The organism is Synechocystis sp. FACHB-383, assembly GCF_014698605.1.
Taxonomy (GTDB): domain Bacteria; phylum Cyanobacteriota; class Cyanobacteriia; order Cyanobacteriales; family Microcystaceae; genus Synechocystis; species Synechocystis salina.
This window is the reverse complement of the sequence record NZ_JACJTJ010000047.1, coordinates 57672-115342: the sequence shown is the minus strand read 5'-3', so window position 1 is coordinate 115342 and position 57671 is coordinate 57672. Positions and strand designations below refer to the sequence as shown.

General features: G+C 49.1%; 52 protein-coding genes and 1 pseudogene (2 of these 53 cut by a window edge). 27 read left to right on the top strand and 26 right to left on the bottom strand.

All coding sequences use genetic code 11. From position 1 onward, the window contains the following. On the top strand, window positions 1-4547 hold the 3' portion of the coding sequence (gltB, locus tag H6G45_RS14985) for a glutamate synthase large subunit (protein ID WP_190599265.1). The gene continues 124 nt to the left of window position 1, outside the view; only the last 4547 of its 4671 coding nucleotides appear in the window; its start codon lies beyond the left edge, outside the window; its stop codon occupies window positions 4545-4547. A gap of 255 nt (window positions 4548-4802) precedes the next feature. Here the strand turns inward: gltB and H6G45_RS14980 are convergent, their stop codons facing one another. The 3 genes from H6G45_RS14980 to H6G45_RS14970 all read right to left on the bottom strand — a co-directional run bounded on the left by H6G45_RS14980 (window position 4803) and on the right by H6G45_RS14970 (window position 7551). Beyond that, entirely contained in the window at window positions 4803-5735 is a 933-nt protein-coding gene (locus H6G45_RS14980; protein WP_228016965.1) for a homocysteine S-methyltransferase family protein, read from the bottom strand. Window positions 5736-5797: 62 nt separating this feature from the next. Next, a complete protein-coding gene (locus H6G45_RS14975; RefSeq protein ID WP_190599203.1) occupies window positions 5798-6469 on the bottom strand; it encodes a PspA/IM30 family protein in 672 nt (223 codons plus the stop codon). Window positions 6470-6486: 17 nt separating this feature from the next. Next, on the bottom strand, window positions 6487-7551 hold the full coding sequence (locus H6G45_RS14970) for a hypothetical protein (RefSeq protein WP_190599202.1): 1065 nt from the start codon (window positions 7549-7551) through the stop codon (window positions 6487-6489). A 707-nt stretch (window positions 7552-8258) separates the two neighbouring features. Between H6G45_RS14970 and H6G45_RS14965 the strand changes: the two genes are divergently transcribed. Both H6G45_RS14965 and H6G45_RS14960 read left to right on the top strand, forming a co-directional pair. Continuing rightward, a complete protein-coding gene (locus tag H6G45_RS14965; protein ID WP_190599201.1) occupies window positions 8259-10031 on the top strand; it encodes an EAL domain-containing protein in 1773 nt (590 codons plus the stop codon). Window positions 10032-10039: 8 nt separating this feature from the next. Continuing rightward, window positions 10040-12379 (top strand): ATP-binding protein, encoded by a 2340-nt coding sequence (locus H6G45_RS14960; RefSeq protein WP_190599200.1) that lies wholly within the window; start codon window positions 10040-10042, stop codon window positions 12377-12379. Between the two features lie 27 nt (window positions 12380-12406). On the opposite strand, the gene H6G45_RS14955 is transcribed toward H6G45_RS14960, so the two are convergent. The 7 genes from H6G45_RS14955 to psbA form a co-directional block, all read right to left on the bottom strand. Further along, on the bottom strand, window positions 12407-12853 hold the full coding sequence (locus H6G45_RS14955; protein WP_190599199.1) for a DUF2214 family protein: 447 nt from the start codon (window positions 12851-12853) through the stop codon (window positions 12407-12409). A 60-nt stretch (window positions 12854-12913) separates the two neighbouring features. After that, window positions 12914-13450: a cytochrome b6-f complex iron-sulfur subunit gene (gene petC / locus H6G45_RS14950; RefSeq protein WP_190599198.1), complete on the bottom strand. Its 537-nt coding sequence runs from the start codon at window positions 13448-13450 to the stop codon at window positions 12914-12916. 164 nt (window positions 13451-13614) lie between these two features. Beyond that, window positions 13615-13809, bottom strand: coding sequence for a DUF2892 domain-containing protein (locus H6G45_RS14945; protein ID WP_190599197.1), 195 nt, complete (start codon window positions 13807-13809; stop codon window positions 13615-13617). A gap of 183 nt (window positions 13810-13992) precedes the next feature. Continuing rightward, entirely contained in the window at window positions 13993-14487 is a 495-nt protein-coding gene (locus H6G45_RS14940; protein WP_190599196.1) for a rhodanese-like domain-containing protein, read from the bottom strand. A 24-nt stretch (window positions 14488-14511) separates the two neighbouring features. Continuing rightward, window positions 14512-15096, bottom strand: a complete 585-nt coding sequence (locus H6G45_RS14935) for a class I SAM-dependent methyltransferase (protein ID WP_190599195.1) — start codon at window positions 15094-15096, stop codon at window positions 14512-14514. 32 nt (window positions 15097-15128) lie between these two features. Next, a complete protein-coding gene (locus H6G45_RS14930; RefSeq protein ID WP_190599194.1) occupies window positions 15129-15641 on the bottom strand; it encodes an isoprenylcysteine carboxylmethyltransferase family protein in 513 nt (170 codons plus the stop codon). 135 nt (window positions 15642-15776) lie between these two features. Further along, on the bottom strand, window positions 15777-16859 hold the full coding sequence (psbA, locus tag H6G45_RS14925; RefSeq protein ID WP_190599193.1) for a photosystem II q(b) protein: 1083 nt from the start codon (window positions 16857-16859) through the stop codon (window positions 15777-15779). 456 nt (window positions 16860-17315) lie between these two features. On the opposite strand from psbA, the gene surE reads away from it, so the two are divergent. From surE to prfA, 3 genes are all read left to right on the top strand, one after another. Continuing rightward, complete coding sequence (surE, locus tag H6G45_RS14920; RefSeq protein ID WP_190599192.1) at window positions 17316-18143, top strand: 5'/3'-nucleotidase SurE; 828 nt, start codon at window positions 17316-17318, stop codon at window positions 18141-18143. Between the two features lie 65 nt (window positions 18144-18208). Continuing rightward, window positions 18209-18793 (top strand): DUF3727 domain-containing protein, encoded by a 585-nt coding sequence (locus tag H6G45_RS14915; RefSeq protein ID WP_190599191.1) that lies wholly within the window; start codon window positions 18209-18211, stop codon window positions 18791-18793. Between the two features lie 88 nt (window positions 18794-18881). After that, window positions 18882-19979: a peptide chain release factor 1 gene (prfA, locus tag H6G45_RS14910; protein WP_190599190.1), complete on the top strand. Its 1098-nt coding sequence runs from the start codon at window positions 18882-18884 to the stop codon at window positions 19977-19979. On the opposite strand, the gene H6G45_RS14905 is transcribed toward prfA, so the two are convergent. From H6G45_RS14905 to H6G45_RS14890, 4 genes and pseudogenes are all read right to left on the bottom strand, one after another. Beyond that, window positions 19976-21181 carry an anhydro-N-acetylmuramic acid kinase gene (locus tag H6G45_RS14905; protein ID WP_347338276.1) on the bottom strand — a complete coding sequence of 402 codons (1206 nt, stop codon included), beginning with the start codon at window positions 21179-21181 and terminating at the stop codon, window positions 19976-19978. The genes prfA and H6G45_RS14905 overlap by 4 nt on opposite strands. Window positions 21182-21196: 15 nt before the next feature. Further along, window positions 21197-21917, bottom strand: a pseudogene (locus tag H6G45_RS14900) (IS1 family transposase). A gap of 66 nt (window positions 21918-21983) precedes the next feature. After that, the gene (locus H6G45_RS14895; RefSeq protein WP_190599188.1) at window positions 21984-22760 is read right to left on the bottom strand and encodes an ABC transporter permease; all 777 of its coding nucleotides are present in this window, start codon (window positions 22758-22760) and stop codon (window positions 21984-21986) included. Window positions 22761-22994: 234 nt separating this feature from the next. Then, the gene (locus tag H6G45_RS14890) at window positions 22995-23510 is read right to left on the bottom strand and encodes a DUF1269 domain-containing protein (RefSeq protein ID WP_190599187.1); all 516 of its coding nucleotides are present in this window, start codon (window positions 23508-23510) and stop codon (window positions 22995-22997) included. 199 nt (window positions 23511-23709) lie between these two features. Here H6G45_RS14890 and H6G45_RS14885 point away from each other — a divergent pair, with 199 nt between their 5' ends. The 5 genes from H6G45_RS14885 to H6G45_RS14860 all read left to right on the top strand — a co-directional run bounded on the left by H6G45_RS14885 (window position 23710) and on the right by H6G45_RS14860 (window position 29071). Continuing rightward, window positions 23710-24720, top strand: coding sequence for an NAD(P)-dependent alcohol dehydrogenase (locus H6G45_RS14885; protein WP_190599186.1), 1011 nt, complete (start codon window positions 23710-23712; stop codon window positions 24718-24720). A 115-nt stretch (window positions 24721-24835) separates the two neighbouring features. Beyond that, entirely contained in the window at window positions 24836-26164 is a 1329-nt protein-coding gene (locus tag H6G45_RS14880; RefSeq protein ID WP_190599185.1) for a carboxylesterase family protein, read from the top strand. 338 nt (window positions 26165-26502) lie between these two features. After that, window positions 26503-27705, top strand: coding sequence for an argininosuccinate synthase (argG, locus tag H6G45_RS14870; protein ID WP_190599184.1), 1203 nt, complete (start codon window positions 26503-26505; stop codon window positions 27703-27705). 127 nt (window positions 27706-27832) lie between these two features. Beyond that, on the top strand, window positions 27833-28597 hold the full coding sequence (locus tag H6G45_RS14865) for an HAD family hydrolase (RefSeq protein ID WP_242018187.1): 765 nt from the start codon (window positions 27833-27835) through the stop codon (window positions 28595-28597). A 141-nt stretch (window positions 28598-28738) separates the two neighbouring features. Beyond that, complete coding sequence (locus H6G45_RS14860) at window positions 28739-29071, top strand: hypothetical protein (RefSeq protein WP_190599183.1); 333 nt, start codon at window positions 28739-28741, stop codon at window positions 29069-29071. A 22-nt stretch (window positions 29072-29093) separates the two neighbouring features. On the opposite strand, the gene purK is transcribed toward H6G45_RS14860, so the two are convergent. Both purK and H6G45_RS14850 read right to left on the bottom strand, forming a co-directional pair. Further along, window positions 29094-30284 carry a 5-(carboxyamino)imidazole ribonucleotide synthase gene (gene purK / locus H6G45_RS14855; protein WP_190599182.1) on the bottom strand — a complete coding sequence of 397 codons (1191 nt, stop codon included), beginning with the start codon at window positions 30282-30284 and terminating at the stop codon, window positions 29094-29096. Between the two features lie 203 nt (window positions 30285-30487). Next, complete coding sequence (locus H6G45_RS14850) at window positions 30488-30997, bottom strand: pentapeptide repeat-containing protein (protein WP_190599181.1); 510 nt, start codon at window positions 30995-30997, stop codon at window positions 30488-30490. 240 nt (window positions 30998-31237) lie between these two features. Between H6G45_RS14850 and H6G45_RS14845 the strand changes: the two genes are divergently transcribed. The 3 genes from H6G45_RS14845 to H6G45_RS14835 all read left to right on the top strand — a co-directional run bounded on the left by H6G45_RS14845 (window position 31238) and on the right by H6G45_RS14835 (window position 33089). Further along, window positions 31238-31594, top strand: coding sequence for a hypothetical protein (locus H6G45_RS14845; RefSeq protein ID WP_223342397.1), 357 nt, complete (start codon window positions 31238-31240; stop codon window positions 31592-31594). A 38-nt stretch (window positions 31595-31632) separates the two neighbouring features. Next, window positions 31633-32178, top strand: coding sequence for a cofactor assembly of complex C subunit B (locus tag H6G45_RS14840; RefSeq protein ID WP_242018186.1), 546 nt, complete (start codon window positions 31633-31635; stop codon window positions 32176-32178). A gap of 194 nt (window positions 32179-32372) precedes the next feature. Further along, window positions 32373-33089 carry a DUF2993 domain-containing protein gene (locus tag H6G45_RS14835; RefSeq protein WP_190599178.1) on the top strand — a complete coding sequence of 239 codons (717 nt, stop codon included), beginning with the start codon at window positions 32373-32375 and terminating at the stop codon, window positions 33087-33089. A gap of 113 nt (window positions 33090-33202) precedes the next feature. Here the strand turns inward: H6G45_RS14835 and H6G45_RS14830 are convergent, their stop codons facing one another. From H6G45_RS14830 to H6G45_RS14820, 3 genes are all read right to left on the bottom strand, one after another. Then, window positions 33203-34135, bottom strand: a complete 933-nt coding sequence (locus tag H6G45_RS14830; RefSeq protein WP_190599177.1) for an NAD-dependent epimerase/dehydratase — start codon at window positions 34133-34135, stop codon at window positions 33203-33205. 85 nt (window positions 34136-34220) lie between these two features. Then, window positions 34221-34985, bottom strand: a complete 765-nt coding sequence (locus tag H6G45_RS14825) for an ABC transporter ATP-binding protein (protein WP_190599176.1) — start codon at window positions 34983-34985, stop codon at window positions 34221-34223. A 12-nt stretch (window positions 34986-34997) separates the two neighbouring features. Beyond that, window positions 34998-35813, bottom strand: coding sequence for an ABC transporter permease (locus H6G45_RS14820; protein WP_190599175.1), 816 nt, complete (start codon window positions 35811-35813; stop codon window positions 34998-35000). Between the two features lie 224 nt (window positions 35814-36037). Between H6G45_RS14820 and H6G45_RS14815 the strand changes: the two genes are divergently transcribed. Further along, complete coding sequence (locus H6G45_RS14815) at window positions 36038-37105, top strand: ribonucleotide-diphosphate reductase subunit beta (protein ID WP_199309795.1); 1068 nt, start codon at window positions 36038-36040, stop codon at window positions 37103-37105. 83 nt (window positions 37106-37188) lie between these two features. Here H6G45_RS14815 and H6G45_RS14810 read toward each other — a convergent pair whose 3' ends face one another. Next, on the bottom strand, window positions 37189-38109 hold the full coding sequence (locus H6G45_RS14810; RefSeq protein WP_190599174.1) for a carbamate kinase: 921 nt from the start codon (window positions 38107-38109) through the stop codon (window positions 37189-37191). After that, window positions 38096-39469 carry a cyclic 2,3-diphosphoglycerate synthase gene (locus tag H6G45_RS14805; RefSeq protein WP_190599173.1) on the bottom strand — a complete coding sequence of 458 codons (1374 nt, stop codon included), beginning with the start codon at window positions 39467-39469 and terminating at the stop codon, window positions 38096-38098. The genes H6G45_RS14810 and H6G45_RS14805 overlap by 14 nt, the downstream gene beginning before the upstream one ends. A gap of 372 nt (window positions 39470-39841) precedes the next feature. Between H6G45_RS14805 and H6G45_RS14800 the strand changes: the two genes are divergently transcribed. Then, complete coding sequence (locus H6G45_RS14800; RefSeq protein WP_190599172.1) at window positions 39842-41296, top strand: family 10 glycosylhydrolase; 1455 nt, start codon at window positions 39842-39844, stop codon at window positions 41294-41296. A gap of 123 nt (window positions 41297-41419) precedes the next feature. Next, window positions 41420-42664 carry a cyclic nucleotide-binding domain-containing protein gene (locus H6G45_RS14795; RefSeq protein WP_242018185.1) on the top strand — a complete coding sequence of 415 codons (1245 nt, stop codon included), beginning with the start codon at window positions 41420-41422 and terminating at the stop codon, window positions 42662-42664. 11 nt (window positions 42665-42675) lie between these two features. Here H6G45_RS14795 and recA read toward each other — a convergent pair whose 3' ends face one another. Next, entirely contained in the window at window positions 42676-43740 is a 1065-nt protein-coding gene (gene recA / locus H6G45_RS14790) for a recombinase RecA (RefSeq protein ID WP_190599171.1), read from the bottom strand. A gap of 157 nt (window positions 43741-43897) precedes the next feature. Here recA and H6G45_RS14785 point away from each other — a divergent pair, with 157 nt between their 5' ends. Then, window positions 43898-45121 carry an ABC transporter permease gene (locus H6G45_RS14785; RefSeq protein WP_190599170.1) on the top strand — a complete coding sequence of 408 codons (1224 nt, stop codon included), beginning with the start codon at window positions 43898-43900 and terminating at the stop codon, window positions 45119-45121. Here the strand turns inward: H6G45_RS14785 and H6G45_RS14780 are convergent. After that, window positions 45118-45615: a transcriptional repressor gene (locus H6G45_RS14780; protein ID WP_190599169.1), complete on the bottom strand. Its 498-nt coding sequence runs from the start codon at window positions 45613-45615 to the stop codon at window positions 45118-45120. The two genes, H6G45_RS14785 and H6G45_RS14780, sit on opposite strands and share 4 nt — an antisense overlap. A 361-nt stretch (window positions 45616-45976) precedes the next feature. Here H6G45_RS14780 and H6G45_RS14775 point away from each other — a divergent pair, with 361 nt between their 5' ends. Both H6G45_RS14775 and purH read left to right on the top strand, forming a co-directional pair. Continuing rightward, window positions 45977-46798, top strand: a complete 822-nt coding sequence (locus H6G45_RS14775; RefSeq protein ID WP_190599168.1) for a creatininase family protein — start codon at window positions 45977-45979, stop codon at window positions 46796-46798. A 58-nt stretch (window positions 46799-46856) separates the two neighbouring features. Next, window positions 46857-48392 (top strand): bifunctional phosphoribosylaminoimidazolecarboxamide formyltransferase/IMP cyclohydrolase, encoded by a 1536-nt coding sequence (purH, locus tag H6G45_RS14770; RefSeq protein ID WP_190599167.1) that lies wholly within the window; start codon window positions 46857-46859, stop codon window positions 48390-48392. A 164-nt stretch (window positions 48393-48556) separates the two neighbouring features. Here purH and H6G45_RS14765 read toward each other — a convergent pair whose 3' ends face one another. Further along, window positions 48557-48958, bottom strand: a complete 402-nt coding sequence (locus H6G45_RS14765; RefSeq protein WP_190599166.1) for a hypothetical protein — start codon at window positions 48956-48958, stop codon at window positions 48557-48559. A 35-nt stretch (window positions 48959-48993) separates the two neighbouring features. After that, complete coding sequence (locus H6G45_RS14760) at window positions 48994-49977, bottom strand: class I SAM-dependent methyltransferase (protein WP_190599165.1); 984 nt, start codon at window positions 49975-49977, stop codon at window positions 48994-48996. 44 nt (window positions 49978-50021) lie between these two features. Between H6G45_RS14760 and H6G45_RS14755 the strand changes: the two genes are divergently transcribed. From H6G45_RS14755 to H6G45_RS14735, 5 genes are all read left to right on the top strand, one after another. Beyond that, the gene (locus H6G45_RS14755; protein ID WP_010874344.1) at window positions 50022-50330 is read left to right on the top strand and encodes a DUF3067 family protein; all 309 of its coding nucleotides are present in this window, start codon (window positions 50022-50024) and stop codon (window positions 50328-50330) included. A gap of 33 nt (window positions 50331-50363) precedes the next feature. Then, window positions 50364-51980, top strand: coding sequence for a serine/threonine-protein kinase (locus H6G45_RS14750; RefSeq protein WP_190599164.1), 1617 nt, complete (start codon window positions 50364-50366; stop codon window positions 51978-51980). Window positions 51981-52089: 109 nt separating this feature from the next. Continuing rightward, window positions 52090-53070 carry an NAD(P)/FAD-dependent oxidoreductase gene (locus H6G45_RS14745; RefSeq protein WP_190599163.1) on the top strand — a complete coding sequence of 327 codons (981 nt, stop codon included), beginning with the start codon at window positions 52090-52092 and terminating at the stop codon, window positions 53068-53070. A 102-nt stretch (window positions 53071-53172) separates the two neighbouring features. After that, window positions 53173-53553 (top strand): hypothetical protein, encoded by a 381-nt coding sequence (locus tag H6G45_RS14740; protein WP_199309793.1) that lies wholly within the window; start codon window positions 53173-53175, stop codon window positions 53551-53553. A 48-nt stretch (window positions 53554-53601) separates the two neighbouring features. Continuing rightward, window positions 53602-53985 (top strand): hypothetical protein, encoded by a 384-nt coding sequence (locus tag H6G45_RS14735; protein ID WP_190599162.1) that lies wholly within the window; start codon window positions 53602-53604, stop codon window positions 53983-53985. A 17-nt stretch (window positions 53986-54002) separates the two neighbouring features. Here the strand turns inward: H6G45_RS14735 and H6G45_RS14730 are convergent, their stop codons facing one another. Further along, window positions 54003-54635: a hypothetical protein gene (locus H6G45_RS14730; protein ID WP_190599161.1), complete on the bottom strand. Its 633-nt coding sequence runs from the start codon at window positions 54633-54635 to the stop codon at window positions 54003-54005. Between the two features lie 150 nt (window positions 54636-54785). Between H6G45_RS14730 and H6G45_RS14725 the strand changes: the two genes are divergently transcribed. Beyond that, window positions 54786-57479, top strand: coding sequence for a DNA polymerase III subunit alpha (locus H6G45_RS14725; RefSeq protein WP_190599160.1), 2694 nt, complete (start codon window positions 54786-54788; stop codon window positions 57477-57479). 2 nt (window positions 57480-57481) lie between these two features. After that, on the top strand, window positions 57482-57671 hold the beginning of the coding sequence (locus H6G45_RS14720; protein ID WP_347338275.1) for a Uma2 family endonuclease. Its footprint extends 506 nt past the window's final position; only the first 190 of its 696 coding nucleotides appear in the window; it begins with the start codon at window positions 57482-57484; its stop codon lies beyond the right edge, outside the window.

The following is a 57671-nucleotide window of genomic DNA, read 5'->3' as shown; positions in this document are numbered from 1 at the left end:
TCGCTAATCTCCGGGGTGAACCGGACCATACCCTGGTGGAGCAGGCCCTAAAGGCCTTGGGATGTATGGAGCATCGGGGAGGATGCAGTGCCGATAATGATTCGGGAGACGGGGCCGGGGTGATGACCGCCATTCCCCGGGAGCTCTTGGCCCAGTGGTTTGCCACCCGTAATTTGCCCATGCCCGACGGCGATCGCCTGGGGGTAGGAATGGTCTTTTTGCCCCAGGAACCAACGGCCAGGGAAGTGGCCCGGGCCTATGTGGAAGAAGTGGTACGGCTAGAAAAATTAACGGTGCTGGGCTGGCGGGAAGTGCCGGTGAACCCGGACGTCTTGGGTAGCCAGGCCCGCAGTAATCAACCCCACATTGAACAAATTTTGGTCACTTGCCCCGCTGGTTGTGCCGGGGATGAATTGGACCGTCGCCTATATATTGCCCGCTCCATCATTGGTAAAAGGCTAGCGGAAGATTTCTATGTTTGTTCCTTTTCTTCCCGCACCATTGTCTATAAAGGCATGGTCCGCAGTGTTATTTTGGGAGAATTTTATCTAGATTTACTCAATCCCCAATACATCAGTAATTTCGCCGTTTACCACCGTCGGTTTAGTACCAACACCATGCCCAAATGGCCCCTGGCCCAGCCCATGCGTATGCTGGGGCACAATGGGGAAATCAATACTCTCCTGGGCAATATTAATTGGATGGCGGCCCGGGAAGCGGCGTTGGAAGTACCAGGTTGGACCAAGGCGGAATTGGAAGCTTTAACTCCCATTGTCAACCAGGCTAACAGTGATTCCTACAACCTCGATAGTGCATTAGAGCTATTAACCCGCACTGGCCGTGGGCCCCTCGAAGCGGTGATGATTTTGGTGCCGGAAGCCTACAAAAATCAACCGGCGTTAAACAATTATCCCGAAATTAGCGATTTCTACGACTATTACAGCGGCCTGCAGGAACCCTGGGATGGCCCGGCCTTATTGGTGTTTAGTGATGGCAAGATTGTTGGGGCAGGGTTAGACCGCAATGGCCTGCGTCCGGCCCGCTACTGCATTACCAAAGACGATTACATTGTGGTGGGCTCCGAAGCGGGGGTAGTGGATTTACCAGAAGCAAGCATTGTGGAAAAGGGTCGTTTAGCTCCGGGGCAAATGATTGCCGTGGATTTAGACCAGAAAAAAATTCTCAAAAACTACGAAATTAAACAGCAGGCGGCCCGGAAACATCCCTATGGGGAATGGTTAAAAACCAATCGTCAAATGGTTGCCTCGGAAAGTTTTGCTGACAAAAGTTTGTTTGCCGACGCTGAAACGACTTTGCAGCAACAGGCGGCCTTTGGCTACACGGCAGAAGATGTGGAAATGGTAATTGTGCCCATGGCTAACCAGGGTAAGGAGCCGACCTTTTGCATGGGGGACGATGCTCCTTTGGCCGTGCTGTCCCATAAACCCCGCCTACTGTACGACTACTTCAAACAACGCTTTGCCCAGGTGACCAATCCCCCCATTGACCCCCTACGGGAAAATTTGGTGATGTCCTTGGCCATGTTCCTGGGGCCCCGGGGCAATATTCTCGAGCCCAAGGCGGAAGCAGCCCGCATGATCAAGCTTCGATCGCCGCTGGTGAATGAGTTGGAGCTGGAAGCGATTAAACAAGGGCAGTTAAACACTGCGGTACTTTCTACCCTGTACGATTTAGGCGGCGTTAACAGTCTCCAGAGTGCCCTGGATAACCTGGTGCAACAGGCGATCGCCTCGGTGCAATCCGGCATTGAAATTTTGATATTAACCGACCGGCCCAATGGAGATACATTAAGCGAAAATCAGAGCTTTATTCCCCCTTTATTAGCGGTGGGAGCAGTACACCATCACCTAATTCGGGCTGGGTTAAGGCTACAGGCATCCCTGGTGGTGGATACGGCCCAATGTTGGAGTACCCATCACTTTGCTTGCTTGGTAGGCTATGGCGCTTCTGCCATTTGTCCCTACTTGGCCCTGGAATCAGTACGGCAATGGTGGCGGGATGAGAAAACCCAGAAGCTGATGGACAATGGTCGCCTCGCTAAAATTGACCTGGCCACCGCGTTGCAAAACTACCGGCAATCGGTGGAAGCGGGGCTGTTTAAGATTCTCTCCAAAATGGGCATTTCCCTCCTGTCCTCCTACCACGGTGCCCAAATTTTCGAGGCGATCGGTTTGGGGGCGGAATTGGTGGAATATGCCTTTGCTGGCACCACTAGCCGAGTGGGGGGGTTAACCATGGCCGACGTGGCCCAGGAAGTGATGGTTTTCCATAGCATGGCCTTCCCGGCAATGGCTAAAAAGTTGGAAAACTTTGGCTTTGTTAACTACCGCCCCGGTGGAGAGTACCACATGAACTCCCCAGAAATGTCCAAGTCCCTCCATAAAGCGGTGGCGGCCTACCAACGGGGAAGCAATGGGGCCAACGCCGAAGCCTATGACCACTACGGCCTTTATCGTCAATATCTGCGGGGGCGCCCCGTTACTGCACTGCGGGATCTGCTCGATCTTAATCCAGACCAGACTGCCATTCCCCTGGAAGAGGTGGAGTCGGTGGAATCCATTGTCAAACGCTTCTGTACTGGTGGTATGTCCCTCGGTGCCCTGTCTCGGGAAGCCCATGAAACTTTGGCGATCGCCATGAATCGGCTGGGGGCGAAATCCAACTCCGGGGAAGGGGGCGAAGACACGGTGCGCTACCTCACCCTAGATGACGTAGATGCGGAAGGTAACTCCCCCACGTTGCCCCATCTCCACGGCTTAGAAAATGGCGACACGGCCAACTCCGCCATTAAGCAAATTGCTTCCGGCCGTTTTGGTGTCACCCCGGAATATCTCATGAGTGGCAAACAGCTGGAAATCAAAATGGCCCAGGGGGCCAAACCCGGTGAAGGGGGTCAACTGCCCGGCAAAAAGGTCAGTGAATACATTGCCATGTTGCGCCGCTCCAAGCCTGGGGTAACTTTGATTTCTCCCCCTCCCCACCACGATATCTACTCCATTGAAGATCTAGCCCAACTAATCTATGACCTGCACCAAATTAATCCCCAAGCCCAGGTGTCGGTGAAATTGGTGGCGGAAATTGGCATTGGTACGATCGCCGCTGGGGTCGCCAAGGCCAATGCGGACATTATTCAAATTTCTGGCCACGACGGTGGTACGGGAGCGTCTCCCCTCAGTTCCATCAAACACGCCGGTTCTCCCTGGGAGTTGGGCGTTACCGAAGTGCATCGAGTGCTCATGGAAAACCAACTGCGGGACCGGGTTTTGCTCCGGGCTGACGGTGGTCTGAAAACCGGTTGGGATGTGGTGATGGCGGCGCTCATGGGGGCAGAAGAGTATGGCTTTGGCTCCATTGCCATGATTGCGGAAGGTTGCATTATGGCCCGGGTTTGCCACACCAACAATTGTCCCGTTGGGGTTGCCACCCAGCAGGAACGGTTACGACAACGGTTCAAAGGAGTGCCGGGGCAGGTAGTCAATTTCTTCTATTTCATTGCCGAAGAAGTGCGTTCCCTGTTGGCCCATCTGGGTTACCGCAGTTTGGACGACATCATTGGCCGCACCGATTTGCTCAAAGTCCGCTCCGATGTCCAGTTGAGTAAAACCCAGAATCTGACCTTAGATTGCTTGCTCAATCTGCCTGATACTAAGCAAAATCGACAATGGCTCAACCACGAGCCTGTCCACAGCAATGGTCCTGTGTTGGATGACGACATTTTGGCCGATCCTGACATCCAAGAAGCCATTAACCACCAAACCACTGTGACCAAAACCTACCGTCTGGTCAACACCGACCGTACCGTGGGCACCCGTCTCTCCGGGGCGATCGCCAAAAGGTATGGCAACAATGGCTTCACCGGCAGTATCACCCTCAATTTCCAAGGGGCTGCGGGCCAGAGCTTTGGGGCCTTTAACCTGGATGGCATGACTCTGCATCTGCAAGGAGAAGCTAACGACTATGTGGGCAAAGGTATGAATGGTGGTGAAATTGTCATCGTGCCCCATTCCCAGGCGAGCTTTGCACCAGAAGATAACGTCATTATCGGTAACACCTGTCTCTATGGAGCAACGGGGGGCAACCTTTATGCCAACGGCCGGGCGGGGGAACGCTTTGCGGTGCGTAACTCCATGGGTAAAGCGGTGATTGAAGGGGCTGGCGACCACTGTTGTGAATATATGACCGGCGGCGTGATTGTCGTCCTTGGCCCGGTGGGTCGTAACGTGGGGGCAGGCATGACCGGCGGTTTGGCCTACTTCCTCGATGAAGTGGGGGATTTACCGGAAAAAATCAACCCGGAAATTATCACTTTGCAACGGATTGCCGCTCCTAAAGGGGAAGAACAATTAAAAGCCATGATCACGGCCCATGTAGAAAGGACAGGCAGTCCCAAAGGAAAGGAAATTTTGGCTAACTGGTCCGATTATCTTGGCCAGTTCTGGCAGGCGGTTCCCCCCTCGGAAGCTGATTCCCCTGAAGCCAATGGGGATGCAAGTTTGGCTGGGGAGAAGACTCTAACCTCAGTTTAGTTGGATTGACCTAAAATATGCGCCCTAACCCTTGCCAGGTGCTTGGGGGGACTTTACTCGAAGTAACAAGGAGGTTAGAACAAAAAATTTAGTGTCATCTGTTGTGTTGCTGGTTTACCAAACTTTGTCTGTCTATTAATATTGTTCGCCTGGATGAGCGAACCGGCAATATTTTTCTCCTTGCGGGCGAGGAAAATATTGTCGTTGTAGAAAAGATGGTGGGACAGACCATGAAGTATACAATTTGACACTCTCTTACATTTGTTCGTCAAAGACATTGGCGATCGCCCGAATATGGCGGAGGTCGGAACCACAACAGGTTCCAAACACATTGGCTGAAGGGACTTTTTGTTTCAGCATCCAATAGGAGTGGGCAAGTTCCACTGGGTTACCGATGTCGAGAAAATCTGCTTGATCTAACTGGGCGTGACTACGGCGGGAAGGGTTACAGCGAAATCCCCCCAAGCGACTCAACCAAGCTTCTTCTGTGATCACGGAACAGAAATGGTCTGGATGGGCACAATTGACCATAAAATAAGCCGCTCCCTGATGGGTAGCCTCATCAACCCTGGCGATCGCCTCCGGCAGGGCAGTGCCCGTGGGTAAGTGACCGTCCGTTTCCACGGTGAAAGAAATGGACACGGGTAAGGAAAATTCTTGGCTAGCCCGGACAATACCAATCGCCTCATTAACACTGGTGAGGGTAAATGCCCCCAATAGATCGACCCCGGCCTCCGCTAACCAGCTAATTTGTTGCCGGTGATAGGCTTGGGCCTCCTCCGCATCACTGAAATGTTCACCGCCATAGGCATCCCCACAGGGGCCAATCAAACCGTTGATCAGTAAAGGTTTAATTTGAGTGATATAAGCCTGCTTCAAGGTTTTGGCAAATTCCACCGCTCGAAAATTGGCTTGCCGAATTTCTTCCACCCTCACCCCCAATTCTTCCGCAAAAAATGGTTGAGCCCGCCAGGTGGGAGCGTCAATTAAAAAGCCGAATTGTTTTTCTTTAGCCAAATCTAAAAAACCATGGAAGTAGTTCTTTAAGGCTTCCCGCCCCAGGGGATCGGACAGTAGGGTATGGGCGGCAAAGGCCGGTAGCTCAAAGCCTCGGTTGAAAATCATTTCCGTTTCCAGACCGCCGTCCAACAAAAAAATTTGCTCACACTGGTGGGGGAGATTGGTCATTTTGAGGGCTAACGCACAGTCAGCGGTTAATTAATTTTTCCACAAAAATCTTTATAGCCCACTCATGGGGAAGATGGAGGCAGGGGGCGTCGAGCTTTCATCGCCGCTAGGGTTGCTTCCACGGCCTGTTGTTCTTCCCATTGCTCAAACTTTTTATCCAGCGGGGATGGGGGAGGATTGAGCAATTCCCGTTCGGCCTCCAACTCCAGGATTTTGGTTTCGATTCTTTCAAATAAACTGCTGGCACTGGCATTGTCCAAATTGCCCGCAATCTCTTCAATTTTTTGAGCGGCGATCGCCGATTTTAAGCGAGCCAGATAGAGACTTTTTTGACTTTTAAGCTCCAAGTATTTGCGCTCCAGCTTTTGTAATTGTCCCCGTACCTGTTCCACCACCGCCCGTTGTTCCCCGAGGGATTTTTCTAGGGCTTCTGTATGACTTTGATAGGATTGTCTTTGCCCAAGGGCATCCCTAGCCAAGGCCTCGTTCCCCCCATCCAGGGCAGCCTGGGCTTTTTCGTACCAGCGCTGGGCGATTAATTTCTGGGCATCTCTCTGGCGTTCCGTACTTTTAAAAGTGGCAATGGTCTGGGCCAGGGCCCGCCGCAATTCGATCAACTCCAACTCCATCTCCCCCAATAGACGTTCGAGGAGTTCCTCCGGCGCTTCCTGTTGTTGCTGCCAATGGGTTAATTGGGCTTTCAACACCCTTCCAACCCGATTAAAAAGTTCCATGACAAAGAGGGTAAACCCTAATAGGGAGCTTGGTTAAGGCGTTCTAGTTCCTGCACCAACTGTTGGGTAGCAAGGTTAGTTCCCCGATCAGTGGCACTTCCCGCCTGATTATAGGTTTTAGTCAACTGCTGACGGGCATTTTGATTAAAAGACTGCTCCCCACCACTGGCAACGGCACTGGGGGAAGCGCCACTGGGCAACTGTTGATACATCTGCGATTCCACACTGGCTCCACTGGCGGAGGGGGAACTAGGGGCGGCACTGCCCTGATTACCATAATCGGCCCTGGCCACCGGAGGGGGAGGAACAACGCCACTTCCTATACCCGTATTAATCGGCGGGGGAGGAGGAGGGGGTAAGGGTGGGGTGGGAGCCTGGCGGATGGGTTGAATGGCAATGGTGGGCAATGGCTGACCCGACTGATTGGGGCGGGGGGGAGTGATATTACCGGGGGCGGCGGCCCCATAATAGCCAGGATTGTTTAAATAGGGACTATAGCCGGCCATGGGCACCGGCTGGGCTGGGGGGACCATGGTTGACGGGGGGGCACTGGGAACATTGGCAATATTCTGATTGGCGATCGCCTGGGGAGCAGAGGGAGCCGTAGGTTGGGGGTCATGCACCACAGCCATTTCGCTGAGATCCTGTGGATTGAGGCCAGGCCCCGCATCGGCCACCGGGGGTAAACCAGGGGTAATGGGGGGCAAACCATCAAACTGAGCCACCACCATCGTTGGGCCCGGGGCTCGGGCAGTCAAACTATAAACCGTTAATAATCCATTGGCCGCCACCAACATCAACAGTCCCGCCAAACTCCAGGGGGTAAATAGACGGGTAAGAATTTCCTCAGTGGGACAGGTGCTCTCTACTTCTTCTTCTTCCTGGGGCACCGGGCGGTCAATAAAACTAAATTCAAAACTTTCTGTTGCTTCCAGGGGCGGGGCTAGGGGCGCCAAGCTAGACTCTCCTGGGTCATAGTTCACCCTAGGCCTAGTTTCTTCCTCGGCCATTAGCTCTGCTTGAATGTAGTCAGACTCACTGGAGGCAAAGGACGATTTATCAACGGCGGAATAGTCAGTCATGGCGAGGCCACCAAGCAACGGCGGTTTATTCAGGTTAGGGCAAAATCAAACAGGCTGAGAACTATGGAGGTGTGAGTCTGAGCGATATTCTAGCCCAGGGATGTCTTGATCGCCATGGTTTCATTGACCCAATTGACCCAGGGAAAAAATCCAGGTTCCATGGAGCCAGTTTCCTTGATAGTGATTAATCAGAAAATCCAAAAATCATTTCATGGCATTTTTTGAATTTATTTCACAAAATAAAAATATTAAATCTAATCGATATACATTTTGTACAGTAATTGAAACGGCAATAAGATTAGAATTGCGATAGACTGCAAAAAAAAGATTCCACCCCTGAAATTATTGAGGGATTTCATTCCGAATAATTTTCAAATTAGTGACTCCGGCTTTGGTTGACTGGGTGCATCTTAGAAACATGGCAAGTATTTATGCTGACCACCGTTGCTTTTGATGCATGAAATACGCTTAAACCTTTGCATATCAGGCATTTGAGCTTATCAAAATGACCTGACTAGATTGAAAATTACCATCTATGAATCTCTACTCAATGAATGCTTTCGATGGGGTTTGACATCTTAAATTGTTTACCACGTACAAAACTGAGATCCCCCCTGTTGTCTTGTTACCCCAACGAGCCAATTTTCCTAGTTTGAATTTGCAAATTTTAGGTCCAAGTTAGGTTCAAATTTCAAGAGGTAATAATAATGGATATGACAAATATCATCATTTTAGTGATTGAAGATGATGAGAGCATCCGCGAGAATATTGCAGAAATGCTCACGGATGAAGGATGTACGGTGTTGGTGGCCGAGAACGGTATTTCTGGCTTAAAAATCGCCCAGGAGAATCATCCCAACTTAATTTTGTGCGATATTATGATGCCCCAATTAGATGGCTATGGGGTGTTAACAGCATTGCGAGAAAAGCCAGACACCGAAATAATTCCCTTTATTTTTCTCACGGCCCGAGCCGATCGAACTGACCAACGCACCGGGATGAAATTGGGGGCAGATGATTATGTCACCAAACCCTTTAGTCGAGCGGATCTCCTCGAAGCTATTTCAACTCGTTTAGCCAAGGTTAATTCTCAAGAACAGTACATTGATAGCAAGGTGGCCTGGGAACGGAAAAAATTAGAGGAGATCTATCACTATGACCCGGACTCTGGTCTGCCAAATCGCTTTTTGTTACGGCAAAAATTCAATGAAACGGTAGCTAGTCGTCACTCATTAGAGGAATTAGTGGGAATTCTCTCACTCCAGATTTTACAACTGCGCCAGGTGGAAATGGTGCTTAACCCGCAGGAGCGGCAGGAATTGATTCTGGAGTTAACCCGTCGTCTCAGGAGCCAGTTAGGGGAAGAGGATGCTCTTTTCTTAATGGATCATGACCGTTATCTGATTATTGCAACTATTCCTAAGACTAGGGCGGAAATTCAAAGCTTTGTTGAGTTAATCCATGGGGTAATGGTTAAACCGATTCAGATCGGCACTTTTCGCACTCGTCTCTCGATGCTGATGGGCATTAGTTGCTTCCCGGAAGATGATACTTGCTTGGAAGGCCTGGTGGAAAAAGCTGATTTTGCTGCCAGTCGAGTATCCCAGGAAATAGCTTACGAATTTTACTCATCTCATCAGCGGGAACAAAACCTAGAGCAATTAGTGCTGGAAGATGAGTTAATCCAGGCCCTGGAGGAATCTTGGTTTCGGGTATTTTATCAACCGAAAATTGATGGCAACACCGGAGCAATTGTCGGGGCCGAAGCCTTAGTCCGCTGTCAACATCCCCAAAAAGGCCTTTTACCACCAGCAAAATTCATTCCCATTGCCGAAGCCACCGGACTAATTGTTCCCATTGGCTTACAGGTCTTAGAACAGGTTTGCCAGGATCAAAAACAGTGGAACAATCTGGGTTTATCACCCCTAAAAATTGCGGTGAATCTATCTCCTCTGCAATTTCGCCAGGCCAATTTAGACCAAACCATTGCCAACTTGCTTTCCACCCATGGACTTATGCTACTGCCAAACTTCCTGGAATTAGAAATTACAGAATCCTGCTTAATTGCCAATGTCCCCCGGGCCTGTGAAATCTTAACTTCCCTAGCAAATCTGGGGATCACCCTGGCGATCGATGATTTTGGCACAGGTTATTCTTCTCTAGAATACTTGCAAGTGCTTCCGGTAAATGTGGTCAAAATTGATCAGTGCTTTGTCCGGGGTCTGGATACCAATCCCAAGAATGCCAGCATTGTTAAGTCGGTAATTCAATTGTGTCATGAACTAAATTTGCAAGTGGTCGCAGAAGGAGTCGAAACAGTTACTGAGGCTCGATTTTTACAAAATCTAGGCTGTGACCAACTCCAAGGTTATTTGTTTAGTCGACCTGTGCCAGAGTCAGAGTTTTATCAATTCTGTCTAGACTGGACAGCTTCAGAAGTACCGGAGCTATCCAACCTGTTACCAGACTTTATAGTTTAGGACGACCAATGCACGAACAAACCGACGCCTACGAAGAGAAACGCCTGGAAATCCTCAAAAGTTGTCGCCTCTTAGATTCGATTCCCGACTATGCCTTTGACCGAATTGTCTTAACCCTGAAGGAAGTTTGTCAGGTGCCGATCGCCCTGTTTGGACTAATGGATCAGCATCGGGAATGGTTTAAAGCCAAAATTGGCTGTGACTTAACGGAAGCTCCCCGGGAAACCTCCTATTGTAATGTCGCCCTGAAACGGCAGCAGATACTGATTATTCCCGACACACTCCAAGACCCAGTATTTAAGGATCAACCGAGGTATCTCAAAGAGCAATTGGTGCGGTTTTATGCCGGAGTGCCTCTAATTACCCCGGATGGCTACGGCTTGGGGGTGTTGTGTATTATTGATTTTATACCGCGAGAATTAACACCAGGCCAATTGCTAACGATGACGGAATTAGCGCGGCAAGTGGTAATTGAAATTCAAAAACGGCGAGTGATCGAGAGTATTAGTCGACAGACCCAGGAGCGCATCAGTCATCAACGCAAGGATCGATTCTTTTTGAAATTAGGCATAGGGTTTGGCCTGGTAATTGTCCTGAGATTTATCTCGGTATTACCTTCTCTCTGGACCAACTCCCGTTTCCAAACCCTGTCCCAATGGGTAATTCATACTCAGGAGGTGCTGACACAAATTAACGAGTTAAAATTATCGCTTCAGGGAGCCCAGTTGGCCGTGCGAAACTATACTATCCTCAATAATCGTGCCACCAACCTTAATTACTATAGTTCTCACCTCAAAAATATCTATCGGCATCTAGATCAACTTGATGCCCTGACGCAGGATAACCCCAACCAAAGACCGGATGTAAAACAGTTAAGACTATTGTTGATTCATGATAATGAAATTCTCAATCAATTAATTCATGGCATTGATCGCCAAGATTTTAATACTGTCCAAAAAATCTATTCTAGTCAAGAAGCACTTTCTGTTGTGTCTGATTTGTTGCAAACCTTAGAAAGAATTGAAGGCAGAGAATTAGTTTTACTGGATCAACGGCAACAGGCTTTTAGAACTTCTGAGAAGTTAAACCCAGTCATAATTTGGACTAATTTTAGTATTACACTATTAATTTTAATTGTAATTTTGGTTTGGATTTATCATGAAATTCGACTGCGTTACCATGGGGAATCTCAAGCCAATCGACAGGAAGAATTTTTAGAAGTAACCCTGGCTAGTATTGGAGACGCCGTCATGATGACTGACGCCAATGAAACGATTACACTAATGAATCCCGTGGCAGAGGTTTTAACCGACTGGCCTCATCAAGAAGCAGTGGGACAAAAATTTTCGACGGTTCTGAATCTGATTAACACTGAGACTCAAGCCTTTTATCCCTCGCCTGTTGTTGCGGCGATTAATTCTCAGGTAAATCAATTTTTACATGATGGGGTATCCCTCGTCCGACGCAATGGGGAAACCATTGATGTTGATGATAGTTGCGCTCCGATTATTGGTGCAAACGGTTTAGTTGCTGGGTGTGTCATGGTATTTCGAGATATTTCCGAGCAACGTCGTCAGGAGGAGCAGATGACCCAAACACTCCAACGAGAACAAGAAATTAATAGCTTAAAAAATAGCTTTATTTCGATGGTGTCCCATGAGTTTAGAACTCCCTTAACAAGTATCTTTTCTTCAACTGAACTATTAGCATCATTTGATGGACAGGCTCACCCAGAACGACAGGATAAACATTTGCAGAGAATCTACACCTCTATCCGTCGTTTAGAGCAAATGCTGGACGATGTTTTATTGATTGGCCGGGTTGAGTCGGGTAAGTTGCAGTTTCAGCCAGAACTAATGAATTTGGAATTGGTAATAGAAGATATTGTTGAGGCAATTCAATCGGGGATTGGCCGTCATCACCAAATTAAATCTAACTTCGACAATGTGGTAGAGCCAGTTTTCATGGACGCTAAATTGATTAAGTTTATCTTTACCAACTTACTATCCAATGCCGTCAAGTATTCGTTACCTATGCATCCTGTTGAATTGAGTGTTGGGATTGTCAATACTGGGATAGAGATTCAAGTAATTGATCACGGGATTGGTATTCCTGCCGAAGATTTACCGAAACTGTTTCGAACATTTCAACGGGCTAGTAATGTGGGCAATATTCACGGCACAGGCCTGGGGTTGAGTATTGTCAAAACCTGTGTGGACTTACATGGGGGATCAATTGAGGTGGAAAGTGTCTTAGACCAGGGGACTCGGTTCAAGGTGTGGCTCCCAAATCATTCCACTACTCTGCCCAAGGTAGGCTCCCCAGAATTGATCAATACAGCCAAATAAATAAAAGGTCTTGAACCTCTGAAGAATCTAAAGGCCCCGGGCCAGTAGGGCTGCGGTGAAGGGAATCAAGGCCAGTCCGACCAATTCCCCCCGAATCAACCATTGCAACACAGATACTTTGCCTTCCTCCAGTACGGGAGCCTGGCGATCGAGCAGGGTTTTAATCCACATTAAAAACGAGAAAGTGGGATAGAGGGAAAGTAACCCCACCAAGATAAATAGCCCCACCTTGGCAAAGAAAATATGATGACTCAGGTAATAATCAGTGCCCTTGCCAAAATACATCACCCGTAAAACCCCTGTAACCAGCACCGCCGTGGCGGACAAGCCATAGATACTATCGGCAATGACCAATCGCCAAGACTCCTCCAGGGTAGGTTCTTTTTTCAAGGTCAGACCCTCTGTGACCAAAGCGCCGAAGGCAACCATGAAACTGAGGTAATGAATATACGCAACGGTGGCACTAATCCACATATGTCAATAAAACCAAAATAGTTTAGCCTTTGAAGATTGTTAGCCAAAAATCAAAAATTATCAAACCCACCAGGGTTTTTCCCCTGTGCGAGGATCCAATGCAGTCCAGGGGGAAATCAAAATGTGATCATCTACCACAGCCACTTGCACTATTTTCAGAGGTAAAGGAGCGGGACCCCGGGCCACAGAGCCGTCGGGATGGTAGCGGGAACCATGGCAGGGACACTGAAATTCTTGGTCGTTGCCATTCCAGGGGAAAGTACAGCCTAGGTGGGTGCAGACATCCACAATGCCGATGCTGTCAAGGCTACCGTCTTCTTTGACAATTAGATAGGTGGGGTCACCGGCTAGACCAGCCACCAAAGCCCTGGTACCGGGAGCTTCCGCCAAAATTTGGGAAGCGGGAATGGCGTTGCCCAAAACATCCTTAGCAATAATGCCCCCTCCAGCCCCGGTTTTTTCGGCGGGGGGAACGAGGAATTTTCCCACGGTGTACAGTCCCGCACTGGCCGTAACGGCAACGGTGGTGCCGGTGAGAAAATTTAGTAATTGACGACGGGAAAAAGAGGGGGAGTCGATGGCGGAGGAGTTGATCATAATTTAAATTAATCCAAACGAATGGTAAAAACTGGTGGGAAAATACAGCGGATACCACCGGAATCATTCGCCCTGCAAGTGCCCATTGTTATATTCAGGACTTTATTAAGCCAACTAAAAGGGGTAACCACTGTATTGAGACGATTGGTTTTGCTTGAGCTTACTTACTTGGTATTGATACCGAGTAATTTGTACAGTCCACAGAAACCAAAAGTGGCGGAAAATAGCATCAATCCCCCTCCAGCGGTAAGACCCAAACCTAAGCTGGTGCCGGAGTAGAAAAATAAACCTAAATAGAGTAATGCGGAAGCAACAACTAAACGAATCAAACGATCAATAGAGCCCATATTGGTGACCATGGCATAAATCTCCTGTGGAAAAATTGATGATAATAGAGAAATTTGTGTCAGCTTTTTTGCTGTTTTAAGGGACATGAGTAAAATTCAAAATCGAATCCCTTTACTTTTCTTATTATAACAATAAATTTTTGTTAAGAGTGTCGTTTTGGCTATGCAAAAAGGCATATTTTTGAGTTTGATTGGTCAAGTTTTTACGGTCATTTCCCCCGCCGCTTGCCAGCCCATAAAACTAGGGGGAAAACCGACAACGTTTTCGTAGCCGAAAAGTTTTAAAGTCATTACCGCCATAGCTGAACGATAGCCAGTGGAGCAATAGACAATAACTTTATTATCCGGAGAAAGTTGGGTAAGATTATGGGTTAAAGTTCGTAGGGGAATATTAATGGCTCCGGGAATATGACCAGCTTGGTATTCTTTAACTTCTCTTACATCCACTAAGATAGTCTGGGCATCACCCAACTGTTTTTTGAGGACTGCCGGTGTCCGAATCGTGTAATAGTTTGCCGGCAGAGAATTTAAAAACTGCTCGATCGCCAAGTCTACCGTTTCGGTCTGGGGACTGAGTTCAGAATTGAAGGAGGGGGGTAAACTTGCGGCCAGGGTAGGTTGGAAATTAAAACCCATTAAGCAGAAAGTTAAAAAGAAAACAGTAAGGCAACGAACAATAATTAATTGCATAGAAATGGTCTGGTTAAATCAGGATTATTTTTTTGCCAATACTTGGATTAGAGCTGCTTTACCTTGATGGTAAATACCTTCGTTCAAATGCCGCTCTAAAGTGTGGTTGGTTAAGTATGCAAAACTGGACAATTCTTCTCGTAAAGTCATCAAGTTTGGGAGTAGATCTAAGTCCTTGGGACCACCGGTTGTATATTGCAATTGCTCCGGGGCAAATCCTTCTAAAATAAACACTCCGCCAGATTTTAAGCCTTGGTAAATCCGTGGATAAAGTTGTTTTCGTAAACTGGAAGGTAAATGGCAGAAAATAGAAACAATACCTTGCCAGGCATCGGCAATAATTTCAAAATCTGCCAAATTACTCTGGATGGTGGTAATTTTTACACCTTTTTCCTGGGCTAACTTTTGCGCCTTAGCTAAACCAACGGAGGATTGATCTACCGCTGTTACTTGGTAACCCAAACTTGCTAAAAAACAAGCATTGCGCCCTTCCCCTTCCGCTAAACAAAGAACTTTGCCCCGGGGAATTTGCCCCGCCACACTGACTAAAAACTCATTGGGTTCTGTACCGTAAACGTATTCTGACTGGTTAAGTCTTTCATCCCACATAATTTTTCCTCGTCATTTTTCTTGATATTCCCTTAATAAAGCCAAGGAATCAATTTTTTTACCCGGCTTTGGTAATCGCCATAGTCGCTGAATTTATTTTCTAGCCAGATTTCTTCTCGGTTAGCTTTGAAATTAAAAAATACAAATAACAGCACTGCCCCAATTAAATGGGCCAAACTCCATTGCCAAAATCCATAGGCGATCGCCAGAAAAACCACGCCGCCGTAGAGGGGATGGCGAATAATGCCGTAAATACCAGTGGTAACCAATTGACTATGCTGTTTGGGATGGGGTAAGGGAGTCAGATTTTCTCCTAAATGTAGACCACCACCAATTAGTAGAACTGCGGCAATCGTGCCAAAAACCAAAGTTCCAGCCCAGATAATTAACTGATTCTGTTCAGCTAGTAATTGAAAATTAGTGGGAGTATAAACCGGTAAAAGTACAAATCCGAGGGAGAGAATTGCTTGCCCCAGCACCCAATATTCACCTTTTTTCCCTTGCCACCAATCAGTGGAAAAACCCCAGTCCTTAAATTGATTCATTGCGTTTCACCCCCAAAATAGACTTAAACTTTACTGACTTAACTTTAACCTTGGAACATAAAAGGCACCCCATTCCGAGAGTGCCCTTGATTAACCAAATGAAACGAAGTCCAACAGTCAGCTATGGCAATGGCATTAGCCTTCAATGGCGGGGGCGTTGAGGGCGACCATTTGGGCATCACCGGCAGCCAAATCCAAGGGGAAGTTATGAACGTTGCGTTCGTGCATCACCTCAAAACCAATATTGGCTCGATTGATGACATCGGCCCAGGTGCCAACGGGATGACCTTGGGCATCCAGAATCGACTGGTTGAAGTTAAAACCGTTGAGATTGAAGGCAAAGCAACAAACGGCAAGGGCAGCAAACCAAATCCCAATCACGGGCCAAGCACCAAGAAAAAAGTGGAGGGCACGGCTATTGTTAAAGGAAGCATATTGGAAAATCAAACGGCCAAAGTAACCATGGGCGGCGACGATGTTATAGGTTTCTTCCTCTTGACCAAATTTATAACCTTGGTTTTGGGATTCAACTTCAGTGGTTTCGCGAATTAACGAAGAAGTTACCAAGGAACCGTGCATAGCGGAAAATAATGCTCCACCGAACACTCCAGCTACGCCTAACATGTGGAAAGGATGCATCAAGACGTTATGTTCCGCTTGCAGCACCAACATGAAATTAAAAGTGCCACTGATGCCCAGGGGTAGACCATCGGAGAAAGAACCTTGGCCAATGGAATAGATCAATAACGTAGCGGTAGCCGCAGCAACGGGGGCGCTATAGGCGACACAAATCCAAGGGCGCATTCCCAAACGGTAGGACAATTCCCATTGGCGACCGAGATAACAGAAAATTCCGATCAAAAAGTGGAAAATAATCAGTTGATAAGGGCCACCGTTATAGAGCCATTCATCGAGGCTAGAGGCTTCCCAAATGGGATAAAAGTGCAAACCAATAGCATTGGAACTGGGTACTACAGCAGCAGTGATAATGTTATTACCGTACAGTAAAGAACCAGCAATGGGCTCCCGAATACCATCAATATCCACCGGTGGAGCGGCGACAAAAGCGATAATGAAACAGGTGGTTGCGGTCAGCAAAGTGGGAATCATTAACACCCCAAACCAACCGATGTAGAGGCGATTAGAAGTGCTAGTAATCCAACGGCAGAACCGTGACCACAGGCTTTGTTCCTGTAATCCTAATTGGGTAGTAGTCATGGCGAATAATTACGAAGTAAGATTTTGGTTTTAAGCTTGAATTTAATTTTTGCTGGTTATTTTGACAATAACGACCAGTCAAATCCAATTAAACCAGATATATAAAGGAGGATTAATAATGCGAGATAATAATTGGCGTTGATTAACCTCTCTTGAATTTCAGATTAATAATATTTCTTAAAAAAAACAAGACAGTTTCTCAGATTACGGTTGGTTTCCAAAGGTAAAAAAAAGGTTTTATTGGGAAAAATAAACCATTAAAAAAGAAAAATTTTTTCTTGTGAAAGCAGGATTAGTCCATTTGGGACCGATCGCCCCATTGGCCAAAGGCACAAAATACTTCCCAGTTATGGCCCCAGGGAGCCAAGGAGTTAGCTGGCAATAATCGGAGCTTAAGCGGGACATAGCCTGATATCGTTAAGGCTGAAAGGCACAATCTCGATTCTTTGGTGTCCCATGACCCCATCCCCGGTCCTCAATCTCCTCGTCAGTAACGATGACGGTATTTTTTCCCAAGGGGTACGTACCTTGGCCAACACCCTGGCCGCCGCCGGGCATCAAGTCACAGTGGTCTGTCCTGACCGGGAAAGATCGGCCACAGGCCATGGCCTGACCCTCCATCGACCAATCCGAGCGGGCATGGTGGAGGATGTGTTTGATCCCCGTATCAAGGCTTGGTCCTGTTCTGGCACCCCTGCTGATTGTGTAAAGTTTGCTCTCCATGCGGTGATGCCCCGCTATCCAGATTTTGTCCTTTCCGGAGTTAACCACGGTGCTAACCTCGGCACTGATGTTTTATATTCCGGTACGGTTTCCGCCGCCATGGAAGGGTTGATCGAGGGCATTCCCAGCATTGCATTGAGTTTGGTTAGTTTTACCGCCACGGATTTCCAGCCCGCCGCTGATTTTGCCAACTGCTTTGTCCAACATCTCTGGCGATCGCCATTGACGGAGCCGACTTTATTTAGCATCAATATTCCGGCGGTGCCAGCGGATCAGATTGCCGGAGTTAAGCTCACCCGTCAGGGACTACAGCGCTATAGCGAAACCTTCGAAGAAAGGTACGATCCCCGGGGAAAACGCTACTACTGGCTAGCAGGGGAAAGGGTAAAGGAAATTCCCCAACCGGACTATCTCCGGCTCAACCGTCGCATTCCCACCGACGTGCAGGCCAGCCAAGATAACTTCATCACCATTACCCCATTGCAATATAATCTTACGGATATCAATGGAGTTAACACTATTGAAAAAAGCAATTGGCTAGATCACCTAAACTTTAATTAAGCTCCCTTCTTAAATATCTGCTTCTTCCGTGATACTCTTAATACTCAATAATATTATTAAGTTATATGTCTGCTTATCTGTTTAATCAAGAAAATGAACCGGATGAAAGCGATAGCATAACGCTCTACGATGAAGCGGGGCGGGCCTTAGATTGCTACGTGGAAAATTCCCTTGAAGAAGAAGATGCTCAATATTTATTATTGATGCCTGTTGATATCCCAGTGGTGATTATTGCCTGGGAAGATGATGATGAAGAAACAGAAGATGCCGAGGCAATTTTACTAGAGGATCAAGAAGAAATTAGCCGTATTTTTGCCGATGCTAAGGCTGTACTAGCAGAATTGGATTTGTCATTGAAGTACACTGCTTACACCCTCACTGTTAGCGGTGAATTGCCCCCCATTGAAGACGAAGATATTCTCACCCTAGAAATTGAGGGCAACGATGCCGCCGCTGAAATGGAAGAGGAAGAGTTGCAGTTCTTGGCTAGTTTTTACCACGAGGAAGAACGCTATAGCATTTACACTCCCCTCGCCCCTTTGTTGTTCCTTGCTAAAGCCGTTAGTGAAACAGAAATTGAGTTGGTACACCCCGACAATGACGAACTAAAACATATCCTGGAAGAGCTTTTATTTGAAGATGCGGACTGATTAGTGGGCGGTCAATACAGCGGGAGAAAGCAGGGGGGTCTTGGGGGAGTTAGAATAGAAGACTGAGCATTTTGACCCAAGGCAGACCATGGCGGAAACGTACCTCTTAGACAAACTAGCTTCTGTGGAGCAGACCTATCAGGAATTGACTAGGATGCTGGCGGATCCGGACATTGCCACCAACCCCGATGAATTGCAACGGGTGGCCAAAGCCCGCTCATCATTGGAAGAAACCGTTGATACCTACGACACTTGGAAAAGAAGCCAAGAGGATTTAAAAGGGGCTCGGCAAATTGTCAAAGAATCCGGCAATGACCCAGAAATGCGGGAAATGGCCCAGTTGGAAGTGGAGGAGTTGGAAAATGCCATTAGGGAGTTGGAAAAACGTCTAACTATCCTGCTTTTGCCCAAGGATCCCAACGATGAGAAAAATATCATGTTGGAAATCCGCGCTGGCACCGGGGGAGACGAAGCTAGTATTTGGGCTGGGGATTTGGTGCGAATGTACACAAGGTATGCCGAGAGCCAAGGCTGGAAAGTGAGTCTGTTGAGTGAGTCCTTGGCGGATATGGGGGGCTTTAAGGAAGCAATTCTCGAAGTGAAGGGAGAAAGGGTTTACAGTCAATTGAAATTTGAAGCGGGAGTGCATCGGGTGCAACGGGTGCCGGTGACAGAAGCTGGGGGGCGGGTACATACCTCCACCGCTACGGTGGCCATCATGCCCGAAGTGGATGACGTGGAAGTTAAAATTGATCCCAAAGATATTGAAATGAGTACCGCTCGTTCCGGTGGGGCTGGTGGACAAAACGTTAACAAGGTGGAGACGGCGGTGGATCTGTTCCATAAACCCACAGGCATTCGGATTTTTTGCACAGAGGAACGTTCCCAACTCCAAAACCGTGAACGGGCCATGCAAATCCTCCGGGCAAAACTCTATGACATGATGCTCCAGGAACAACAGGATGCCATCAGTTCCAATCGGAGATCGCAAGTAGGGACGGGTTCCCGTTCCGAAAAAATTCGCACCTATAACTACAAGGATAATCGGGTCACTGACCACCGTTTGGGGCGCAACTTTGATTTAAACACGGCCCTGGAAGGTGAAATTCACACCATTATTGAATCCTGCATTTCCCAGGATCAACAGGAACGGCTAGCGGAATTGGCCGAAGCTACCAATAATTAATCAAATCGGTTGCGGCCTGGCGCAAAGTGAATATCCCCCAAGAGACAATCCTGGCTAGCGCCGGTGACCAGAGGAACATTGCCTGGAAACTGCTCTTGAAAACGCCAATAGGCCAACACGGCAAAGGCGATCGCCTCTTTGAAATCGCTGTTCAGACCAACATCATCGGTGCGCTGAATTATGGTGTTGGGGCCAAGATGATACTGGAGCCGCTCCCGTAGATAGAGGTTATGGGCACCACCGCCACATAGCAACAGGCGATCGGGCAACTGGGGTAAAAACCGTTGGTATTCCGTCACCACAGAGCGGGCCGTAAATTCCGTCAGAGTGGCCAAAAAGTCAGTTTCATTCAGGCCCTGGCGCTGGGCTTCAATCCAGCAATTGTCGAGGTACTGGGCCCCAAACAACTCCCGGCCGGTGGATTTAGGAGGGCATTGCTCAAAAAAGGGTTCTTGTAACCACTGGTCCACCAATGCTTGCCGGGGCTGACCCTGGGCTGCCCATTGCCCCCCTTGGTCATAGGTTTTTTCCCCCTGGGTAAATTTTTGCACTGCAAGGTCAACTAAGACGTTGGCGGGCCCCGTGTCCCAGCCGCAAATTTTTTCCTGCCAATGGGCCTGATTGCGGGGAGGAAGATAGGTCACATTGCCAATGCCACCCAAATTCTGCACACAGCGGTGTTCATCCTGATCGCTCAAGAGGCAAACGTCAATTTTAGAAACCAAGGGCGCTCCCTGGCCCCCCGCTGCAATATCCGCCGCCCGAAAATTGCTCACCGTGGTCAGCCCCGTCAAACTGGCGATCGCCTCTCCCCGACCCAACTGCCAACTGTAGCCTAGGGAAAGGGAGTTTTCGGCATTGGGGGGACGATGGAAAATGGTTTGGCCATGGGAACCGATTAAGTCCGCCGGGGGCAAAGATTGTTGAATTTTCTGGGCCGCCTGGGCAAATTCCTTCGCAATATTGTCATCCACTAAGGCGATCGCCTCTGGGCTAGTGGGTTTTCCGCCGCACAAATCTAAAATTTGTTGACGCAAGCCAGTGGGGTAGCCGTAGGTTTCTCCCCGCAGTAAATCCACCCTGAGATCTAACCCAGACCCAGTAATTTCCACTAAACAGGCATCAATGCCATCCACGGAAGTGCCACTAATCAAACCAATGCAATACAAAGTCCTGCTCCTAGCTGTTGTGGTTGAGGTAATTAATAATGAGAGAGTTCAAGAAAGTAATGAAAGCCGCCAGTTGCGTAACAATTCTATGCTGCCATTGACCCTGAATTTAGCAAATATTGCCATGGTAATTTCAATCATGTAGGCTGACTTGGGGATAACCTTCGTCCGGCGATGGAATCTGGCAAGCCAATGGCGATTATCTGAGTTGTTTCTCTCAATCCCTAGGTTTTCCCTTTTGCTAATCACATGGAACCCATCAGGATGTTCATCCAGCAGTTGTTGAGAAGGCTTCCAGTCATCAGTGCAGTACACCGTCACTTTTCAGTTTGCCAGTTTCTCCAGCAAACGACCTAGGGTTTGACTATAACGATTTCCCAGTTCCCAGTCGGTGAGTCTCCCAGTAAGACGGTCATATGCTTTCCATATCCATAACGTGTTTTTTTATCTGGAGAAAATGCCACAGTTGGTCTAATTCCACCACCATGGCTGAGTCTGGGGCTGGTTTTTCATAGTTTGCTTCACCAAAATCTCTAACCCAGTTGAGCACTGACTGAGTAGAAACTCCCAATGGTTTTGCCGTAGCATTCATTGACATGCCACTCATGTACAGTAGGACTGCTTCTAGTTTCATCCAGAGAGGTTTACCCCGTTCCTTGGAGAGATTTGTGAATTGATATTGGCAACTCTTACACTTGAATCGTTGCTTCTCCTTGACAAACCCATTTTTGATTACATTCAAGGCAGTGCATAGAAATTTTTTCAAAATCTCATTAGCCAAAGTTGCTCATGATCTCATATCATTGCCCACTTGACACTCTCAAATGTAAAACACCTAAAACTGTCTGCGGGTAAAAATCAAATTTGCTAGGGTGAGCATCAAGGTGATGTAGAGAATGCCGTAGAGTAAGTTGGCCCAAAGTTCGCCGCTGGTGGGCAAAATTCCGTACACTGCCTCATTTTTGAGATTAAATCTTTCCAGATTGGGCAGCACCAGGTAAAGATATTTAGTCAGGGTTTCGATGTTGGTATTTTTGGTAATTTCCCCCAACTTGAGCAAATCCCGGCTGATATGCCCCATAAAGTACACCCCAAAACTGAGCAGGGTGGCCAAAATGGAACTGGTAAATACTCCAAATAAAATGGCGATCGCCGTGAGGACAGCCAATTCTAGTAAGAGAAAACCCTGGGAAATGACGATGGCCGTGGGAGAAAAAGGAATTTTGGCCCAGGCCAACATGGCCAAGTAAATGCTGGTCATAATCACCAACATGGCAGCCAGCACCCCCGATAATCCCAAATGTTTGCCGATAATAAGTTCACTGCGGCTGAGGGGCTTGGGAATAAGCACCAACACGGTCCGTTTCTCGATTTCTTTATTGATTAGGCCCGTACCGACAAAAATTGCCACGATCGCCCCCAACAGGGAAGTGGCCGCTAAACCCAGGTCGAGGAAAATTTTACCGTCCGCTCCGACGGAAATTTCTGGCAGTATACGCAGGGCCAGGGCCATCAAAATGGCAAAAAAGCCGATCACATAAAGAATCCGGTCCCGGATAACCTCTCGAAAACCATTGGCGGCGATCGCCCAAATCCTAAAAATGTTGATCATAATTTTCTCAGCAACGCAATTTCCAATAATGATCCCACACAATTTTAAGCAAAATTAAATTCCCCACCAAGGCCGGCCAAAATGGGGAATTAAGAAAATATGACTATGAAATTTTTAGCAAGATTGGTCAAAATCGAGCTGTTGGGCAACCTGAATCCCCGCGAAATTCCAATTTATTTATTACCTGGAATTAATTATCAGGGCCAGGGGAATAGTCCATTTAGCTACCGATGACTATTCGGCCGCCGGAACGCCGTCCAATAAACCATGGCGATCGAGCACTGCTTGCAGTTGGGACTCTTCATCCTGGGACAAAGAAGTTCTCAGCACTTTACCGCCGTATTTGCTCACATCAGCCAATACCTTGTCGGGGGTCACTTTTCTGACCAGAACAAATAGGGCAGAACTACCGGGGGACATGGTTTCTCCTAGTTCCCGCATGAAATTATCATCCACACCAATGTCACTGAGAGCACCGGCCAAGGCTCCACTGGCCGCCCCTACTGCTGCTCCTAAAAGAGGATTGAAAAATAAAACGCCGATCAATAAACCCCAAAAACCGCCACTAACGGCGCCGGAACTGGTGAGATTAATGGCTTGTTTGAGCTTTATTTTGCCCTTTTCGTCTTTGACCACAACGGCGGCATCTTCCATTTCGATCAAATGCTCTACTTGTAGCTTGGCCAGGGCAAGGCGTACTTCTTCTGCCTTGTATTCATCGTCGTAGCCGATAACAATTAAGTCGCTCATAAAATCTTACTGAAAATAATTGGTGATTACTAGGCTCCATGGTAGCAGTTGTGTTCGAGTTTGAAAGTTGGGGTAACCGCCAATACATAACTAGCCCATCATTGAAGAATCAATTACAATTTGGGGGACCCGGGGGTAAATTAAGTTCTCCGCCACCCCATCGAACCTAGTTTTGACAGTACCAAAAGACTTATCGCCCATGATTAAAGCCTACGCCGCCCTGGAAGCCAACGGAAAACTCCAGCCCTTTGAATATGATCCCGGCGCTTTGGGGGCTAACGAGGTGGAGATTGAGGTGCAATATTGTGGAGTTTGCCACAGTGATTTGTCCATGATCAATAACGAATGGGGCATTTCCAGTTATCCCCTCGTACCGGGCCATGAAGTGGTGGGTACTGTGGCCGCCATTGGGGAAGGGGTGAACCATGTGCAGGTGGGAGATCTGGTGGGGCTGGGTTGGCATGCGGGCTATTGCATGACTTGCCATAGTTGTTTATCGGGTGATCACAATCTTTGTGCCACGGCGGAATCCACCATTGTGGGTCATTACGGTGGCTTTGGCGATCGGGTGCGGGCCAAGGGGGTCAGTGTGGTGAAATTACCCAAAGATATTGACCTAGCCAGTGCGGGGCCGCTTTTTTGTGGTGGCATCACAGTGTTTAGCCCCATGGTGGAGTTGGGTTTAAAACCCACTGCGAAAGTGGCAGTGATCGGCATTGGTGGCTTGGGCCATTTGGCGGTGCAATTTCTCCGGGCCTGGGGCTGTGAAGTGACCGCTTTTACCTCCAGTGCCAGGAAACAAACGGAAGCTTTGGAGTTGGGGGCTCACCATATACTTGATTCCACCGATCCGGAGGCGATCGCCAGTGTGGAAGGCAAATTTGACTACATCATTTCCACGGTGAACCTGAAGCTGGACTGGAATTTATACATCACTACCCTTGCGCCCCAGGGCCATTTCCATTTTGTTGGGGTCGTGTTGGAGCCTTTGGAGCTGAACCTTTTCCCTCTTTTAATGGGGCAACGCTCCATCGCCGCTTCCCCCGTGGGTAGTCCCGCCACCATTGCCACTATGTTGGATTTTGCTGTGCGTCATAACATTAAGCCCGTAGTGGAGCAATTCAGTTTTGACCAGATTAACGAGGCGATCGCCCATCTAGAAAACGGCAAAGCCCATTATCGAGTGGTGCTCAGCCATGGCTCTAACTAAATTTTCTAGGGTTAACGGCGATCGTTAGTCCCAACTTTTTCAGCCTAAGCCTGCTTGCCATATTTAAAGTTAAGATGCCAGAAATCCATGCAGGTTGACTAGGTTAACTCTAGAAATGAAAACAGGCTTTACCACATTGGAAATTCAGGTGTCTGGAGGACGCTTGATTGGGACGGTTTCTGAGGGGCTTGGCTCATTTCTGGGAATTCCCTATGCCGTCCCGCCGGTGGGGGCATTACGATGGAAGCCTCCTGTGGCTGGCGTTAGCTGGGATAGTTCCCGTTCGGCAACTTCCTTTGGCAATCCCTGCACGCAATACCTGGATACGATTCCGGTTATCACGGAACGTCAACGCGCACCAAACGAAGATTGTCTTTACCTCAATGTTTGGACCCCTGCTCCTGGAGATTCGGCGAAACTGCCCGTCATGGTCTGGTTTCATGGAGGGGCTTTTGTAGTTGGGAGCGGATCAGCAGCCGAGTTTGATGGAGCGAACTTGGCTAAATACGGTGTAGTGGTCGTGACAGTGAATTATCGTCTGGGCCCCTTTGGTTTTCTCTCCCATCCAGAACTGGCCGAGGAATCTCCCCATGGATCTTCGGGCAACTATGGCCTACTCGATCAGCTTTGTGCGCTGCAGTGGGTTAGGGAGAACATTGCCGCCTTCGGCGGGGACCCTGGATGTGTGACCCTGTTTGGTGAATCAGCCGGGGGCATCAGTATTTCTTGCCACCTTGCCAGCCCGCTATCCAGGGAACTTTTCTCCCACACGATTATGCAGAGCGGAACCTGGTTTACAATCCCCCACGGTTTACCTCAGGCGAGCACAGATCCAGGATGCGCTGCGGCTAATGCCTCCAAGTTCGCCGCTTCACTGGGTTGCACAACGCCGGGGAAAGTAATCAATGAATTGCGTCAGCACTCAGACGTGGATTTATTGGCGGCTAATAAGGGCAAGATGTTGTTTTGTCCTGTGGTTGATGGTTGGTTTCTGCCGGAAGATCCTGGTTTGATTTTTGCGGCGGTGAAAGGGGCACCCGTGCCGAGCATCCTTGGCTACAACGGGGATGAGGGAACCCGCTTTACTCACACTGCCCCTGGCAGTCCAGAGGCGGAAGAACTAGCATTCCGCATTGCTGTCGAGCCAACCCGTCGAATGGCGGCATTGATGACGGCCCCGACTTATTGCTATCGTTTTTCACGAGTTCCCAAAACAGATCTAGCGTCGCGCTTTGGTGCTTATCACGGAGTCGAAGTGCCTTACATATTTGGAAATCTCGATGCCCGCCTCGGTTATGAAGAGGAAGATTTTGCCTTGTCAGATTGCATGATGCGTTATTGGACAACTTTTGCGCGCAGTGGTTGTCCGGATCCAATTGGTACAACGACATGGCCTCCATACAACAAAGATGGGGAAAACATTCTCAATTTGGGTGACCGGTGAACGTCCCCGCTACTTTTGCTGACTTAATCCATAGTTGGGTTTGAAACAGTTAGCTTAACAATGGCATTTTCAGCCGAGCCAACTCAAAAATATTTCTCTGTTTAGCTCTGCAAGAATTGTCTCTGGTTCGGTGGAATGGCCGAACGGAGTCGATCTCAGCTTTGATACGCTCTATCTGGAAAGCCTGACATTTGCCGGCGGTCAAGATTCAACCAGCTAGGCAAAACCCCTTGCGGATAGCCGAGGGCAAGGATCTCGGCGGTGTTAAAACAAACAATTTTGACCAAGACATTACTGCTAGAATGGCACATTGAATCAGTTCTTCAGGTAAAAGCAGTATGGGTCGCGCCAAAAAAGTCGTTCTCGCCTATTCCGGTGGGGTGGATACATCGGTTTGTATTCCCTATTTAATGCAAGAATGGGGAGTAGAGGAAGTTATTACCCTCGCGGCGGATTTGGGCCAGGGGGATGAACTGGGACCGATTCAGGAAAAAGCTCTCCGCTGTGGTGCAGTGGAATCCTTGGTTATTGACGGGAAGGAAGAATTTGTTCAAGACTATGCCTTCCGCTCCATCCAGGCCAATGCCCTCTACGAAAACCGTTATCCCCTCTCCACAGCCTTGGCCCGCCCCCTCATTGCCAAAATGTTGGTGGAAGCGGCGGAAAAATACGGTGCCGATGCGGTGGCCCATGGCTGCACTGGCAAAGGCAATGACCAAGTGCGGTTCGACATCAGCATTATGGCCCTCAACCCCAATTTGAAGGTGTTGGCACCGGCCCGGGAATGGAAAATGAGCCGGGAAGAAACCATCGCCTACGGAGAGAAGTATGGCGTGGAATCCCCCGTGAAAAAGTCTTCCCCCTACAGCATTGACCGTAATATCCTCGGCCGTAGTATCGAAGCTGGTCCCCTGGAAGACCCCATGACGGAACCGACGGAAGAAATTTATCTGATGACCAAGGCGATCGCCGATACACCGAACGAGCCGGAATATGTGGATATCGGTTTTGAAAAGGGCATTCCCGTCAGTTTAAATGGGGTGATACTTGACCCTGTTGTTCTAGTGGAACGGCTGAATGAAATTGCCGGTAACCATGGGGTAGGACGGTTGGATATGGTGGAGAACCGGGTGGTGGGGATTAAATCCCGGGAGATTTACGAAGCTCCTGCCCTATTGGTGTTAATCGATGCCCACCGGGATCTGGAAAGTTTGACTCAAACCGCCGACGTCACCCACTATAAAAATACCGTCGAAGAAATTTATAGTCAGTTGATTTACCGGGGATTATGGTACAGCCCCCTCAAGGAAGCTTTGGATGCTTTTATCGTCAAAACCCAAGAACGGGTTACGGGCATGGTGCGGGTGAAATTCTTTAAGGGCAATGCCAATGTTGCCGGCCGTAAATCTGATTACTCCATCTATGATGCGGAATTGGCCACCTACGGCATGGAAGACCAATTTGACCATAAAGCGGCGGAAGGCTTCATCTACATTTGGGGCTTACCCACCAAAGTTTGGGCCCAGAAAATGCGGGGTTAATTCCCCACTATCCTAGTTTTTCCTCGATTACTTGGAAATTCTAGTTATTTGAACAATTACCAACTAGTTAGACCCCGATCGCCAGGGATATGAACCTTGGAGCATCGGGGTTTTTGCTCTGGGTAATATGGTGTATAAGCTCGGGACGGTGGAACGAATTACGGTTAAAATTTGGACTGTTACTTTTCCTTTCTTCCCCATGCTGAGACTGATTACCGACTGTGATGGCCCGATTATGGATGTTTCTGAGCGGTATTATCAGGTTTATCAATACTGTCTGGAGCAAGTTAAATTGCCTGGGCAAAATCTGAACATACTGAGCAAAGCGGAATTTTGGCAAAGGAAACGGAGCAAGGTGCCCAAGACGCAGATTGGCCTTGATTCTGGTTTGACCCCGGAGCAAACGGAAGAATTTGTCGCCATCCGCAATCGCACCGTCCATAGCCAGCCCTACTTGCCCTATGACCAGCCTCTGGCCGGAGTGGAGGAGATTTTACAGGGCATCAAAGACCGAGGCATTGATCTAGTGCTGATGACCATGCGGCGAGAAAGTGAACTGCAGGAAGCCCTAGACCGCAATCACTTTAACCATTTTTTCCCCATCGATCGCCGTTATTGTTTAGCGGATGGTTATGTGAAAACCGGCGATACTAACGATAAACCCCTATTGATGGAACGGGCCCTGGCCGAATTACCCCCGGCGGATAGTGTGTGGATGGTGGGGGATACCGAAGCAGATATTTTGGCGGCCCAGCAGGGCAATATGCCGGCGATCGCCGTTTTGTCTGGCATTCGCAACCGAGAACAATTGGAACGCTATCAGCCGGATTTTATTGTGAACAATTTAGCCGAAGCAGTGAATTTGTTTTACCAACACCACGGGGTTGAATAGGGGTTGAATAAGTTTTGTGCCAACCACTGGAAATCCAGTTGGCAAATCGTCCATACTGAATGCTAGGGACTGACTAAGGCCCCATTGAGGAGTGGAAATTAATAACACCAAAGCACCGAGTTGAAATCTTAGGAGCAAAATATGATTAGCGTCAGACGAAAAATTACTATAGCCCTCGGGCTAACGGCGATCGCCTTTGGTTCTGCGTTGCCGGTTCAAGCCCAAATGATGACAGAAGAAAGTCTTAATCCCTTGCCCCAATCGGAAGGCAGTGCGGCGGATTTGGCCGGTATTTTGCCCAAGGATAGTGCCCTCTGGCTGGGGGGCGTCGGGGGAGAGGGGGATATCGATGCAGAAGCAGACTACAACCCCTATGAAATTCGTTCAGACCAATTGGATGGGCAACTGACGGACATAGAGCAAGAACAATTATTGGAAAGCTCTCAACTCCGCCTCGGTATTGGTAGTTTTTAACTGTCAACGTTCCTGAGGTTGATTAATTCACCACAGTGTTATGGGTAGCGGTGGGGTACCAAATATCTTCCACTTGTTTCACCAAAGCTTTAGCCCAGGTGGTGGAAGGTTTTGATGCAACATTAGGATTTAACAAAGTTACATGGCCCAGCTTGCGACCGGGGCGACATTCCCCTTTGCCGTACCAGTGCACATGGCTATGGGGCAGAGCGGCAATTTCAGCCAATTGTGGTTGATAATCCCCTGCTGACACTTCGTAGCCCAATAAATTCACCATCACCGCTTGGCCGCAATGCAAAGCCGATGACCCCAATGTTTGTCCAGTCACCGCTTGCAGTTGCAAAGCAAATTGGGAAGTGTGGCAGGCGTCTAAACTGAAGTGGCCAGAATTGTGGGTGCGGGGAGCTAATTCGTTGATTAGTAACCGTTGCGCCGGGGTATTGGTTTGGCTCGATTCCGGTAACAGAAAAAATTCGATCGCCAGGATGCCGACGTAGTCCAAATAGTTGAGAATGCGGCGGCAGTAATCCTGGGCCGTGGCAGCAATGGCGGCATCAATGGCGGCGGGGGCCACCACCCAACGGCAGACCTGTTCAATTTGGCGGGTTTCCACCACTGGGTAAATTTCCATTTCTCCCTTGGCATTGCGGGCCCCAATGACGGCCAATTCCCTTTCGTAGGGCACAAAACTTTCCACCATCCAACTACCAGGGTGGGCTTGACTCAAATCTGGTAGATCCGCCGGGGAATTAATAATTTGGGTTCCTTGGCCGTCATAGCCGTGGCGACGGGCCTTTAACACCCAAGGAAAAGCGGGCAACTGGGAAGGCAATGATTCCAGAGCCCAAAAGTCCGGCACAGGTACACCGAGGTTTTGCAAAAAATGGCGTTGTTCCCATTTATCCAACAAAGGAGCGAGGGAATCGAGCTGGGGATAAAAAGTAACTCCTTGTTCAGCTAACTTTTCCAAGCTGGGCAAATCGACAAATTCATTTTCAAAGGTGATTACCCCACAGTGCTCAGCCAACGCCTTGGTACCGTCTCCATCGGCGATCGCCGCCAACACCACCTTGTCAGCCAATGCCACTGCCGGATCGGTTTCCTCCGGGGTTTGCACTGCCAATTTGAGCCCTAATCGGGGGGCTTCCTGGGCAATCATCCAGGCCAACTGCCCACCACCAACTACCCCCACTGTGGTTAATTGTTTTTCCATCGAACTATCTACTGTCGCCTAAGAGTTTACTTTGCAATATTTATGTCTACTTAATCCACCCCCCACGCTTTCCCTGACAAGCTCCGACAAATGGGGAAACCTTGAACAATCATGGCGCTCCCTAACTGGGGACTGGGCAGGATTTTCCCAACAGACTCTATCCTTTTGACAAGTTTGATTTAACCCGATGGTTTTATGTTTTTTTAGGAACAACCAAGGGATTCCCTGGTGCTGTTGCCGGTTTTGGGGTTAACCCCATCAGCCACTTCACATAGGGCTGCTACCTGTTCTGAATCCAACACCGCAAGGGTAAAGTCAGCACCCTGGATTTTGGCATTTTTAAAGGAAGTCCGGAGCATAATTGCCTCTGCTAAGATGGCGTTCTCCAAATTAGCCCCATTGAAACTGGTCAAATAGGCCAAACCATTGGTCAGATCCGCCCCTTTGAGGTTGGCATCGGTGAGGTTAGCACCATTAAACACGGAGCCCCGCAAATCCATAGCTTCAAAAATACTGCTGGTCAAGTCCACATTGGTGAACTGGGCGGTGAGCAGGTCTTGGTCCCGAAAATCCGTTTCCGCCAACACGATATTTTCAAAAGCTGAAGCTCCCCCGGTCACGGAAGAAGAACTAGCGGCGATCGCCGGGGCAGACCAGATCAAACAGGCCACGGTGAGCACAACAAGGAGGGACTGACGAAACACTTTCAGCATTGGGGAAGCGATAACCTGAATTCAGGGCGGCGGTGAGATGTAGACACCAACTAGATTATCAGCAATCAAGGCGCGGGCATACCCCCAACGGCAGATAGGGATTATATTCTGGCCATTTCTTTGGCGACAAGAATTTGTTGATTCACCGGGGCGGTAACCAATGTACCTAAAAATTAGTGCCGGTAAATTAAGTCTGACCTTGCTATGATCAGGGATGTCTTTTATCCTCTTTTATTGAATATGTACTATTTGCCCCAGCCTCCCTATTTTTTAATTGCGGTAGGGCTTTTTGTTGGGATTTCCTGTGGCGCGGCCTTTGAAGCCACCTTGAAACAGAAAGTGAAGCTTTGGCTAAATACCCCCGCCAGTACGTTGGCAGACCTAGATTTACAACTGCCTTTTATTGGTATTTGTGTGGGAGTTTGTGTATTTTTAGCTTCTGGAGTGCAAATTTTTCTGGGTAATGGTTGGATTTCCTACGCCATTTCCTTGCCCATTACCATTTTTATCGCGGCGTTGGTGTGGCGACAATTGGATAGTTTACTCAAACAATTAAAAAGCGGTGGATCTGCGGCCATTGATTTAGATATCTTCTAATTAACGAGAAGAGTTGCCACAATTTTGTTATGGATATTATGGATTTACCCGTTCTCGGCTCCACCCTATTTTTTACCATTTTTTCCCTGATTGGCTTGGTGTTTTTCATCCGTTCTTCGGTTAAAGATCGAACCCAGAAAATCCGGGCTTGGATCGATAATCCCGAGGCGGGCATATTGGATGAGATTAAAACCTATTTCAATAACCGGGCCTACCGCATTACGAACATTGACCCAGTCCAACAGGCGATCGCCTTTGAGGGGAATGTACAGGCTAGTCCATTTTTAGCGGTGTTTTTGAGTTTGTTGGCGGCCCTAGGACTACTCTGCCTCGCTTTGGTGTTAGCCGTATTTTGGCCCCAACGGGGTTTTCTCTTTTTCTTCCTACTCTGGTTAGCTCCCCTAGCGGGAACTTTTTACTGGCAAAAAGCGGCCAGGGTAGAAGCGATTACGTTGGAATTGGGGGACCCGGATCAACCCTCCCATCCAGGGCAATATCCTTTGACCATTACCGCCCATCGGGATGAGTTGCGGGAATTACAGGCCCAATTTCCCCTAGATTGGCAAGGAGGAAGTTCCCATTAATATGAGTGATACAGCGGTTACAGTATCTAAAGTAGTGCGGTAAAACTTTTAAAGCATAGGGATTACGCCTGTTTTGTGCTGATTAAGCTGATGCAAGATTTGCTGTATTTTTGGGGAATTTGCCCAGACTAACTTATTTATTTTTCAATTTTTGTTCCGTTAACTTTGCTTGATAACAACTAAATTTCAAACCCATGGGCTTAGCCGTTGACAGTAATTTGATTGGTAAAATTTTAGCCCCTGCCCTGAGGCTTTGGCTCCGTTCCCAGGTGGAAACGGTGGAGAGTTTGGAGTTGGAAATTGACGGCAAAGACCGACAAATTTTGCGGGGTTATGTACCCAGGGTTGCCCTCAGCAGTGATAGGGCCATTTACCAAGGCCTACAACTAGGAAAGGTGTTACTCCGGGGGGAAAATATCCGCATTAACATTGGTCAAGTAATCAAGGGGAAGCCCCTCAAATTATTGGAACCAATTCGGGTCAGTGGAGAGTTACAAATCTCCCAAAGCCATCTCCAGGCATCCCTAACATCCACCTTACTGGCCGGTGCTTTTGGGGAATTGTTGGTGGCTTTGTTAGCGGAACAGGGGGTGGCAGATCCCCAGGGCCAGTTAGAAAATTACACTTTCCTTTGGCAGGCGATCGCCTTGGAGAATCAATCTTTTCAGCTCAAGGGTGAAGTACAAGACCCCCAGGGTCAAAGCCATGATCTTTTAGTGCAGGCCCGTCTCCAATTGGCCAGTCCCAAAACCCTACATCTCGAAGACATTACCCTACTAGGACTACCGGCGATCGCCAACCGAAACTTAGAGCGTTTGACTGTTGATTTAGGGGAAGATGTGGACCTTGAATCCCTCGATCTAAACAATGGCGAGCTTTTCTGCCTTGGTCGGGTGTTAATCCGCCCTTGAACCTTGGCATCACGTTGATAAAGTTGTTATCTACCCCCTAAATTCCCCAACAGTTGATGATTTGTATCCAGTTCCCCCCAACTTGGAAGGTCAGGGGGGCGTTCAAACACTTTTTACACGTTGGAATAAACGCTGTTTCTCAAGATGGTATAACCTTTAATTAACTCTTGAATACCCCGTCCCAAAGACCAGTCAGGAGTAAAGCCAGTGCTCAAAATCCTCTGGTTGGAAACAATGTAATCCCGCTTATCTGGATCCTCTCCGATGGGAGCTTCTAGATAAACAAAATTGGGCAGATATTTACGAATTTCGTCACAAAGTTCCAGTTTAGACAAATTAGCATCTTCCAAACCAACGTTATAGGGCTTACCCTTCATGGATTCAAAGTTTTCCAAGCCATGGAGAAACACCTTAGCCACATCCCGGATATGAATATAATTGCGCTTGAAATGACCTTCAAAAATAACCACTGCCCGGTCGTAAAAGGCGCGGTACACAAAGTCATTGACCAACAAATCCACCCGCATCCGGGGAGCCATACCAAATACCGTAGCCAGGCGAAAAGTCATGCCGTTATCCCGGGCTAACACCGCTTTTTCCGCTTCCACCTTAGTTACCCCATAGAGGGAAATTGGTCGCAGGGGACTTTCTTCGGTACAAAATTTACCCTTTTCCCCAATGCCGTAGCCACTGTTGGTAACTGGCATCAAAATCCGCTGTTGAGGGCTGGCGAGTTGGCAGATCATTTCCACTGCCGTCTGGTTAGTGGTTTTAGTGCCAATTTGATCGCGACTGCATAGGGGAGCCCCCACTAAGGCCGCTAGGGGAATGATTACATCGGCGGTTTTGAGCTGTTCTTTAATTAGGTCTTCCTTGCGGCAATCCCCCCGGATAACGTTAAAGGTTTCATACTGACAGCATTCCGCCAAGCTATTTTGCTGGAACATGAAGTTGTCTATCACGGTTACCTCGTAACCCGCCGCCAACAAAGTGGGGGTTAGGACAGAACCAATGTAGCCACCGCCACCGGTAATCAAAATTTTCATAATCACTCCTCCATGTTCTCTTTAACTATTGTTGAGCAAAAAATATCCGTTCCCAGTAAAGCAAAAAAGGGGCAACTTGCCAGAATTATTGGGGAATAGTGAGGGCATCGTGGCGTTTGACCTCCTCCAGGTATTGACCGATCGCCTCGGAGGTTTTGCCCATGTAACGCACCACCCCCCGGTCTAGCCAAATGGTAGTAGGACAGGCATCTTGGATAAAACTCAGGCTATGGGAAACTACCAGAATAGTGGTGTTATGCCCCCAGAGCTTATCCATGCGGGCCTGGGACTTATGCTTAAAACTCTCATCCCCCACCGACAGGACTTCATCCAAAATTAGAATATCCGGTTCCACATCGGTGGCAATGGCAAAGCCCAACCGGGCCGACATCCCCGAAGAAAGGGACTTCACCGGCATATCACCCAGGGTCTGCAACTCAGCAAAATCAAGGATGGAATCTACCCTGTCCAACATTTCCTGGCGGGAAAATCCCAGCATGACGCCGTAGAGAATGATGTTATCCCGCACACATAAATCCGGGTCAAAGCCAGCTCCCAACTCAATTAAGGGGGCTATTTCTCCCCTTACCCTTAGACTGCCAGCGGAGGGTTCCAAAATGCCGCAAATTACCTTGAGCAGGGTAGACTTCCCCGAACCATTGGAGCCAATTATGCCAATTTTTTCCCCCGTCACCACCGTAAAATCTATATTGTCTAGGATCAGCTTACGGGAAGGCTTACGATATTTCCCTTCGATAAAAGATAGTACGGTGCGCTTCAGGTCGTAGGAAAACTCCTCCTGGGTCCGACGGTACAAAGAAACCTTATCAAGACGAATAACTTCAGACATCTAAAATTAGCTTTACAACAGATCCATGAAATTCTTTTGCCAGGAGCGAAAGCAGAACCAACCCAAGGCCAATAAGATTAAACCATTTAATAGTCCATGGACGATCAAACCAGACTCAGGCAAATCCCCCGACAGGGAAATTTGACGAATACTGTCGATGATCGGTAACAGGGGGTTGATGACCAAAAAGCGACGCACTTGTTCCGGCACAATTTCCGATGGATAAAAAATAGGCGAGCCAATCCAGAGCATGAAGGTAACTAGCTCATAGAAGTAGGGCAAATCTCGGAAAAACACATAAAGGGCACTGACAAAAAAGCCCACCCCAGTGCACACTAGGCTCAGGGCCAAGAGGGGAAAGAAGAGGCAAAGGGCATTGACCAACCACCAGCCAGACTCCCAAGACTTATAAATAGTCACGATCGCCAAGAGGGGGAGTGGCCCCACCACAAATTGGAAAACGTTGGCAATGATCATGGACAGGGGAAAGACACTGATGGGCAGCTTAATCTTGTTCATTAGCCCCCCACTGGCCACCACACTGGACAGAGCTTGACTGGTGGAAGAGGAAAAAAAGTTAATTACCAACAGCCCCGTGAAGGCCGCCAGCACATAGTTCAGGGCGGAACCATAAAAGGAGGCAAAGGCCGCGCCGAAAATGGCCGCATAAATCCCCGTCATAATTAGGGGGTTTAGCAATGACCAGTAAACCCCTAAAAAGGAACCCCGGTAACGGCCTTTCAGGTTGCGCTCCACTAATATCTGTAAAAGTTCTAAGTAGCGCTGAATGGGGGACCAGTTCACCCTTGTCGGTAGCGAAAGAGCCATAAAAAATTCTAAAAAATTGCGGGGCGGCGCCGAGCTAAACAAGAATTGTATAGAGTTGTGTGGCCTTTGTCGAGATAGTTGGATCGTGTGAACTAACCAGGCTTCTCTGAACCAATGGGAAAACAGTGTGCTGATTTTTGAAACCACCATTAATTCAAGCGCTCGAAAAAATCTGCTAGCGAGGTTAGAATAGGCCAGTTCACAAATCTCCCTGCCCAAATTCCATGGTTGTCAGCACCGTTAATCCCACAGCGCCCATGCCTGTGACCCCCATTTTTAACCCCACTGGCAACGATTCCGTCGAGAACCGTACCATTTGGTTTGGTAACACCACCAATTTGATGCAATTAAACGATGTCCGCTACAACTGGGCAGTGGGTTTGTACCAGCAAATGAGAGAGAACTTTTGGATTCCCCAGCGCTTAGATATTACCCAGGATGTTACTGATTACTGGAACCTAACCAACGAAGAACGGTATGCTTTCGACGGAATTTTGTCTTATTTGACCTTTCTAGATTCTGTCCAAACCTGTAACATTCCCCATTTGAAAAGTAGCGTTACTGCTCCAGAAATTAGCCTTTGTATGGCGGAGCAAATTTCCCAGGAGGGCATGCACAACCAGAGCTACCAGTACATGATCGAGACGATTATTCCCACAGAAAAGCGGGATACAGTGTACGAATTTTGGCGCACAGACCGGGTGTTAAAAGAACGGTGCGAGTACATTGCCATGCTCTACCAAAAATATGTCGATCATCCCACCCAGGAAAATTACTTTGTCGCCTTAATGGCGGACTATTTGTTGGAAGGATTATATTTCTACAATGGTTTCATTTACTTTTACAATCTGGCTTCCCGCATGTTAATGCCCGGTTCCGCCGACATTTTTAAAATGATTAACCGGGATGAGTTGAGCCACGTGCGTCTCTACCAAAAGCTAATTCCCGAAGCGATGCAAGTCTTCACCCACTCCACAGATCAAATTTATGAAATGTTTGACAAGGCAGTGGAGTTTGAATGTCGTTGGACTAACCACATTGTCGGCAACAATATCCTCGGCATTACGGAATCTAGTACGGAACAGTACACCAAATACCTTGCTAACAGTCGTCTGCGGGCGATCGGTTTGGATCCCCTTTACAATGAACCCCGCTATGGAAAAAGTCCCTACACCCACTTGGAGCGTTTTTCCGATACGAAAAAAGAAGCCCACACCAAGGCGAACTTCTTTGAAGCAACGGTGACTAGCTATGTGATGTCTTCTGGGGTAGCTGGTTGGGATGAAATTTAAGGGTTGATCTCTAACCTAGCCATTCATTTCTCTGATGTTGCCATTGACCGTCAGTAAAGTAAGTGGAAAACCAAGAACTGCGCTTAAGGGGTGATCATTGTGCCCCCCTGCCGGTGGATGATTTCCCAGGCTTGCCCTAGCTGGCCAATGCCACACCACTGCCCAGTGCCTTCCACAAAGCGACAGGCCGCTTCCACTTTTGGTCCCATGGAGCCCTCCGCAAAACGGTAACGGCGCAGATTTTTCGGGGTGGTTCGCTCGAAACGGTGGGCGTAATTAGTGCCCCAGTTTTCATACACGCCATCGGTATCGGTGAGGAGTAGTAACCCCTGCGCTTGGAGATTTTTGGCCAACAGAGCGGCGGCCAAGTCTTTGTCGATCACAGCTTCCACCCCCTGCATGCCCCCGGCTTCATCTACCACAATGGGAATGCCCCCGCCCCCGGCACAGACTACCAAGGCACCACTGTTGACTAGCAGTTGAATGGTGGTTAGCTCAATGATGCGTTGCGGTTCCGGGGAAGCTACCACCCGGCGGTAACCTTCGCCGTCAGCGGCGATCGCCCACCCCCTTGCCTGGGCCAACTGTTGGGCCTGGGGGAGGTCATAAATGGGGCCAATGGGTTTGCTGGGGCGCAAAAAAGCTGGATCCTGGCGATCAACCACAATTTGGGTCAAGAGGGTAACAATGTCCCTACCGGGGAGTTGGTTGCGTAATTCCTGTTCCAGGAGATAGCCAATCATGCCTTCGGTTTCCGCCCCTAAAACGTCTAGAGGGTAGGGCTTGCAGGATTTTTCACATTCTCCCTGCAGGGCCAGTAAACCCACCTGGGGGCCATTGCCATGGGTGACCACTACAGGATATTCCTGCACCACCTTGGCGATCGCCAGGGCCGCAACGCGAATGTTAGCTTTCTGAATTTCCACTTCTGGAGGTTGGCCCCTCTGCAACAGGGCATTACCACCCAAAGCAATGACAATGGGTCTGGGGTTAGGAGATGTCATGGACTTTGCCCCCTAGCCCCCGTTGGGCTAAAAATAAATCCACGGCAGTGCCTAATCCTGGTTCTTCTGCCTCGGCGTAATCATAAAAAACCCGCACCAATGGTTTATGCAATGCAATTAACCGACCCAGATCACTGGGGGTGCCGGACACCACCACATCCACCGCAGCGGCATTGAGGGTGTCGGCCAAAGCCTTTAATTGGGCAGGAAAGTAACCCATGGCGGGCAAAATTTGGCTTAGATGGGGAAATTTAGCGTAAACTGCCGCTATTTCCGGCACAGCGTAGGGTCTGGGGTCAACTATTGTAATGTTTTCAATGTCCTTAACTGCTTGGTAGCCTGCACCATAGCCCATGCCCCCGTGGGTGGTAGTGGGGCCGTCTTCCACCACAATGACCCGTTTGCCCCGCAGATCCAAGGGTGGTTCTAACCGTAACGGCGATCGCCCCTGGATGATTTTGGCACTGGGGTTTAACTGGGCGATGGAGTCCCGCACCTGGGCAATGTGGGCCGCCGTAGCCACATCGGTTTTGGGGATCAAGACAATATCGGCCATCCTGAGCGCCGTTTCCCCTGGATGGTATAAATTTTCATCTCCAGGTCGGAGAGGGTCCACCAGCACAATGTGTAAATCCGGTCGCACAAAGGGAAAATCGTTGTTACCTCCGTCCCAGAGAATGACATCACTTTCTAAAGAGGCTTTTTCCACAATTAGGCCGTAATCCACCCCGGCATAGACCACATGGCCAGCTAAGATATGGGGCTCGTATTCTTCCCTTTCTTCCACTGTGCAGTGGGCCTGGTCTAAATCTTCTAAGGTGGCAAACCGTTGCACTGTCTGCTTTTCTAGATTGCCGTAGGGCATGGGATGGCGAATTGCACAAACCCTTAAACCCAGTTGGCGTAACCGTTGGGATAACCAGCGACTCACCTGGGATTTGCCACAGCCGGTACGCACCGCCGACACCGCAATCACCGGCACTGTAGCCTTAATCATGGTTTGATCTGGTCCCAGGAGGACAAAATCCGTTCCGATCGCCAAGGCCCGGGAGGCGAGATGCATTACCTTTTGGTGGGACACATCACTATAGGCAAATACAATCTGATCAACTTGGTTTTCCCGGCAAAAATGTTCTAACTCCCCTTCCTCAATGATGGGAATGCCCTGGGGGTACAGTGCCCCCGCTAAACCCGGCGGATAACGGCGATCGGCAATGCCAGCAATCTGGGTAGCGGTGAAGGCCACCACTTCATACTGGGAATCATCCCGATAGACCTGATTGAAATTGTGAAAATCCCGCCCCGCAGCTCCTAAAATCACCACCCGCCGACGGTTGTCAGTAATTGCATTCGTAACCATAGCCCCTTTCCTCCGGACAATAAGCCACGCCGTCACCACTCCCCACCAAGGCAACGTCCGTTTGTTTGATTAACTTGTCGAGCTCAGACACCAGCTCAAAATATGATTAACCGGGCAGTTTTAACGCGTTTTTATCCCTGCTCTGCATTGATCCCCGGTTGCTTTTCTACCTTTTATGATAAACACCAACGGGATTATCCCCAGAACCCTTGTTACAATACTTTGCCTGGGAAACATCTCCTTAACCCTAGTTCAGCCGAAAAATTGCCCATTTTGACGCAGAAAAACCGCTAGGATAGGTCAAATTTAAGGCAACTTTAACTTTGTCTTTTACTCAACCTTTTTTTAATTTACTCCCCCCACCATTGCACCATGGCGATCGCCTCAATCTTTCAAGGGATTTTGCCCTATTACAGGAAGCCATTTTGGCGCCATCTTCTCCTCGGTCTGCTAGTAAGTTTGGCGATCGTTCACCCTTTTCCTCTCTTTGGCCAACTCCAAGCCCAAAACGCCTTTCCCGAAATTAGGGGTGTGTGGATCACTAATAACGACACTGTTAGATTTTTAGATGAGAATCGCACTACTGAATCCATTAACCTCCTGGCGGATCTAAATTTCAACACCATCTACCCCGTAGTCTGGAACTCCGGCTATGTGCTCTACGAAAGTGAATTTGCTAAAAGGGAAGGATTGCAGCCCTTTAGCCCCAGGGGAGACCAGGGTCAGGATGTGCTAGCAGATATCATCGCCAAAGCCCACCGCCGCAACATGTTGGTTTTGCCCTGGTTTGAATTTGGCTTTAAGGCTCCCCCCATGTCGGAACTAGTTAAACGCCATCCTTGGTGGTTTACCCAAAAGCGAGATGGCACCAAAACGTCGGTGAGTGCCGCTGGAGAAGTAATGTGGATGAATCCCTTCCACCCCCAGGTACAGGCTTTTATCACCCAACTGGTCATGGATGCAGTCAACAAATACGATTTGGACGGAGTTCAGTTCGACGATCACACCGCCTTGCCCAACGAATTTGGCTACGACAATTACACCATTTCCCTATACCAACAGGAAACAAAAAAAACTCCCCCAAGCAACCCCAAAGATCCCGCCTGGATTCGCTGGCGAGCTGATAAAATTACGGCTTTCATGGTGCAGTTAAATGCTCGCATTAAAGCTGCTAAACCTAATATTCTCGTATCCGTTTCCCCCGCCACCTATAATCTCGCTTACAACACCTTTTTACAAGACTGGTTAGATTGGATCCGCAAAGGGATTGTTGACGAAGTAATAGTTCAGGTTTATCGCACATCCCTACCCACTTTTACCGAGCCAATCCAGCGGGCTGAGTTTCGAGAAGCCAAAACCCGAATTCCCACTGCCGTTGGTATTCTGACGGGATTGCCCACTAAGCAGGTTCCCATGCCCCTGGTGAATGATAAAGTGTATGCGGCCCGGGCCCAGGGCATGGGGGCTTCTTTTTTCTATTACCAAACCCTCTGGGACGTTGCACCGGAGGAAAAGGATTATCGCATTCAGTCCTTTCGTCGCCTATTTGCTTCCCCAGCCCCCCGCAGTTTAGCTAGAATTGCCCCGCCCCCACCGGCAACCCCTGTTCCTTCTGTTCCCCCTAGCAATCCGCCACCCACGTCCCAAGGTACCCCTGCCCCTCCTTTACAGGGCATCCCCATCCCCGTCCAAATGCCAGGCGCTCCAGCCCCGGCGAATAACCCCGTGGCTCCTAATCCACCCCCACCAACCCCAGCATCACAGGAACCAGGAGGATTTGCACCGGAACCGGTCTTGGACGACTCCATTCCCGTAGATTGGTATTAAAGTTTGCCTGGCTGCCCATGCTCCATGGCCCTTGCCTCTAGCCCACCCTCTAGCAGTTAATGGAACTGGGAAAGATTCAGTCCGATAACCATAAATTTGCTTAGAACGGTGGAAAACCTTGCTTTGACCGCTTTCTTTCAGGGTATTTTGGGCGCTTCCAGCATGGCCCTAGGGGCCTTAATTGCTGTGGCTTGGCAACCGGGACGAAAATTTCTAGCGGCGGTGATGGCCTTTGGTAGTGGTACTTTGATGGCGGCGATCGCCTTGGAAATTGCCAGTGCCGTTTACCGTAGTGCCAATGTGGTGGTTTTGGTGGGGGGATTTTTATTCGGGGGAGTTTTATTTATTAGTCTGAGTAAATACATTGATGAACATGGGGGCTTTTTGCGTAAACCCGCCGTCAGTCGTCGCTATGTGGTGGAACACCAAATTCTTGAATCCCATGAGCTGGTGGACTACCTTGCCCATAGTGAGGTGATGAACGCCTTGCCTGAGGAGGAAAAGCATCAGCTAGCGGCCCTACTGACTCCCCACCACGCCCAACCGGGGGAACCACTCTGTCGGGAAGGGGACCAGGGGGATTATTTTTATTTGATCGGTGGCGGTGAAGCGGATGTATATAAGGGGACAACCTGGGTTAATCGGCTGAAATCCGGCGATATTTTTGGGGAAATGTCTTTACTTACCGGGGAGCCCCGATCCGCTACGGTGGTGGCCGTCACTCCCATGGAGCTGTACCAGTTGGATAAGGAAAACTTTGCCCACATTCTCAGCCAGTCTCCCCATCTGGCCCTGGCCCTGAGCCGTAAGCTTGCCCGTCGTTTGCAGTTGGCCACGGACTTTGAAGCAATTGTCCCCCCCACAGATACGGTTTCAGTGTTGGAGCCATTGGCAGAAGGCGATCGCCAGGTGTTGGCAAAATTGGCCCAAAGTTCCGCTCCCATGGCCATTTTGGTGGGCACGCTATTCGATAACATTCCGGAGTCCATGGTGATCGGCATGAACACCCATGTCACTCCCTGGGGCGGCGCCTTTTTGTTTGCTGTGTTTATTTCTAATTTTCCCGAAGCCCTTTCCAGTTCCTTTGGCATGAAACAGGCCGGCATTTCTAACCGCAGAATTTTAACCCTCTGGTTTGGAGCCGTAGTGGCCAGTGGCCTCATTGCCATAGTGGGCTACTCCATCGGCCAGAGTGGCACCCTATTACTGGTGGCCCTGGCCCAGGCGATCGCCGGCGGAGGAATTTTAGCCATGTTAGCCAGCACCATGATGCCCGAAGCCTATGAATTGGGAGGCAGTTCCGTGGCCTATGCCACCATTATTGGTTTTCTAGCGGGCTTTTTGATTTCCGCTTCCCATATTTCTTAGGTTTTCTTGGCTTAAAAATCTCCCTCTTCTCCCTGTTCTTCCGCCCCATCCTCTGTGTCCACCGGAAAAACTGCATTAATTAACGACAATTTTTCCCGTACCTGTTGGTCGATGGTGGCGGCGATTTCCGGATTTTCCTCCAGGTATTTGATGGCATTATCCCGACCCTGGGCGATGTTTTCGCCGTTGTAGCTATACCAAGCCCCTTTGCGGGTAATGACATCACATTTTTCCGCTAGGTCAATGGTGCAACCCATGCGGGAAATGCCCTGGCCGAAGATAATGTCAAACTCAGCAATGCGGAAGGGGGGAGCCACTTTATTTTTGGCCACTTTCACCTTGGCCCGGATACCGTATTCCCCTTCGGTGCCTTTTTTCAGGGTTTGAATGCGGCGAATATCTAAACGGACAGAGGCGTAGAATTTTAACGCATTACCTCCGGTAGTCACTTCAGGGCTGCCGTAGGTGACCCCAATTTTTTGCCTTAACTGGTTAAGGAAAATTACTAAACAGCCCGATCGCCCGATGTTACCAGCAATTTTCCGCATGGCCTTACTCATCAAGCGAGCTTGGGAGCCCACCGATGTATCCCCCATTTCCCCTTCAATTTCCGCCCGGGGTACCAGGGCCGCCACCGAGTCCACCACAATGATATCCACTGCAGTGGAGCGCACTAACTGGTCCACAATTTCCAGGGCCGACTCACCATTATCGGGCTGGGCCACCAAGAGGTTATCAATGTCCACCCCCAGGGCTTTGGAATAAACGGGGTCGAGGGCATGTTCCGCATCCACAAAGGCCGCCACTCCCCCTGCCTGTTGGGTGGCCGCCACCGCATGGAGGGCCAATGTTGTTTTCCCGGAACTTTCAGGGCCGTAAATTTCCACAATCCGACCCTTGGGCAAACCGCCCCCCAGGGCCAAATCCAAAGTTAGGGCGCCGGTGGAAATGGTTTCAACCCGCATTTGGGTGGCATCCCCCAAGCGCATAATGGCCCCCTTACCGAAGCTCCGCTCAATCTGGGCTAGGGCGGCGTTGAGGGCTTTTTCACGGTCGGAAATGTTGGTAGTGGCCATGGATGTATGGGGATTGCAGAAGGAAATTCTATCTTAGATGCTCGGGACAGAATTTTAACTCAATTTAACTTTCCCCTGGGGCTGGGGGCGGTCAAATCGAAGAAATCGATAAAATAAACTAGATGCACTAGCGGAAGCAACCCAAGCAGAGGTAACGGTGATTGAATTTCGGGAAAGTTTGAGAATGGCCACTAGCATGTTGCTGGCCAATAAACTCCGCAGTAGTTTGACCATGTTGGGCATCGTCATCGGTAATGCGTCCGTGGTGGCCATGTTGGGCATTGGCCAGGGAGCCCAGGAGTTGGCCACTTCCCAGTTGGAAGATTTGGGGCCCAATGTGCTGTTTGTATTGCCCGGTTCCCAACGTAACCGTCGAGCTAGTTTCAATTTACCGAAAACCTTGGTTTTGAGTGACGCCGAGGCGATCGCCGACCAAGTGCCCAGTGTGGCCGGGGTGGCCCCGGAGATTAACCGTAGATTATTGGTGTCCCATCGGAGCCTCAACACCAACGCCACTGTGGTGGGCACTACCCCCGAATATCCTGCTATTCGTAATTTTGCCGTGGCCCAGGGCCGCTTTCTCAACACTCTGGACCTGGAGCGCCATCGCCGGGTGGCTGTGCTCGGTAGTGAGATTGCCGATCGCCTTTATCAAACCCAAACCCCCCTCGGTCAGAATATTCGCATCAACAATATTACCTTTGAAGTCATTGGCGTCATGGAAACCAAGGGTTCTTCTTTGGGCAGTAACCAAGATGAATTTATTTTTATTCCCCTGGATACCATGGTGGCCCAACTGGTGGGTAGGACTTCCCCCTACGGCATCGAATTGAGTTGGATCAACGTTAAAGCCCAGGATGGTGACTCGGTGCGGGCGGCCACTTTCCAAATGGAAAACCTCTTGCGCCTGCGCCACAATATCCAAAACGGGGAAGATGACTTTGGCGTTAGTTCTGCCAAGCAAATGCTAGATATTGTCAACACTATCACCGGGGGACTGACCATTCTTCTGGCGGCGATCGCCGGTATTTCCCTGATTGTCGGGGGTATTGGCGTGATGAATATTATGTTGGTGTCCGTGACAGAACGCACCCAGGAAATTGGTCTGCGTAAAGCCCTCGGGGCCGGGGAACAGGACATCCTCAGTCAGTTTCTCATTGAAGCAGTGATCGTTTCCGCCAGTGGTGGAGTAATTGGCGTCGTATTAGGCATGGGCATTGTGGTGATCGTTGGAGCCCTTTCCCCCCTCATCACGATTATTTCCCCCACCGCCGTAGTTGTTTCCCTGACCATTTCCGGCAGTATTGGTCTCTTTTTTGGTGTGGTTCCCGCCCGTCAAGCCGCGAAACTAGACCCCATTGTGGCCTTGCGTAATGCTTAAGCTAGGGAAATACTGCGGGTGCAAGCCCAATTGCTGGGCAAAGTGGAAGGCCAACCCATGCGAATGGCTTCGGGACAGATGGTGGTAACAGTTAACTGACAATCGATCAACTGAAAGCCCTCTTTTTCGCACTGCTTTAAACTCTGCTTGAGGATGGAATCATTCTTAAATTCAATGGTGCGGTTACATTGCACACAGACCACATGGTGATGGTGATGGGGTGAAGCCTGTTGTAGCTCATAGTGCTTATGCCCCTCCGCCAATTCCAACTCCCGCAGAATGCCCATGCGGGACATCAATTTAACACTGCGATAAACTGTGGAGAGGCTAATCTTTTCCTTTTCTTCTTCCAGACGGTGGTGTAACTCTTCGGCACTGAGGTGTTCCCCTTCTGGCAAATTTTGAAAAATATTGAGGATTTTTTCCCGCTGGGGAGTCAGTCGCCAGCCACGGGCATTAAGTTCGGCTTTGAGGGAATCGGCGGTGTAGGACATGTTCTATGGGGGCGCTTAGAAGCAGTCTGGGCGATGGGATCCATCATAGTCGCTAGGCTCGCTAGTTGCAATAGTGGAATCTTATTGAGAATTGATCCCATAAAAAGTGTTATTTGTGTTCCCCGCTTAACCCCGGAGATGGTTAGGGAAAAGCTAAAAATCCTCCCAACTTAGCCAACAAACAGGTCAAAATTTCACTTCAATGTTTATTAACTGGGTAGAAGATGGATTTTAGCCCATGGGATCGAGAAAAAATCGAGGCATAGCATAGCTAGCGCCACAATAACGATTCAACTCTCGATACAGCGCCGACAATGGCAAAAAATTTCGTTAAGGTTAAGGCATATTTAAACCTCTGACCATGCTACATTCCGCCGTCATTCCTCCCCAGCGCTATTTTGCCTATCTGACTTGGACGGACATTGAGGCTCTGCCGGATAAGGATAAAACCATCATTATTCAGCCCCTGGGTTCCATCGAACAGCATGGCCCCCATTTACCCCTGGTGGTGGATGCGGCCATTTCTGAGGGGATTTTGGGCAAGGCGTTGCAAACTTTAGGGGCGGAAATTCCGGCCTATGTCCTCCCGACTTTGTACTATGGCAAGTCCAACGAACATATTGGTTTCCCTGGGGTCATCACCCTCAGTGCAGAAACTTTGTTGGCTATTCTGAAGGAAGTGGCGGCTAGTTTGTATCAATCGGGCTTCCGTAAATGGATTTTGCTCAACTCCCACGGGGGCCAAATTCAAGTGCTGGAAATAGCCGCTCGGGATCTGCACCAAACTTACCCAGATCTGCAAATTTTCCCCTTTTTCACCTGGCGCATGCCCCATTGTGCGGCGGATTTACTCACCCCCAAGGAGATGACCCACGGTATCCATGCGGGGGATGGGGAAACCAGCTTGATGATGGCCCTCTGGCCGGAGCTGGTGCGAGAAGATCGTTTGGTGAAGGAATTTCCCCAGGGGATTCCCGCCGACGGTGAATTGCTGAGCATGGAAGGAAGTTTGCCCTTTGCTTGGTTAACGAAGGAAGTGAGTCGTAGTGGGGTGATGGGGGATGCCACCGTAGCTACCAAAGAGAAAGGGGAAGTTTTGCTGGATTGTCTGGCCGATGGTTGTCGTCAGGCGATCGAGGCGGTGTACCATTTCCACCCCCCTAGTCTGGACAGGAAAGGGTAAGGGAGTCCAACTCCTGGGGGATAATGGAGGACGGAAAAATTACCAAGAGGAGAAGGCAATGGCCCGTTTAGCCCTGCTGAGTGTGTCTGACAAAAGTGGCATTGTGGAGCTGGCCCAACGGCTAGTGAATGAATTTCAGTTTGACCTGATCAGTAGTGGTGGCACTGCCAAAACCCTCAAAGAAGCTGGGGTCCCCGTCACCAAGGTGAGTGATTACACCGGGGCACCGGAAATTTTGGGTGGTCGGGTAAAAACGTTGCATCCCCGCATCCATGGGGGCATTTTGGCCCGGCGGGATTTAGCCAGTGACCAAGCGGATTTACAAGCCAACGATATTCGTCCGCTGGATCTGGTAGTAGTCAATCTTTATCCCTTTGAGCAGACCATTGCCAAGGCCGGGGTAACGGTAGCCGAAGCGGTGGAACAGATCGACATCGGTGGCCCTGCCATGATTCGAGCCACTGCCAAAAATTTTGCCCATACCACCGTCCTCACCAACCCCAGTCAGTACGGAGCTTATTTGACTGCTCTACAGGAACAGGGGGAAATTCCCTTAGCTCTGCGCCAACAATTCGCCGGGGAAGCCTTTGCCCTCACCAATGCCTACGACCAGGCGATCGCCAATTATTTCAGTGGTTTAAACGAGGACAGTGCAACCCGATTTGGCATTAGCGGCACATTGCGCCAGCCGTTGCGTTATGGAGAAAATCCCCATCAAAGTGCAGGCTGGTACCAAACAGGGCGAGAGGCGACAGGGTGGGCTAAGGCCGAAAAAGTCCAGGGTAAGGAACTTAGTTATAACAATTTGGTGGATTTGGAAGCGGCCCGGCGCATTATTAATGAATTTGACCCCAGTGAACCGGCGGCGGTGATTTTAAAACATACCAATCCCTGTGGCGTGGCTTTAGCTCCCACGTTGGTAGAAGCCTATCAAAAGGCTTTTAATGCCGATACCACCTCTGCTTTTGGGGGCATTGTGGCCCTGAACCAACCCTTGGATGGCCCCACTGCAACGGAAATGGTGAAAACCTTTTTGGAATGTATTGTGGCCCCCAGTTGCAATGACCAGGCCCGGGAAATTCTAGCCAAGAAAAATAATTTGCGGGTCTTAATTCTCCCCGATCTGGCCACCGGCCCCAGTCAAACCATTAAGGCGATCGCCGGCGGATTTTTAGTGCAGTCGGCGGACGATGAACGGGAAGATCCCAATGCCTGGCAGGTGGTGACAGAGAAACAACCCAGTGCGGCAGAGTTGGCGGAATTGGCCTTTGCCTGGAAAGTGTGTAAACACGTTAAATCCAACGCCATCACCATTACCAAAAATAAAACTACCCTGGGGGTGGGAGCGGGGCAAATGAACCGAGTCGGATCCGTGGAAATTGCCCTGAAACAAGCGGGGGCAGAAGCCCAAGGAGCTTGCCTGGCCAGTGATGCCTTCTTTCCCTTTGACGATTCCGTCCGCACCGCCGCCGCCGCTGGCATTACCACCATCATCCAACCGGGGGGGTCCATGCGAGATCAAGACTCGATCCAGGCGGCCAACGAATTGGGCCTAGTGATGATTTTCACTGGGGTGCGCCACTTTCTCCACTAGAGGGGGTTGGCAAAGTCCCCTAGTTTCACGACTTTGAAGTTAGGGGAAACCAAGACAAACTTTAAAATTCCCCAGCTTCAGCAACTCCATGGAGGGCAAAATTAACCCCTGGCAAAACTTTCCTGGACTTGTTCCAGTGCCAGCCTCAATTGTTGACAGATTCTTCAGCCAACCCAACTTTTTAGGGCCCAACCCAGCACCAAACCCAGGCCACCAAAGCGGATTATTTGCCAAAACACATCCCCCATCAAACCCCGCCGTAGACCATCCCAAAACATTTTTTGCAACTGGCGATCGGTCAACAGTTCACTCTCTAATTCCAGGGATAACGCTTCCAACTCCGAACGGATGCGGGCCAATTCCTGCTCTAATTCCGCCTGGGCTTCCCCCTGGAGCCTGGTTTCCACATCGGCACGATATTCCTGGATTTGTTGTTGCTTGGCCCTCTGGGATTGAACCTCGTCGTAACGGGTTTGCAGTTTTTGCAAAGACTGGGTCAGGGCGGCCAGGGCTAAGCCAAAATTGCTATCACTATCTCCGTTCGGTGCGACAAAAGTTTCTTCCATAGCAGGTTACGACGGGTCAAAGTCAGGAATGGCGACTAGGGTTGTACGGAAGCGATGACAGTGCGGTGCCGGGGACTATTGGACTGAATACTCACCTGGTCGAAACCGGCTTCCAATAATTCCTGCTCCACATCCAAAGCAAAATACTGGTCCATAAAAGGTTCCGTGCTTTTCAGCAGGGTCATAATATGGGCTGGCATGGTCAGATAGGCCTGGGAGCGGGGATTCATATCCATAAAAGTGAAATGGCCGCCGGTTTTTACTAAGCGCCGGGCTTCGCGAAAAATGCGCCGGGTGGGTTCCTGGGGCATTTCGTGGAACAGCAGAAAAGCGGAAACTAGGTCAAAACTTTGGGCCTGTAGGCCAGTGGCTTCCGGTAGGGCGTGAACCCAATTAATGTCGGCTCCTTTTTCCTGGCCGTGATGATGGGCAAGGGTGACGTAGTAGGGGGAAAAGTCCAACCCGGTCAATGCCGCTTGCGGGTAACAGGCTTGCAAAGTGAAGCTACTCAGGCCCACAGTGCAATGCAAATCAAGGATGGTTTGGGGTGCTTGGGGCAATTGGGCTAGCAAAACATCGTGGTAACTACGCCGTAACTGAGCATCCCCCTGGGCCCCGGCTTCTGGATAAAGGCTGGAATGAACCGCGTTGGCGGCCACTTCAAATTCAAAGGCCGCGTCCCAACACATATGGCCTTGGTCATAACCATGGAAAGAGGCGTTGTAATAGTCGGGATAGGTGAGGTCTTGGTTGACCACTGACCCCCAATCCCCTTGCCAGTCCTGCTGTTGGTATTGTTTCACCGTCTCCCGCCAGGGGATGCCAAGTCGCTCCGCCCGTTTGATCATCATGGAACGCGCTTGCCATTTAGCCACGTTCCACAGGGGCTTGACGGCCAATAATCCATTGACGACCTGACTCATGGCAGTGGGGGCAGGGGTGGCGGTGCTGACAGTCATGGAATGCTTTAATGGGACTAGGGAAAATTGTCGCTGAAAAATCCAAACCTGTCTAGGCATGGGTATCAAGCGGCGATCGCCTGGGGCAATTTCGGTGTTGAGCCATGACCGGTAAACAGTTACACCAGTTGATTGTGGACAAATGGGGTTATTCCTTCGATGTGCAATTGCGACGCATCAAAGACCGCATTTTTCTACAGATTATGTGGCGGTACCTGGAACAGGCCTCCTTTCCCCTCTCCGAAGAGGATTATTTCGCTAATCTAGAGGCGATCGCCCAGTATCTCCAGGCCTGGGGAGGGGGGGAACAGGTGCAACAGTTCATCGCTCAAACCAAAGAAAAACCCCGCCTAGGTAAAGCAGTTAGTATTCCCCTGGAACTTGGGGCCAGGGCCGCAGAATGGTTTATTTGAAAGCTGGACAAGCTAGGAGCATAGGGCATTGCTATGGTTACCCCACTAAAGCTACTCAACAATCGCTACCGAATTATTGAAACCCTAGGAAGAGGGGGGTTTGGGGAAACTTTTTTAGCCCGGGATACCCACATGCCCTCGGCTCGGAAGTGTGTGATCAAACACCTCAAACCGGTGCTGGAAAATCCAGAAATTCCCCCATGGTTAAGGGACAGATTCCACCGAGAAGCGGCCATCCTCGAAGAGTTGGGAGAGAACCATGCCCAGATTCCCCAACTGTACGCCTATTTCAGTGAAGGGGAAGATTTTTACCTAGTGCAGGAATGGATTCCCGGGCTGACCCTCACCCAGGCCCACGCCCAAAAGGGGAATTTTTCCAGCACAGCGGTGGAGGAATTGCTGCTGGGCATTTTGCCGGTGTTGCAGTTTATCCATCAACGGCGCATTATCCACCGGGATATCAAGCCCGACAATATTATCCTGCGGGAAGCAGATGGTAAGCCCATTCTGATCGATTTTGGCATTATCAAAGAAACCATGGGCACGTTGGTCAATCCCGATGGCCGCAGTGCCTATTCCGTGGCCTTGGGTACCCCTGGTTACATGGCTTCGGAGCAAGCCGCTGGGAGGCCGGTTTTTTCTAGCGACCTTTACAGTTTGGGGCTCACGGCTATTTTTTTGCTTACCGGTAAAACCCCCCAATATTTGACCAGTGACAGTCGCACCGGAGAAATTCTTTGGCGACAGGGAGCGCCCCAAGTCAGTCCTACCCTGGCTAAGGTCATAGACCAAGCGGTACGCTACCATCCCAGGGAAAGATTTAGTTCCGCCAACGCCATGGCCCAGGCCCTCCAGGGCAGTTTTAGTAATGTTTCCATGGCTACAGGCGATCGCCAAGGAAATACCAACGGCAATGACAAAATTAAACCGGGGCCCCAACCCACCGCTCCAACCCTAGTGGTAGGCTCCCCCTATAACGCCAACGACACCCAAGCCACCAAAGTTTATAGCCAGGAATTTACCGGGTATAGCGAAACCCAGGAGGGTTCACCGTTGATCAAGTGGGTAGTTATGCCCCTGGTTGTCCTGCTGGTGATTGCCGGAGGCATGGCGGCAGGATTTTGGGTCACCAACCAACGGCGCAATAATCCCCCTCCCACGGTGGAAGAATCCCCGGAGGAAACTCCTACCCCCCTGCCGTCTTTGCAACCCAGGCCGGATTTATTTGAAACTCCGATCCCCACCCCCTTGCCGGTGACCCCCAGCCCGGAGGTGACTGCCAGTCCAACTCCAGAACCCAGTCCCACCCCAACGGAAGGGACATTAGCCCCTATGGAGCCGGAGCCCAGCTTAAATGAGCCTGCCCCCACGCCAGAACCGGAACCTAAACCCTTCGTTCCCAGCCCCTCTCCCTCCGTTGCTCCGGAGCCTTCCCCCACCATTTCCATTCCCGTTACCCCGCCCCCTGTTAGTGCACCAAAACCCAGTCCTTCCCCCAAGCCAATTTCCCCTCCCAAAGCTAGCCCCACCCCTGCCCCCGTTAACCCGGTACCAGTTATTCCCCCACCGGAAAATCCCAACAATGGCAATAACACGGCTCTGCCGGCTCCCCCAGCGGCGGAAAAGCCCATCGACCCCGGACAAAATTAGAGATTTATACTGAAGATGGACGCTTTGGGTGAGCTAAAACCTAGCTCCATATCCATTTGTCTATTTAGTCCGTCAGTAGTTAGCCAACATTAAGCCGAGGAGAGGCCCCATGAAATTATCCAGCAAAAATTTAGATGCCCGTCTCGACACGGTTTACGATGCCATCGTTTTAGGGGGAGGCATGGGGGGCTTGTCTGCGGCCATCTATCTAGCCCGCTATGGTCTGAAATGTCTGGTGGTGGAAAAAGGGCGGGGCCGCTCCTTCTGGATGCAGGATTTACGCAACTATGTGGGGCTAGACCCTGATACACCGGGGCGGGACATTATCACCCACAGCACCCAACAGGCCCTCCACTGGGGCGCGGATTTGCTGCGGGGTTACGTGGAAGATGTAACCGATGAGGGAGATACCCTGGCAGTGAAGGTAAAGGTGGGCAAAAAAGACAGTCAATACCCAATTTTTCGGGCTAGATATGTGATTGCCGCCACGGGCATTATCGACAATCTACCCCAGTTGGAGGATATGCAGAATGTCTATGACTATGCCGGCTATACCCTGCACGTTTGCATGATCTGTGACGGCTTTGATATGTGGGACCAAAAGGCTGTCCTGATTGCGGGCACCGAAGGGCAAATTAATGCCGCCTTTGTCTTGAATTGGTTTACGCCCTACATTACCGTGTTGACCCATGGGCTCTGCACTGTCGGCGATGAAATGAAAGCCAAGTTAGCAGACCACGGTTATCCCCTCCACGAAGCGGCGATCGCCAAATTTTTAGGGGAGGACCACAAAATGAGCGGAGTAGAACTGGTGGACGGCACGGTGATCGACGCAACAACAGGTTTGATTAATATGGGGTCGGTGTACCATAACCATTACCTCAAGGGTATAGAGGGCCTGGAATGGGAAGGGGAAAACTTGGTCACCAATGACATGGCCCAAACTACCCATCCCCGCATTTTTGCCCTGGGAGATTTAAAAAAGGGCTTAAATCAAGTGTCCGTAGCCGTGGCCGATGGCACCTTGGCCGCCACGCAAATTTGGCGTAACATCCGCCGAGCGAGTGAACCCCGCAAATGGATTCACTAACCAAAAGTTAAGTTTGACAGGCTGTCTTTTGACCCTTGGCCAATATTTTGCCTAGGATGGGGGGCATTCTTTTAGCAGTAATTTACTAAGTTCCCCCTCCCTATGGAAAGTCCCCTTGAAACCAAGCCGCCAGAAGACAATCAGCCCATGGATTGCGGCAATGTAGACCCTTCCCGTAAATGGTACCAAGCCCGCCTATTTTCCTTTGGTATCACCCCAACGGGTTATGTGGCAGTGGGGGTAGCTCCCATGGGGGTAGTGGCCATTGGCATTGTTCCGATGGGGGTAATTTCCGTTGGCATGGTGGGTATGGGGGCGATCGCCGCTGGATTTGTCACCATGGGAATGGTAGCCTTTGGCGACGTGAGTATGTCCTATTTTGGTGGCCACAAAGGTGGTAAGGGCCATGGAGCAGTGCCAGCCCAGGACATGCCCATGATGGAAAAGCCCATGGAGAAACCCATGGATCACAGCAATCACTAATTACTCAGGCTAGAATTGGGGAAACTTATTCACCGTTTCCCAAGTTCCATGTTCTCCTCCCTTGTTTCCGGTGGTTTAACCCTTGCTCTGGCCGTTTTTCCCGTGGAAGCTGGAGGTTCGGGACAGATTATTCAAGCTAATGTCCCCGTCTTACAAGCCCAGGCGATCGACCTCAACGAAGTGCAACGACAACTGGAGCAAAATCCCCAATTGGTTCAACAAGCAGAGCAATTGTTACGGGAAAATCCAGACTTGGTGATTAAAACCATGGAGCAAATATTGAGGAATAATCCCACCCTCATTCAAGAAATCCAAGCCATGCCAGGGCTGATGAATGAGATGGCTCGCCAAGGGACCGGTATTATTGATTATTTACAAAAAAATCCCGAATTATTTCGCCAATTGGAACAAATGCTGGTGGTGCCCCGGTAGGAAGTTAGTCTTAATATTTAATCTGTCCGTTGTTCTAGTTTACCCAACATAATTAAACTTTCTAAATCTTCTGTTGCCGTTGGTAAGTATTTGGCGACCATTATTCTAACCTTTTCGAGTTGAGTATCCGTAGCGCATCCAACCATGCGACTGATGTCAGCTAAATCTTGGCTGCGGCTGGCATTTAACTTCATTAAAATCAAATAGGGCAAGTCAATAATTGGCAAACCATCAGGCGCATAATTGGGAGATTCAAGAGCTGTTTCTAACCAAGGTTCATTAATTTCGAGCACGTCCAATGAAGTCCCATTAGGTAAATTCCACTGACTACCGGGAATTGTTAAATCGCTCACTTTGGTTGCCCCGGCATCTCTTAAGTTTTGATAGGCTAGTTGCGCTTTATCAGCTGCAATTATGATGTCAAGGTCCAATGTCATCCGTTCCGGCATGTACAGCCTGGTTGCTACTCCCCCTACTACGGCAAAGGGAACATCTTTGATTAATTGACGAAGATCAGTCACGGGTAAAGTCCAAGTTCGTTTATTTAAAAAAGTGAGGCTGCTACCGGTGCCAGGTTTGACCCTTTTTTTAATTAAGGAAAGGAAAATTTGTCTACGTTTTAAATGAGGATCGGTAAGTAGGGTTGACATAAAATAAGAAAAACTTTTTTACATTACTCAGAATAAAATTAAGAAAATCTTAACAATGTTCTTGCCCCTGAATGAGCTTAATTAAGCATTCCGGCGATAGTCCCCATTGTAAAAGGTTTATCATAGGGGTCTGTTGTTACATTTCTAGCCATGTCCTTCGTTGGTCTCCATATCCACAGTGACTATAGCCTCCTGGATGGGGCTTCCCAATTACCCGCTTTGATTGACCGGGCCATTGAGTTGGGTATGCCGGCGATCGCCTTGACGGATCATGGGGTGATGTATGGGGCAGTGGAGTTGCTGAAGGTTTGCCGGGGTAAACCGATTAAACCCATCATCGGCAACGAGATGTATGTGATTAATGGTGACATTGAAATTAATAAGCGCCACCGTCGTTTTCACCAAGTAGTTTTAGCAAAAAATAACCAGGGCTACAGAAATTTAGTTAAACTCACCACCATTTCTAACCTGAAAGGCATTCAAGGTAGCGGTATTTTTGCTCGACCTTGTATTAATAAAGAATTGCTAGAGCAATACAAAGAAGGGTTAATTGTCACCAGTGCTTGCCTAGGGGGGGAAGTACCCCAAGCCATTTTAAAAGGGGATTTGGACCACGCTCGCAAAGTAGCCAAATGGTACAAGGATTTATTCGGAGATGATTATTACTTAGAAATCCAAGACCATGGTTCAGTGGAAGACCGTTTGGTTAACATTAACTTGGTCAAAATTGCCCAGGAATTAGACATTAAAATTGTTGCCACCAACGATTCCCATTTTATTTCCTGTAACGATGTGGAAGCCCATGATGCCCTGCTTTGCATCCAAACGGGTAAGTTAATTACTGAAGAAAAAAGATTACGCTACAGCGGCACTGAATATCTTAAATCCGCTGATGAAATGCGTTCGCTCTTTCGGGATCATTTACCGGACGACATTATCGAAACGGCGATCGCCAACACGGTGGAAGTGGCCGATAAAATTGAAGCCTACAGCATTTTAGGGGAACCCCGCATCCCCCATTATCCCATTCCCCCCAACCATACCCCCGAAACCTATGTGGAAGACATTGCCTGGGATGGTTTATTGGAGCGGTTGAAATGTCGGGAAAGGGCTGACATTCCTGCGGTATATAAAGAGCGGTTGGAATATGAGTTAAGAATGCTAGAAAAAATGGGTTTTTGTACCTATTTTCTGGTGGTCTGGGATTACATTAAATATGCCCGAGATCATGGCATCCCCGTGGGGCCTGGGCGGGGGTCAGCGGCGGGGTCTTTGGTGGCCTATTGCATGAAAATCACCAACATTGACCCGGTGCATCATGGACTGATTTTTGAACGTTTCCTAAACCCAGAACGAAAATCGATGCCCGATGTGGATACGGATTTTTGCATCGATCGCCGGGATGAAATGATTGAGTATGTAACCCAAAAGTATGGGGAAGATAAGGTTGCCCAAATTATTACTTTTAACCGCATGACTTCCAAAGCGGTACTCAAGGATGTGGCCAGGGTGTTGGATATTCCCTATGCAGAATCGGACAAAATGGCCAAAATGATCCCTGTTTCTAGGGGTAAACCGGCTAAATTAAAGGTAATGATTTCCGACCAAACTCCAGAGCCCCAGTTTAAAGCCCGCTATGATAACGAACCTTGGGTAAAAAAATGGATCGATATGGCCATTCGCATTGAAGGCACTAACAAAACCTTCGGTGTCCATGCCGCTGGGGTAGTAATTTCTTCCGAACCGTTGGATCAAATTGTACCGTTGCAAAAAAATAATGATGGGGCGGTAATTACCCAGTATTACATGGAAGATGTGGAAGCCATGGGTCTATTGAAAATGGACTTTTTGGGCTTGAAAAATCTGACCACCCTACAGCGAGCAGTGGAGTTAATAGCAGAAACCAAGGGTGTTCAATTGGATTTAGATGATTTGCCTTTACAGGAACGAAAAGCTTTACAAATTAGGGCCCGCACCGGTTCAAAAAAGTTACCCGATGACGTTAAAAAGACCCATAAATTACTGGAAGCAGGGGATTTAGAGGGTATTTTCCAGTTGGAATCCCAGGGCATGAAACAGATTGTGCGGGATCTAAAACCTTCTGGCATTGAGGATATTTCATCCATTTTGGCTTTATATCGCCCTGGACCATTGGATGCAGGGTTAATTCCCATTTTTATTAACCGTAAACACGGCCGGGAAGAAATTTCCTATCAACATAAACTGTTGGAACCCATTCTCAACGAAACTTATGGAGTTCTCGTGTACCAAGAGCAAATCATGAAAATGGCTCAGGATTTAGCTGATTATTCCCTAGGAGAAGCGGATTTGTTGCGGCGGGCGATGGGCAAAAAGAAAGCTGAAGAAATGCAAAAACATCGGGCGAAATTTGTCGATGGTTCCACTAAACATGGAGTTCCTTCCCGCACGGCGGAAAATTTGTTTGATCAAATGGTTAAGTTTGCCGAATATTGCCTCAGTTTTGACAGCGAAATTTTAACCGTTGAGTACGGCCCATTGCCCATTGGTAAAATTGTGAGCGAAGAAATTAATTGTTCTGTGTATAGCGTTGATCCGGAAGGGAGAGTTTACACCCAGGCGATCGCCCAATGGCATGACCGGGGAGAGCAAGAAGTATTTGAATATGAATTGGCTGATGGTTCTGTGATCCGTGCTACCCCAGACCACCACTTTTTAACCACCGATTATCAACTGTTGGCGATCGAAGAAATTTTTAACCAGCAACTGGACTTGCTAACTTTGGCAAATGTTGAGCAAACTGCAGAAGCCCTTGACAGCCATAGTCTGCTCTCTCCATTGCTTAATCCTGGGAGGATAAAATAAACATTATGTACCAAACTGCGTCCCAATTTGAAGCACAAATGCCTAATGCCAAATTACTGCTAAGCGATGAGCCGGAAATGGAAAGCTCCCTACATTCAGACCAATTAATGTTGTTGGTAGCTTGCTTAGATTGGCTGTGGCGCGATCGCCAAGATTACTTTATTGGGGCAAACTTAACCATTTATTTCAGCC

Excerpts from the sequence above, each read along its gene's own strand:
- H6G45_RS14880 (WP_190599185.1), top strand. The coding sequence starts at position 24,836 with ATGAAAACAGGCTTTACCACATTGGAAATTCAGGTGTCTGGAGGACGC.
- H6G45_RS14940 (WP_190599196.1), bottom strand. The coding sequence starts at position 14,487 with ATGCAATTAATTATTGTTCGTTGCCTTACTGTTTTCTTTTTAACTTTC.
- H6G45_RS14830 (WP_190599177.1), bottom strand. The coding sequence starts at position 34,135 with ATGAAAATTTTGATTACCGGTGGCGGTGGCTACATTGGTTCTGTCCTA.
- H6G45_RS14835 (WP_190599178.1), top strand. The coding sequence starts at position 32,373 with ATGGGCTTAGCCGTTGACAGTAATTTGATTGGTAAAATTTTAGCCCCT.
- H6G45_RS14840 (WP_242018186.1), top strand. The coding sequence starts at position 31,633 with ATGGATTTACCCGTTCTCGGCTCCACCCTATTTTTTACCATTTTTTCC.
- H6G45_RS14955 (WP_190599199.1), bottom strand. The coding sequence starts at position 12,853 with ATGTGGATTAGTGCCACCGTTGCGTATATTCATTACCTCAGTTTCATG.
- H6G45_RS14845 (WP_223342397.1), top strand. The coding sequence starts at position 31,238 with ATGTACTATTTGCCCCAGCCTCCCTATTTTTTAATTGCGGTAGGGCTT.
- H6G45_RS14965 (WP_190599201.1), top strand. The coding sequence starts at position 8,259 with ATGGATATGACAAATATCATCATTTTAGTGATTGAAGATGATGAGAGC.
- H6G45_RS14815 (WP_199309795.1), top strand. The coding sequence starts at position 36,038 with ATGGTTGTCAGCACCGTTAATCCCACAGCGCCCATGCCTGTGACCCCC.
- H6G45_RS14805 (WP_190599173.1), bottom strand. The coding sequence starts at position 39,469 with ATGGTTACGAATGCAATTACTGACAACCGTCGGCGGGTGGTGATTTTA.
- H6G45_RS14820 (WP_190599175.1), bottom strand. The coding sequence starts at position 35,813 with ATGGCTCTTTCGCTACCGACAAGGGTGAACTGGTCCCCCATTCAGCGC.
- H6G45_RS14800 (WP_190599172.1), top strand. The coding sequence starts at position 39,842 with ATGGCGATCGCCTCAATCTTTCAAGGGATTTTGCCCTATTACAGGAAG.
- H6G45_RS14970 (WP_190599202.1), bottom strand. The coding sequence starts at position 7,551 with ATGACTGACTATTCCGCCGTTGATAAATCGTCCTTTGCCTCCAGTGAG.
- psbA (WP_190599193.1), bottom strand. The coding sequence starts at position 16,859 with ATGACTACTACCCAATTAGGATTACAGGAACAAAGCCTGTGGTCACGG.
- H6G45_RS14755 (WP_010874344.1), top strand. The coding sequence starts at position 50,022 with ATGACCGGTAAACAGTTACACCAGTTGATTGTGGACAAATGGGGTTAT.
- H6G45_RS14895 (WP_190599188.1), bottom strand. The coding sequence starts at position 22,760 with ATGATCAACATTTTTAGGATTTGGGCGATCGCCGCCAATGGTTTTCGA.
- H6G45_RS14890 (WP_190599187.1), bottom strand. The coding sequence starts at position 23,510 with ATGAGCGACTTAATTGTTATCGGCTACGACGATGAATACAAGGCAGAA.
- H6G45_RS14935 (WP_190599195.1), bottom strand. The coding sequence starts at position 15,096 with ATGTGGGATGAAAGACTTAACCAGTCAGAATACGTTTACGGTACAGAA.
- petC (WP_190599198.1), bottom strand. The coding sequence starts at position 13,450 with ATGATCAACTCCTCCGCCATCGACTCCCCCTCTTTTTCCCGTCGTCAA.
- H6G45_RS14885 (WP_190599186.1), top strand. The coding sequence starts at position 23,710 with ATGATTAAAGCCTACGCCGCCCTGGAAGCCAACGGAAAACTCCAGCCC.
- H6G45_RS14860 (WP_190599183.1), top strand. The coding sequence starts at position 28,739 with ATGATTAGCGTCAGACGAAAAATTACTATAGCCCTCGGGCTAACGGCG.
- H6G45_RS14760 (WP_190599165.1), bottom strand. The coding sequence starts at position 49,977 with ATGCCTAGACAGGTTTGGATTTTTCAGCGACAATTTTCCCTAGTCCCA.
- H6G45_RS14865 (WP_242018187.1), top strand. The coding sequence starts at position 27,833 with ATGGTGTATAAGCTCGGGACGGTGGAACGAATTACGGTTAAAATTTGG.
- prfA (WP_190599190.1), top strand. The coding sequence starts at position 18,882 with ATGGCGGAAACGTACCTCTTAGACAAACTAGCTTCTGTGGAGCAGACC.
- H6G45_RS14750 (WP_190599164.1), top strand. The coding sequence starts at position 50,364 with ATGGTTACCCCACTAAAGCTACTCAACAATCGCTACCGAATTATTGAA.
- purK (WP_190599182.1), bottom strand. The coding sequence starts at position 30,284 with ATGGAAAAACAATTAACCACAGTGGGGGTAGTTGGTGGTGGGCAGTTG.
- H6G45_RS14745 (WP_190599163.1), top strand. The coding sequence starts at position 52,090 with ATGAAATTATCCAGCAAAAATTTAGATGCCCGTCTCGACACGGTTTAC.
- surE (WP_190599192.1), top strand. The coding sequence starts at position 17,316 with ATGACCCCATCCCCGGTCCTCAATCTCCTCGTCAGTAACGATGACGGT.
- H6G45_RS14960 (WP_190599200.1), top strand. The coding sequence starts at position 10,040 with ATGCACGAACAAACCGACGCCTACGAAGAGAAACGCCTGGAAATCCTC.
- H6G45_RS14975 (WP_190599203.1), bottom strand. The coding sequence starts at position 6,469 with ATGGAACTTTTTAATCGGGTTGGAAGGGTGTTGAAAGCCCAATTAACC.
- H6G45_RS14945 (WP_190599197.1), bottom strand. The coding sequence starts at position 13,809 with ATGGTCACCAATATGGGCTCTATTGATCGTTTGATTCGTTTAGTTGTT.
- H6G45_RS14810 (WP_190599174.1), bottom strand. The coding sequence starts at position 38,109 with ATGACATCTCCTAACCCCAGACCCATTGTCATTGCTTTGGGTGGTAAT.
- H6G45_RS14825 (WP_190599176.1), bottom strand. The coding sequence starts at position 34,985 with ATGTCTGAAGTTATTCGTCTTGATAAGGTTTCTTTGTACCGTCGGACC.
- H6G45_RS14850 (WP_190599181.1), bottom strand. The coding sequence starts at position 30,997 with ATGCTGAAAGTGTTTCGTCAGTCCCTCCTTGTTGTGCTCACCGTGGCC.
- H6G45_RS14980 (WP_228016965.1), bottom strand. The coding sequence starts at position 5,735 with ATGACCAATCTCCCCCACCAGTGTGAGCAAATTTTTTTGTTGGACGGC.
- H6G45_RS14730 (WP_190599161.1), bottom strand. The coding sequence starts at position 54,635 with ATGTCAACCCTACTTACCGATCCTCATTTAAAACGTAGACAAATTTTC.
- recA (WP_190599171.1), bottom strand. The coding sequence starts at position 43,740 with ATGGCCACTACCAACATTTCCGACCGTGAAAAAGCCCTCAACGCCGCC.
- H6G45_RS14735 (WP_190599162.1), top strand. The coding sequence starts at position 53,602 with ATGTTCTCCTCCCTTGTTTCCGGTGGTTTAACCCTTGCTCTGGCCGTT.
- H6G45_RS14775 (WP_190599168.1), top strand. The coding sequence starts at position 45,977 with ATGCTACATTCCGCCGTCATTCCTCCCCAGCGCTATTTTGCCTATCTG.
- argG (WP_190599184.1), top strand. The coding sequence starts at position 26,503 with ATGGGTCGCGCCAAAAAAGTCGTTCTCGCCTATTCCGGTGGGGTGGAT.
- H6G45_RS14930 (WP_190599194.1), bottom strand. The coding sequence starts at position 15,641 with ATGAATCAATTTAAGGACTGGGGTTTTTCCACTGATTGGTGGCAAGGG.
- H6G45_RS14765 (WP_190599166.1), bottom strand. The coding sequence starts at position 48,958 with ATGGAAGAAACTTTTGTCGCACCGAACGGAGATAGTGATAGCAATTTT.
- H6G45_RS14780 (WP_190599169.1), bottom strand. The coding sequence starts at position 45,615 with ATGTCCTACACCGCCGATTCCCTCAAAGCCGAACTTAATGCCCGTGGC.
- purH (WP_190599167.1), top strand. The coding sequence starts at position 46,857 with ATGGCCCGTTTAGCCCTGCTGAGTGTGTCTGACAAAAGTGGCATTGTG.
- H6G45_RS14740 (WP_199309793.1), top strand. The coding sequence starts at position 53,173 with ATGGAAAGTCCCCTTGAAACCAAGCCGCCAGAAGACAATCAGCCCATG.
- H6G45_RS14725 (WP_190599160.1), top strand. The coding sequence starts at position 54,786 with ATGTCCTTCGTTGGTCTCCATATCCACAGTGACTATAGCCTCCTGGAT.
- H6G45_RS14915 (WP_190599191.1), top strand. The coding sequence starts at position 18,209 with ATGTCTGCTTATCTGTTTAATCAAGAAAATGAACCGGATGAAAGCGAT.